We start from the raw sequence: 55359 nt of genomic DNA on the forward strand, positions 1-55359 counted from the left end.
TGGCCCACCGCGGCGGGCCTCTGGAGCGATGATGGAGTGAGCGAACCCTGGCGCAGCCAGGGCCGGATGATCGGGCGTAGGGTTTTGGTTACTTTTGCCCGCAAAAGTGACTCGCCCGGGAGGGCGAAACCAAAACACCAGCAAAAACGCGGCAATTCGGAACTGACACCAGAACAACCAAGACAGTATTGCCAGTCCGGTATCAACCAAGCATTCCCTAAACCGCGAAGAACCTTTTTCGTCTCCAAGAGAACCGTAGATGGCATTTCGGTATCGTGCAGGCTGCCCGAGCGAAAGGACGCATATCGGCGAAATGCAAGATCGGCCTATTCCACGATAAGTTTCAAATCATTGATTTATAAGGATTTTTGCAATTTCAAAAAACTGGCACAGGCATTGCGATAGTTACAGTGAACCTGCAACCCGGAGATGGTTTGCAGATCATCTGGAATGTACAGGAGTCAAATCATGAAACAGTCCATCAATCGTTTTGCCGTAGCTACCCTGACCGCGACAGCTCTGAGCCTGACGCTCGCCTCGGCGGCCTTCGCCCAGCCGACCATGCTCGCGGCCAACGACACCGTGGACAAGGCCGAACAGGCCGTATCCGATACCTGGATCACCAGCAAGGTCAAATCCATCTTCATCGCTGACAAGGATCTCAGCGGCCTGGATATCAAGGTCGAGACCAACCAGGGCGTGGTATCCCTGTCCGGCGTGGTTGCCACCGATGCCGAGCGCGATCTGGCGGTCGCCAAGGCCAAGGAGGTCGATGGGGTCAAGGACGTTGCCGCAGAAGCCCTGAAAACCGCCAACTGAATCAGCACAGCGGCCGGGCCCGATGGCCCGGCCCTGACGGAGGCCGAACATGAACAGTGACATCATCCAAGGCAAATGGAAGCAGCTCAGCGGTCGCATCAAGGAGCGTTGGGGTAACCTGACCGATGACGACGTCAACGTGGCCGAGGGCCACAGCGACTACCTGGTCGGCAAGCTGCAGGAGCGTTATGGCTGGAGCAAGGAGAAGGCCCAGCAGGAACTGCGTGACTTCAGCGACAAGCTCTGACGCGCAGCCACACACGGATTGCAGAAAAGCCCCGTCGGGACACACCCGGCGGGGCTTTTCGTTGGCAAGCTCATTGGCCGCGTTTGCTGCGTATCTCGTTCAGGCGGCCGCCCTCGAAGCGCAGGAAATGGTACATGCCATTGTTCGGCCCGTAGATCCATTCCTCGACGCTGACCTCGTTGCGAAAGCCATAGTCGTCGATCACTTCCTTGTAGCCGATAAAGTCTCGGCTGACGGGTTCGCCGCATTTGTTCAGCACCTCGCTGGCCGGCGCCTCCTTGCTGACCAGGGCACTGCCGCAGCGATAGGTGGAGGACGCCTGCGCCAGCATCGGCAGGCACAGCAGCAGTGGCAGGTATTTCAGGGCGTGCATGAGGGCTCCGGGTCAGCGTTCACGGCGGCGTTCGATCTCGACCAGACGGTTACCCTCGAAGCGCAGGATGCTGAGCATGCCATTGCTCGGGCCATAGACCCACTCCTCGATCCGGTACTCGCGGCGGTCGTAGGGGCCCAGGGTATAGCCGATGGGGTCGCGGTACACCGGAGCGCCACACTTGCGCTCCACCTCGAAGGCGCGATCGCCCAGGCTCACCAGTTGGCTGCCGCAGCGCAGGGTGTCGGCCTGCGCGGCACTGCCGAGCAGGAGCAGGGTGGCGAAGGTCGGTAAGACTGATCTGCGCATGTTCATTGGCTGTCCAGATGCAGGGCGGTGAGCACCTGGCCATCGGCTTGGGGCTCTGTCAGGTTGACATCGATCAGGTAGACCCGTTCATCGCTCAGATGGCCCTGTTCCACCAGATAATCCTTGATCACGGCGGCGCGCTGCTGGGCCAGTTGGCGTAGCAGCAACTGGCTCTTCGCCCAGGAGTCCAGCACCGCCTGGCGCATCATCTGCAGACGTTGTGCTTCGTCCAGCTCAGCCCATTGCGCAGGTGGCTGCTGCTTGAGGCGCGAACGATAGATGCCTTCGAGCAGGGCGGCCTGTTCGTCTTCGTTTACCGTCAGCTCGTCGGGGCTGGCCGGCACCTTGTCGCCGCGGCGCTGCAGCACCTTGTACCAGGTCGTACGGAATTCCCGCTGCAGGCGCTGTTCGGCCAGCAAGGGGCCATCGGCGCGCTGTGCGCTCTGGCCCTCCACCTCCAGGCGCAGGGCCGGGCGCTCCTGCAGGGCCTTGGCCAGGGTATCGAGTGCCTGGCGGGCATCGCCGGACAATTCAGCGGAACCAGCGGCGAAGGGCACGGTGCTCAGATCCATGTTGCCACTGCCGCCCACCAGCCCGGCAACGAACTTGAAGGGCGCCTGGGCGGCGCGCAGCACCAGATTGCGCAGGGTCTGCCAGACCACCGGCATGACGCTGAACTGCGGGTCGTTGAGGTTGCCCTTGACCGGCAGTTCGATGGAGATGCGCCCCTGGGTGTCCTTGAGCAGGGCCACCGCCAGGCGCACTGGCAGGTCGACGGCATCGGGGCTATCGACCCGCTCGCCCAGTTGCAGGTTTTCCACCAGCACCTTGTTATCGGCATTCAGTTGGCCTTTCTCGATGCGGTAGTGCAGGTCGAGATTGAGGCGCCCCTTGCGGATGCGATAGCCGGCGAACTTGCCGGAGTAGGGGGTGATGGTGGTCAGCTCGACGTTGCGAAAACGGGTGGCGATATCCAGGCTGTTGAGCGGATCGAAGGGGGTGAGTTTGCCTTTGATGCTGACTGGCGCATAACGGTCGACCTTGCCAGTGATGTCGACGCTGGCGGCCAGCGGGCGCTGGTTGTCGAGGGTGCCGATCTGACCGTCGAGCTGCTGGATGGCAGTGGCGAAGTTGGGGGTCAGGCTGAAGTCGGCGAAGTTGGCCGAGCCGCCATTGATGGCGATGCCGCCGATGTGCACGGCCAGCGCCTTGCCTGAATCCTCTTTCGAGGCGGTCGGTTGTGGCACGATCAGTTCGCTGAGATTGGTGCTGCGGTCTTCGTTGATCATGAAACGCGCATAGGGCTGATCCAGCTCGATCCGCTCGATGGCCAGGCTCTCGCCGTGGTGATAGGCGATGCCATTGACCCGCACCTGCTTCCAGCGCACCAGGTCGCGTTCGCGCAGGGTGTCGAGGGTATGCAACTGGTCGATGTGGGCGTCACCCGTCACGCTCAGGGCCAGGGGTGTGGTGCCGTCGAGCTGGACGTCGAGGTCGCTGCCGAGCAGGCCGCTGCGCAGTTCCAGGCGGATGAAGGGGCTCAGGTAGGCCTGGGCCAGGCGCAGGTCGAGGTCTTGCGTGGCGACCTTGAGCCTGGCCGTGGTGGGTTTGAGCTGGACTTCACCCTTGGCCTGCAGCTTGCCCTGTTTGCCCACCCCGGTATCCAGGCGCAAGGTGAAGGGCTTGTCGCCGAGGCTGTCGAAATCCGCGAGGTCGAGGTTCAGTGGGCCGACATCCACTGCCACGTCCTGTTCGGGGGCGCGGTCGGCGAGGTGGGCCTTGTAGTCACGCAGTTGCACATCGGCCAGGCGCACTTGCCAGGGCTGGCCTGGCTCTTGTGGCTTCTCGCTCGCTTCGGCCTCGCTGCCCTGTGGCTTGCTGAACAGCTTCTGCCAGTCCAGCTCGCCATCGGCTTCGCGTGCGGCCCAGGCCTCCAGGCCCTGGCTGCGCACCTGGCCGATCAGCACCTGCTGCTTGGCCAGATCCAGGCGGCTGTCGGCGATGTCCAGGCGTTGTAGGCGCACCAGCGGCTTGCCTTGTGGGTCGTCGATGGCGAAGGGGGCCAAGTGGGCGCTGACCTTGCTCAGTTGCAGCTCGGTGCTGCTGCTCAGATCCAGTTGGTAGTCACCGGCCAGATCGATCTGGCCTTCTTTCAGCACCAGCGGCACGGCGTCGCGCACATAGGGCCAGAAGGTACTCAGGTGGCCGTCGCTGATCTTCAGGCTGCCGCTGGAGGTGATGGCCGGCGTCAGGCTGAGCTGGCCTTGCCAGTCGATACGTGCACCGTAGGGGCCGCTGGCTGTCAGGGTCATCTCGGCATCGTCGCCGGCCAGGGTGCTGAGGTTGCGCAGGTGCAGGTTCAGGGCGTCGTAGGCGAACTCCACGGGTTCGCTGGGGCGCAGATCCTGGAAGCGCAGGGCGTTTTCCTGCAGGCGCAGATCGTCGATGCGCAGCGGGAAGGGCTGACTGTCGCTGGGCGGCTGCTGTGAATCGCTCTCGGGCAGGCGGAACAGGTGGGCGAGGTTGAGCTTGCCTTCCTTGTCGAACAGCACCGCCGTATGCGCGCCTTGCAGTTCCACCTCGGCCAGGTGCAGGGCGCCACTCCAGAGGCTGTCGGCCTGCAGGTTGGCGTACAGGCGCTGCACGCGCAGATCCTCCTGCTCGCTTGCACCGATGCGTAGCCCCCAGAGGCTGAGTTCCAGGCTGAAGGGGTTGAACTGCACACGCTGCAGGCTGGCCGGCACGTTGGCGTACTGGGCGAGTTGCTGGTTGGCGATGCGCAGGGCGATGCCCGGCAGAATCAGAAAGCCGATCAGGCTGTAGAGAAAAACGGCGATCAACAGGGCGCTCAGTGCGCGCTTCAGTCCTTTGGGCATGGCAAGGCGTCATCTATCCGGACGGGGAGACGACTTGGAGTATGGCACGGCCATCCAGTTCCGGTCGTGACCTGCCTGGCGATGCTAGAGCTGCAGGATCAGGGTTTTCAGCGGTGGCCTGGCATCGTGCGAGGGGAAGTCCGCCGCTGGGGCGAGTACCTGGCAATCGCGCACGGGGCGGCCAAGCTTCTCGGCGCAGCGCAGCACCTGGGCGCGAAAATCCTCCATCTGCACCTTCGCCAGGTTGTTGCAGCACACCAGGGTGCCGCCCTCGGCGGTGCTCAGCAGGGCCGGCTTGAGCAGGCTCTGATAATCGCGCAGCAGATCCACCGTGCCAAAGGCGCTCTTGGCCCAGGCCGGCGGGTCGAGAAAGACCAGATCGAACTGACGTGGCTGCAGGCGTGGGTAGCTCGGCAGTTTCTGCCCGCGACGGCTGCTGATCGGCAGGTCGGCGAACTGGCGTATGGCCGGGAAGTAGTCGGACTGGATGAACTGCATGGCCGGCAACTCGGGGTTCAGCATGCCGTTCTCGCGACCCACGGCCAGGTTGCCCTGAGCGAAGTCCAGGTTGACCACCTCGCGTGCCCCACCGGCTGCCGCGCACAGGCCGACGCCACAGGTGTAGGCGAACAGGTTGAGCACGGACTTGCCGGCGCTGTTGGCCTTGACCCAACCACGGGCGTTACGCAGGTCGAGAAACAGCAGCGGATCCTGCCCGGCATGGCGGCCGCGCACGCGGTAATTCAGCCCCCACTCGTGGCCGACCATATCCGCCAGCGCTGCTTCTTCGGCCTGGAATGACGCCGGGTCGCGGTCGATGCGCGAATTGCCTTTGCAGCGGTCGTTGTAGATCAGTAGCAGCGTCTGGCCGAGATGGGCCTCGACAGTGCTGGCGATGGTCTGCAGGTCGTCGGCTGGCAGTGGCTGATGAAAGCTCTGCACCAGCAGCTGCGGGCCGTAGCGGTCGACGGTCAGACCTGGCGCGCCTTCCTGGCTGCCGTGGAACAGGCGGTAGCAGTCGGTGCCCTGGGCGTGCAGTTCGGCCAGCAGGTTTTCACGGGCGGCGAGGGCGGCGCGCAGCGCCTGGTCAAGAGAGGGCATGCGCGGCGTCTCGGAAAAAGGAAGGCCAGCAGTTTATCAAGAAAAGTCGTTGGCTCCGAGAAACCACCATCGTGTAGGAGCGAGCTCTGCTCGCGAACGCGGGTGGTGCCGCGAGCTTCGCGAGCAGAGCTCGCTCCTACAAGGGCCGTGCGCTGGCCTGAAAAAGCCGTCGCGGCTAAAGCCCCTCCCACAGGCGCCAGGCGGGCGATGTGGGAGGCGCTTCAGCGGCGACTATTGCCTGGCGCTCAAACGCGCTCGATGGCCAGGGCCACGCCTTGGCCGCCACCGATGCACAGGGTGGCCAGGCCTTTCTTCGCATCGCGGCGGATCATCTCGTGCAGCAGGCTCACCAGCACGCGGCAGCCTGAGGCTCCGATGGGGTGGCCGAGGGCGATGGCTCCGCCGTTGACGTTGACCTTGTCGGCATCCCAGCCCAGCTCCTGGCCCACTGCCAGCGCTTGAGCGGCGAAGGCTTCGTTGGCTTCGATCAGGTCCAGCTCGGCCAGGCTCCAGCCGGCCTTGTCCAGGCAGCGACGGGTGGCGGATACCGGGCCGATGCCCATGATCGCCGGGTCGACGCCGGCATTGGCGTAGCCGGCAATCTTTGCCAGCACCGGCAGGCCCAGTGCTTGCGCCTTGGCTGCGCTCATCAGCAGCACCGCAGCGGCGCCGTCGTTGAGGCTGGAGGCGTTGCCGGCCGTGACGCTGCCGTCTTTCTTGAACGCCGGTTTGAGCTTGGCTAGGGACTCGGCGGTGGTGCCAGCACGCGGTTGCTCGTCACGGGCGAAGGCGATGGGGTCACCCTTGCGCTGCGGGATCAGCACCGGGGTGATCTCGGCATCGAAGCGCCCGGCCTCGATGGCGGCCACGGCCTTCTGCTGCGAGGCAGCGGCGAAGGCATCCTGGGCTTCGCGGGAAATCCCATACTTCTCGACGAGATTCTCTGCAGTGATGCCCATATGGTAGTCGTTGAAGGCGTCCCACAGGCCGTCGACGATCATGCTGTCGAGCATCTGAGCGTGGCCCATGCGCAAGCCGGTACGCGCTTTCGGCAGCACATAGGGTGACAGGCTCATGTTCTCCATGCCGCCGGCGATGACCACCTCGGCGTCGCCACAGCGAATGGCCTGGGCCGCCAGGTGCAGGGCTTTCAAACCCGAGCCGCAGACCTTGTTCAGGGTCATGGCCGGTACGGCATGGGGCAGGCCGGCGCGGATCGCGGCCTGGCGTGCGGGGTTCTGGCCGGAGCCTGCGGTGAGCACCTGGCCGAGGAGCACTTCATCGACCTGGGCGGTGTCGAGGCCGGTTTGTTCCAGCAGGCGCCTGATAACGATGGCGCCGAGCTCGGGTGCGGGAATCTCCGCCAGGCTGCCCTGGAAACTGCCGATGGCGGTGCGGGTGGCGGCAACGATGACGACGTCTTGCATGTGCAGATCCTCGATTCGGTTCAGACAATGACCGGAAAGACGCCGATGGTCGCATAGCCCAGCGTGACCGACCAGCCACGCTGCCTATGGTTCCAAGCGCTTGCGGGCGCGCTGCGCGGCACTGCTGCGCATGGCCCAGCGCAGCACGCTGGCGGTGCGTTGCACACTGGCGCGTATCAGCGGGCGCTGCCAGGCCGCCTGGTGTTCACCCAGCAGGTCACTGGCCCAGTCCGGCAGCAGGTCGATGCCGGCCTGCATCATCAGCTTGCCGAAGGGTTTGGTCAGGTGGTTCGGCGCTGGTGCGGCGTACAGCAGCCTGACCACTTCGCGGGTGCGGGCGTCGCAGAGCAATTGTGGGCGCATGCGTTGCAGATAATCGGCGATGGCCTGGCGCGACCTGGGCACCTCCTGCGCGCCGAGGCGCTCGGCGATCAGCGCCACTTCGCGGTAGTAGCGATCCTGCTCCTGTGCGGGCAGTTGCGGGTCGACGTAGCGCAGGTAGCCGGCGAGAAACTGGCTGACCTCCGAGACATGCACCCAGGTCAACAGCTCGGGATCGCTGGCGGCATAGGCTCGCCCATCCGGCGCATGGCCGACCACCTGAAGATGAATGGTGCGTACCTTGTCGATCAACCGTTCGGCATCGTCTCGGCCACCATAGCTGGTGCCGGCGATGAACAGGCTGGTACGGCGCAGGCGGCCGAGCATGTCCTGGCGAAAGTTGGAGTGATCCCACACGCCAGCCAGCGCCAGCGGGTGGAGCATCTGCAGCAGCAGGGCGGAGACGCCGCCGACCATCATCGCGGTAAAGTCGGCGTGCACCTTCCAGACCATCGACTGCGGGCCGAACAGGCCGGCGTCGCCATGTGGCTGATCGAGGTCGAGCACACCCAGCGAGGCACCGGTGAGGCTATGCACCTGTTGTTCGATATGACGGCGTAGGCTTTCCATGGCGCGCAGTGTCGAACCTCGGCTCGGCAGACGCAAGGCGGAGATTCGTAGGGTGCGCCGCGCGCACCTTCATACGCTGCGGCGAGTGACCTGGTGCGCACGGCGCACCCTACGGTGGGTTCAGCGATTGAGTCGCTGCTCGATCAGGCTGTCGACCACGCTGGGGTCGGCCAGGGTGGAGGTGTCGCCCATGTTCTCCAGCTCGTTGCAGGCGATCTTGCGCAGGATGCGGCGCATGATCTTGCCCGAGCGAGTCTTGGGCAGGCCCGGCGCCCACTGCATCAGCTCCGGCTTGGCGAAGCTGCCGATCTCCTTGCCGACCAGGCTCAGCAGCTCCTTCTTCAGTTCCTCCGAAGGCTCCTGGCCATTCATCAGGGTGACGTAGGCATAGATGCCCTGGCCCTTCACATCGTGCGGGTAGCCGACTACCGCCGCTTCGGCCACTGCATCGTGCAGCACCAGGGCGCTTTCCACCTCGGCGGTGCCGATGCGGTGGCCGGAGACGTTGATCACGTCGTCCACGCGGCCGGTGATCCAGTAGTAGCCGTCTTCGTCGCGGCGCGCGCCGTCGCCGGTGAAGTAGTAGCCGGGGTAGGGCTTGAAGTAGGTGTCGATCATGCGCTGATGGTCGCCATAGACACTGCGGATCTGGCTCGGCCAGCTCGCCTTGATGGCCAGCACGCCGCTGCCGGGGCCGTCGATTTCCTTGCCCTGTTCGTCCAGCAGCACCGGCTGGATACCGAAGAAGGGGCGGGTGGCCGAGCCGGGTTTGAGGTCGGTGGCACCGGGCAGCGGGGTGATCAGGATTGAGCCGGTTTCGGTCTGCCACCAGGTGTCGACGATGGGGCAGCGGGTTTCACCGACCACGTGGAAGTACCATTCCCAGGCTTCCGGGTTGATCGGCTCGCCCACCGTGCCGAGCAGGCGCAGGCTCAAGCGCGAAGTCGTCTTGACCGCCGCCTCACCCTCGCGCATCAGCGCGCGCAGGGCGGTCGGCGCGGTGTAGAAGGTATTGACCTGGTGCTTGTCGATCACCTGCCAGAAGCGCGAGGCGTCCGGGTAGTTGGGCACGCCCTCGAACATCAACGTGGTGGCGGCGTTGGCCAGCGGGCCGTAGACGATATAGCTGTGCCCGGTCACCCAGCCGACATCGGCGGTGCACCAGTAGATGTCGCCTTCGTGGTAGTCGAACACGTACTTGTGGGTCATCGCCGCGCCGAGCAGGTAGCCACCGGTGGTGTGCAGCACGCCCTTGGGTTTGCCGGTGGAGCCGGAGGTGTAGAGGATGAACAGCGGATCCTCGGCGTCCATCGGCTCGGCGGGGCAGTCGCTGCTCGCCGTGTGCAGGGCTTCGTGGTACCAGATATCGCGGCCTTCCACCCAGGCCACCTCGCCCTGGGTGCGCTCGACCACCACCACGGTGGAGACGTCCGGGCAGCTTTGCAGGGCCTTGTCGACGTTGTTCTTCAGCGGGATGTACTTGCCGCCACGCACGCCTTCGTCGGCGGTGATCACGGTGCGGCAGTCGGCATCGAGGATGCGGTCGCGCAGGGCATCCGGGGAGAAACCGCCGAACACCACCGAATGCACGGCGCCGATGCGCGCGCAGGCGAGCATGGCGTAAGCCGCCTCGGGCACCATCGGCATGTAGATGCACACCCGGTCGCCCTTCTTCACGCCACGATCCTTGAGCACGTTGGCCAGGCGGCTGACGTTGTGGTGCAGCTTGTTGTAGGTGATGTGCGCCGATTCGGCCGGGTTGTCGCCTTCCCAGATGATGGCGACCTGCTCGCCGCGCTTTTCCAGATGGCGGTCGATGCAGTTGTAGGCGACATTGAGCTGGCCGCCCTTGAACCACTCGGCATGGCCTTGCTTGAGGTCGCTGGCGTGCACCTGATCCCAGGGTTTGAACCATTCGAGGAAGGCCTTGGCCTGCTCGGCCCAGAAGGTTTCGGGCTGTTCGACGGATTGCTTGTACAGACGCAGGTAGGCGTCGTTGTCCAGGTGCGCACGCTGACGCACCGCATCGGGTACGGGATGGCGGGTGATCTCGAACATGGCGGGGTCCTTGTAATTGTGTGGCCGCAACGATCACAAGGGTGCACCCAGGCATGTGTTGGGTTCAAGGCTTAACAGGCTGTTGAAAAACTACCTGCGTTGCCTGGCCGTCGTTAAAAACAGCCTCAAAATGCTCATTTACAGCACGTAAACTGCGCTTTTTCGGCTGTTTTTGCCTAGGCCAGCCTGCCTCGCCTACGTTTTTCAACGGCCTGTTAAGCATTTCCACATGCTGCCGAGCCTGCTCGTGCGGCCGGTATTCGAGTTGTGCCGCAACCAGACGTCGGGTCGCTGTGCCGTAACGACTGGCGATTGCCGCGAGCGCTTCATCGAGGGTTAGTGCGGCGTTCATGGTGCCTCCCGTCAGTTCTGGCAAGCCGCTGGCATGCGTGCGCTGCGGTATGAACTCCAGCCCGCTGGCGCTGAATACCGGCTCACGGGCCACGCCCAGCACCTGAGTGCGAAAGGTGCGCGCCCAGGCATCCACGCGCAGGGCCAGGCTGATCTCGTCCATGGCGGGGTGCAGGCTGACGGCGAAGGTTTCGTGCTTCCAGAGTGCAAGATAGTTGCTCGCTGCCGTCAGGTAGCCTTGGCTGCCAAGGGCGAACGCCTCGCTGTCATGCCGGGGCGACCAGGCGCTGACACCAAGTTCCTGGGCCAACGTGCTCGCCTTGGCCGTGCCGGCCATGGCTTCGACCAGCGCCAGGGATGCTGGCAGGGCTGCGCTGACGCCGGCGGTGGTCATCAACGGGCCGTCCACCACATAGCGCCGGTTTTCCTGCCACTGGGTACCGGGAAAGTCGCTCAGACGCTGTTCGCGTGAGTACCAGTGACCCGTCGCACGGCGCCCTTGCAGCAGGCCGGCATGCGCCAGCGGCAGCACGCCATCGCAGATGCCGATGACGCTCGCGCCCAGCGCCGCCTGCTGCCTGATGAAGTTCAGCAATTGCGGCTCCTGGCTGTCGTGCACGGCGGGCACGATCAGGTAATCAGCGCCCTGGGGGAAGTCGCGCTGAAACTCGGCGATGCTGGTGTCGGCACGCACGCTGAGAGCCGGCATCAATTGCACCGGGCCCGGATCGGTGGCCACCGCCAGCACCCTGGCCACACCGGCGCGCCGCAGAATGCCGAGCGGCACCACGAAGTCAGTCAGCTCCGTCATCTGATTCTGTGCAAGCACGACCACCACGGGCTGTTCGCGCTCGAAGCGTGGTTGGTAAGTGGGCAGTCGTTCGTCAGAGGCGTTTACGTACCCGGCGAAATACAGCAGGCACAACAATCCGACTATTGGCCATTTTTTGCACATGAGTCCGCTCCTTTGGCTGCAAGAGGCGATCAGTTTGTCGTGTGCATGCTTGGCGCATATGTCATAAATGAGTGAAAACCTGCCATTGATGACCGAGTGGAAGCGATGACGCACAGGGTTCTGCTGTTGGTATTTCCCGAGTTTCAGTTGCTCGATGCCACCGGGCCTGCCGACGTGTTCGCTGCGGTGGACGAGCATTTACCGGCAACTGGTCGACCGGCGTACGCGTTGCAGGCGATATCGCAGCAGGGTGGTCTGATCGCCTCCAGCAGCGGGCTGGCGATGGCGACCCAGCCCTTGCCGGAGCCGCAGCAACTGGTCGGCTGTACCTTGCTGGTAGCAGGCGGATACGGCGTGCAGCGCGCCTTGCAGCAGGGGCCGCTCACGCGCTGGCTGGCAGAGGCCGGGCCGCTGGCCGCACGCTGTGCCTCGGTGTGTACAGGCGCCTTTCTGCTGGCGCAGACCGGTTTGATGACGGGCCGCAAGATGGTCACCCACTGGCGTTATGCCGAGTTGCTGCAGCGGCTGTACCCGGGCGTTGAGGTTCTGCATGACAGCCTGTTCATCCGCGATGGGGCCTTCTACAGCTCGGCTGGGGTCACGGCGGGGCTGGATCTTTGTCTGAGCCTGGTGGAGGACGACCACGGGCGTGACGTTTCGCTGCAGGTGGCCAAGGGGCTGGTGATGTACCTGAGAAGGCCCGGCGGGCAGCGTCAGTTCAGTGCCGAGCTGCTGGCCCAGCAGGCGCCTGCCGAGGGCATGATGCAAGGCTTGCTGACGGAGCTGCGCAAGTCCCTGGCCGGCCCCTGGGATGTGCAGAGCATGGCGGCCTGCATGAACATGTCGCCGCGTACCTTGCATCGGCATTGCCAGGCCGAACTTGGGCTGACGCCGGCTCGGCTGCTGCTGCACCTGCGTCTGGAATGCGCTTGCCAATTGCTGGAGGCGGGGGAGACCTCGCTCAAGCGCGTGGCGCAGCGCAGCGGCTTCAGCAACGAATACAACCTGCGACAGGCATTCTCCCGGGCGTTGGGGGTAACGCCCGGGGAATATCGGCAGCGCTTCTGTCGCTGAGGTGTATGCCTGCGATCAGCCGCGGTGTTGCGAGCGGAAGTGCTCGATCAGGCCCTGGGTGGAGGCATCGTTGGCCAGCTCGGCAGTGGCGCCGGTGAGGCGTTGATAGACTTCCTTGCCCATTTCCTTGCCCAGCTCCACGCCCCACTGGTCGAAGGCATTGATGCCCCAGATGGCGCTCTGCACGAACACCTTGTGCTCGTACAGGGCCACCAGCGCGCCGAGGTTGAACGGGGCGATGCGGTTCATCACCAGAATGTTGCTCGGGCGGTTGCCGGGGATCACCTTGTGCGGCGCCAGGCGTTGCACTTCGTCTTCCGCCATGCCCTTGGCCCGCAGTTCCGCCTCGGCCTCTTCGCGGGTCTTGCCCTGCATCAGCGCCTGGGCCTGCGACAGGCAGTTGGCGAACAGCCACTGGTGGTGGTCGGACAGCGGGTTGTAGCTGTTGACCGGGACGATGAAATCCGCCGGCACCAGCAGACGGCCCTGGTGCAGCAACTGGTGGTAGGCGTGCTGACCGTTGCAACCAACGCCGCCCCAGATGATCGGCCCGGTGGCGATGTCCAGCGCGCTGCCGTCCTGGCGCACGCTCTTGCCGTTGGACTCCATGTCGAGCTGCTGCAGGTGCTTGGTGAAGTTGCGCAGGTAGTGGTCGTACGGCAGGATCGCCTGACTCTGCGCACCCCAGAAGTTGCTGTACCAGATGCCCAGCAGGGCCATCAGCACCGGCATGTTCTCGGCCAGTGGCGCCTGGGTGAAGTGCTCGTCCATGGCGTAGGCGCCGGCCAGCAATTCCTTGAAGTTGGATACGCCGATGGCCAGGGCAATGGGCAGGCCGATGGCCGACCACAGCGAGTAGCGCCCACCCACCCAGTCCCACATGGGGAAGATGTTCTCTTCGCGGATGCCGAACTCGACGGCCGCCTTGCGGTTGCTGGTCACCGCGATGAAGTGGCGGTGCAGTTCCTCTTCCGGGCCGCCCATGGCCAGGTACCAATCGCGCGCGGCCAGGGTGTTCTTCAGGGTTTCCAGGGTGCCGAAGGATTTGCTGGAGACGATGAACAGGGTGGTTTCCGGGTCGAGGCGGGCGGTCAGCTCGCGGAACTCGCTGCCATCGATATTGGCCAGGTAGTGGCAGCGCACGCCGCGCTGGGTGAAGGGGCGCAGGGCCTCGGACACCAGTTGCGGGCCGAGGAAGGAGCCGCCGATGCCGATGTTCACCACTTCCTTGATCGGTTTTTCGCTGTAGCCGCGCCACAGGCCGCTGTGCACACGGGTGACCAGTTCGGTCATCTGGTGCAGCACGCGATGCACCTCGGGGATGATGTCTTCGCCGTCCACCTCCAGGCGCCGGCCTATCGGGCTGCGCAGGGCAGTGTGCAGGGCGGCGCGCTGCTCGGAGGCGTTGACCTGCTCGCCGCTATATAGCGCCTCGATGGCATCGCCCAGGCGCGCCTGCTCGGCGAGCTGGATGAGCAGATCCAGGCTGTGTTCGGTGATCAGATTCTTCGAGTAGTCCAGCAGCAGGCCGCAACTGTCCAGGGAGAAGCGCTGGAAACGGCGGGGATCGCTGGCAAAGGCCTCACGCATGCTGAAACCAGCCATCTCCTCGCGGTGCTGGCGCAGGGCCTGCCAGGCGGGCAGGCTGGTGACGTCGTGAGGCTGTTGATAGTAGGCCATCTGAACTCCTGATCCGCTAAAGCAAAAAGGCCCGGATTCGTTCCGGGCCATGAAAGTGTAACCGCCTGGCTTTGGATGCAGCTACTGGCTCGGCAGTTCAACCAGAAGGTTGTCGATCAGGCGTGTCTTGCCCAGGTGTGCGGCGGTCAGTATCACCAGGTGACGGTCGTCGATGACGGCCGGACGCAGGCTGATGGCGTTGCGGATTTCCAGATAGTCCGGCACGAAGCCGGCCTGGCGCTGTTGTTCCTGGGCGGCCTCGATCAGGCGCTGGTAATCGCGCGCACCGCGGCGCAGCTCCTCGGCGATGGCTTGCAGGCCGCGGTACAGCGCCGGGGCGGCGGCGCGCTGCTCGGCACTGAGGTAACCGTTGCGCGACGACAGCGCCAGGCCATCCTCGGCGCGCTGGGTTGGCGCACCGACGATCTGGATGGGCATGTCGAGGTCGCGTACCAGGGTGCGGATCACCGCCAGTTGCTGGTAGTCCTTCTCGCCGAACACGGCGATATCCGGCTGCACCATGTTGAACAGCTTGGTCACCACCGTGGCCACACCCTCGAAGTGCCCCGGGCGGCTGGCACCGCACAGGCCTTCGGACACGCCCTGCACGATCACCCGCGTCTGGCTGGCCATGCCCTGCGGATACATCTCGCTGACATCCGGGTGGAACAGCAGGTGGCAACCGGCACCGAGCAGCTTCTCCTGGTCGGCGGCCAGGGTGCGCGGGTATTTGTCGAGGTCTTCGCTGGGGCCGAACTGCAACGGGTTGACGAAGATGCTGGCAACCACGAAGTCGGCGCTCTGAGCGGCGATCTGCACCAGCGAGACATGCCCGGCATGCAGGTTACCCATGGTGGGCACGAAACCGATGCGTTTGCCCTCGGCGCGAGCCTGGGCGACGGCGGCGCGCAGCTCGCGCAGGGTGGTCACGGTGTTCATGCGGAGAAACCATGTTCAGCAGCGGGGAAGCTGCCGTCCTTGACGGCCTTGACGTAGGCAGCGATGGCGTCGGCAATGCTGCCCTGGCCGTCCATGAAGTTGCGCACGAACTTGGGCGTGCGCCCCGACAGCGACAGGCCGAGCATGTCGTGCTGCACCAGCACCTGACCATCGGTAGCGTTACCGGCACCGATGCCGATCACCGGAATCTGCACCGCCTGAGTGATTTCGGCGGCCAGCTCGCTGGGCACGCACTCGAGCAGCAGCATGGCCGCGCCGGCTTGCTCCAGGGCCATGGCATCGGCACGCATCTGCCGCGCCTGGGCTTCCTGACGGCCCTGCACCTTGTAGCCGCCGAGAATGTTCACCGCCTGCGGGGTCAGGCCCAGGTGCGCGCACACCGGCACGCCGCGTTCGGCCAGCAGGCGGATGGGTTCGGCCAGCCAGCCGGCACCCTCGAGCTTGACCATGTGCGCGCCGGCCTGCATCAGCGCGGCGCTGTTGAGCAACGCCTGCTCGGTGGTGGCGTAGGCCATGAATGGCAGGTCGGTGATGATCAGTGCGCCCTGATTGCCGCGTTTGACGCAGGCGGTGTGGTAAGCCATGTCCGCGATGCTCACCGGCAGGGTGCTGTCGTGGCCCTGCAGCACCATGCCCAGGGAGTCGCCGACCAGCAGCACGTCGACACCGGCCTGGCTGGCAACCTGGGCGAAGGTGGCGTCATAGCAGGTCAGCATGGCGATCTTCTCGCCGTTTTGCTTGCAGCTCTGCAAGGTGGTCAGGGTGACGTCAGGCATTTCAAGGGTCCTCGCTCAGGCCTGGTATACGGCTTCTAACCGGCAGCAATCCGGCCTGGATTGGCATAAAGGTGCACCCGGCAGCGGGCGACGGGACGCCTATAGTCCCGATGGGGGGGCATGAAGTCAATTGCAGGTGTTACCGCCCTGTTACTGGCGTTACCGCCAATGCCAGAGGGATGCACTCGATGGGGCAGTCGCCTGGCTGCATGCGGCGCGCAGCCAGGGCTCTAATCGGTCAGGCGTTCCAGGCCGGTAAAGGGGCAGGCGGCGAGCAGCTCGGGCAAGCCACGGCCATCGGGCAGCAGCAGCTCGGGCGCCAGCTCGGCCAGCGGGTAGAGCACGAACGGGCGAGCCTGCATGTGGTAGTGCGGCACGGTGAGGCGCTCGTCGTCGATCAGGCGTTGGCCGAACAGCAGGATATCCAGATCCAGGGTGCGTGGGCCCCAGCGCTCGGCCTTGCGCACGCGCCCCTGTTCCTGCTCGATGTGCTGTAGGGCATCGAGCAGTGTCCAGGGCTGCAGCTCGGTGTCCAGCGCGGCCACGGCATTGACGTAGCGTGGCTGGTCGGGCGGGCCCAGCGGGTCGCTGGCATAGAGCGAAGAGTGAGCGACCAGATGGCTCTGTGGCAGCCTGGCCAGGGCGGCGAGCGCGCTGTGCAGTTGCTGACGGGGCGTTTCGAGGTTACTGCCCAGGCCGATGTAGACCCGTTCCATCACTCGGCGCTGCCAGTGTTCTCGGCACCACGCTTGCGTCGGCCACCGCTACGCCGGCGCTTGCGCGGCGCGTTGCCTGCCGCTTCCGGCTTGCCGGCCAGGTCACGGATCATCTGTCGGCGCTGGCTGTCGGCGGCATGCTGATATTCCGTCCACCACTCACCCAGGCCTTCGGTGTCCTCGCCGGCACGTTCGCGCAGCAGGAGGAAGTCGTAACCGGCGCGGAAGCGTGGGTTCTCCAGCAGCAGGTCGGCACGCTTGCCGCTGCGCCGTGGCAGGCGCTCCTGCATGTCCCAGATCTCGCGAATCGGAATGGTGAAGCGCTTGGGTACGGCGATGCGCTGGCATTGCTCGGCGATCAGCGTGTGGGCGGCTTCCTGCATGGCGGGAATCGGCGGCATGCCCTTGCTCTGCAACTGCAGCACGCGGGCCGGCAGGGCAGGCCAGAGCAGAGCGGCGAAGAGGAAGGCGGGGGTAACCGATTTGCCCTCGTGGATGCGGTCGTCGGTGTTGATCAGCGCTTCGCGGATCAGCTTCTCGGTGTATTCGGGGTTGCGCGCGAGCGCCTCGCCGCTGGCCGGGAACAACTGGGCGAAGAGATCGTGCTCGAGCAACAGGTCGAAGGTGTATTCGGCGTAACCGGAGAGGAACAGCTTGAGCACTTCGTCGAACAGGCGTGCAGCGGGGATGTCACGCAGCATCGGCGCCAGGCGACGGATCGGTGCGGCGCTGTGCTTCTCGATGTCGAAATCCAGCTTGGCGGCGAAGCGTACCGCGCGCAGCATGCGCACCGGGTCTTCCAGGTAACGTTGCTCGGGGTCGCCGATCAGACGTACCTGGTGGTTGCGCACATCGTGCATGCCACGGGCGTAGTCGAGGATGTGTTCCTGGGTTGGGTCGTAGTACAGCGCATTGATGGTGAAGTCGCGGCGCTGGGCATCGTCTTCCAGGGTGCCGTAGACGTTGTCACGCAGGATGCGCCCGCTCTCGTGGCGTGCGGCCTGGTTGCTGTTTTCCTCGTCCTCGCCCTGCGGGTGATTGGCGCGGAAGGTGGCGACCTCGATGATCTCGCGACCGAAATGCACGTGCACCAGCTTGAAGCGGCGGCCGATCACCCGCGCATTGCGGAACTCGGCGCGCACTTGTTCGGGGGTGGCGCTGGTGGCCACGTCGAAATCCTTGGGATCGATGTCCAGCAGCAGGTCGCGCACGCAGCCACCGACCAGATAGGCCTGATAACCGGCGCGCTGCAGGCGCTCGACGACGCTGATGGCGTGACGGCTGATCTCGTTACGCTTGAGCGGGTGTTGGCTATTGCTCAGCACTTCGGGCGTGCTGCGAGGGCGTGGTGCACGGCGCAGGGGCGAGCGAAAGGACGTAAACAGCTTTTTCAGCATGGGATGCACTGTGTGGAGGCGTGACCGGCCAGACGAAACGATGACCGCATGATTGCAGCGGATTCTAGCATCGTGTCGGGAGAAGATGTGTAGAGGGGCGGCAGGCGGGGATCCGGAGACCGGAAGCTACTGGGGGAGCCTAAGCTCCCCCCCAAGTTGGTGCGTGCTTCTTTTTTGTTGTTATTGAGAGCCTGTTGTTTTTGTTGTGCGGCCCTTCCCGGCTTGCCGTGGCTTACCGGGTGCTCCCCAGAGCGGGGAGCCAATAGCAAACGGATTTCTTTGGACGCTGATGTTGCCATTACCAACCAGTTCCGGCGCTGCCTGAAGGCAGTTTTGTTGTTCTCAGCCTGGCTGCAGGGGCGAACCCCTCGCGGCAACTCCTCTCCAAAAGAATCAGTTAGCTGCGCCTCCGTACCTTGTTGTTCTTGTTGTTCTGGAGTCGTTACGTATTGTTCTTGTTATGGGTCACTGCTTGTTATTGTTGTTGTGCCAGAGATAAAGCAGATGCCGTGCCAGTTTTCTGAAATCCTTGTAAATCAAGGGCTTGCGGATTCTGTTGGCAGGGAGGGCGAAAAAAAAGCCGGTTTTTCGTTACCTTTGAACCCGGCTTCTGTTACGAAATATTGAAGCGGTAACAGCCTGCGGAACCTCCGTTTGGCCAGGCTGTCACCGTGCAGCTTTGTCAAGGGGCGTTGGTGGCGCCCGATTTGCGCCGCGGGATGCCCAGGCGCTGACGGCGCTCCCACAGGCACTTGCGGCTGATGCCCAGTTTGCGTGCCAGCTCGGTTTCGGTCATGTGATCCTGATGCTCGAGCACGAAGTGCTGGAAGTAGTCTTCCAGCGACAGGTCTTCGGTGGGCTCGTGGCTGGCGTTGCCCTGGCCCGAGGCCATGGCGGCCAGGTCGAAGTCGTCGTCGTCGAGATCATCCAGCTCGACATCGATGCCCAGCAGCTCGGCGGAAATCTCCGAGCCTTCGCACAGGATCACCGCACGCTCGATGGCGTTTTCCAGTTCGCGCACGTTACCCGGCCAGGGGTAATGACGAATGGCCTGTTCGGCATCGTGGGCGAAGTGCAGCGGCTCACGCCCCATGCGCGTGTACTGGCGCACCAGGAAGGCCTGGGCAATTTCGATCACGTCGTGCCCGCGCTCACGCAGCGCCGGCAGCTTGAGGGCGATGACGTGCAGGCGGTAATAAAGGTCTTCGCGGAACTGGCCGGTCTTGGCCAGCGTCTTGAGGTCGCGGTGGGTGGCGGCGATCAGGCGTACATCCACCTTCTGCGACTGCACCGAGCCAACCCGACGAATCTCGCCTTCCTGCAGCACGCGCAGCAGGCGCGCCTGGGCCTCGAGTGGCAGCTCGCCGATCTCGTCGAGGAACAGGGTGCCGCCGTCGGCGGCTTCCACCAGGCCGGTGCGGCTGGCGCTGGCGCCGGTAAAGGCGCCTTTCTCGTGGCCGAACAGTTCGGACTCGATCAGGGTTTCCGGGATCGCTGCGCAGTTCACCGAGATCAGCGGCGCCTTGGCGCGGCGCGAGAGGTTGTGCAGGGCGCGGGCGACCAGTTCCTTGCCGGTACCGGACTCACCCTGGATCAGTACGTTGGAATCGGTGGGCGCGACCTTGCGAATCTTGCCGTACAGATCCTGCATGGCGGCGCAGGAGCCGATGATGCCGATGTCGCCGTTGGCGTTGTCCGCGGCCTTCTCGGCAGCGCCGCTACGCGGTGCGCTGGCCACGGCTGGTGCCGGTGCGCTCTTGGCCTCCTGGCGGTCACGCAGGATGCGCGCGACGGCTTGCAGCATCTCGTCGTGGTCGAAGGGCTTGGCGATATAGTCGACGGCGCCCATCTTCATCGAGTCCACCGCCGAACGCAGGCTGGCGTAGCTGGTCATGATCAGCACGGGTGTGCCTTCCCCCAGCTTGATCAGTTCGGTGCCTGGGGCGCCGGGCAGGCGCAGGTCACTGACGATCAGGTCGAAGCTGGGGATGCTGTAACGCTCCTGGGCTTCCTGTACCGAGCCAGCTTCGCTGACTTGGTACTGATTGCGTTCGAGCAGGCGGCGCAGGGCAGAGCGGATAATGGTTTCGTCTTCGACGATAAGGATATGTGGCATCAATTCGGTCTCTCGACGGTCACTTGAGGGACTGCCGGTGGCAGCCCTTCTGTCGCTGTTTACATCGCTACGGACGTCGCCTCGACATGCCTTGGCAGGGTGATCCGGAAACGAGTGCCCAGTTGGCGCTCGGGATCGGCCGGGCTGTCGATTGTTATCTGTCCATAATGCTCTTCCACGATCGAATAGACCAGCGCAAGGCCCAGTCCGGTGCCTTCACCCGGATCCTTGGTGGTGAAGAACGGCTCGAACAAGCGGTCGATGATGGCCTTGGGAATGCCGCTGCCCTCGTCCTCGACGATCAGGTCGACGGTATGTTCGCTGGCCTCGCTGCGCACGCGGATGGCGCCACCGGGCGGCGAGGCGTCGCGGGCGTTGGAAAGCAGGTTGATCAGCACCTGGGCCAGGCGCTGCGGGTCGCCATAGGCCCAATGCTGCGGGTCGCACAGGTTGTAGAACTGGATGTCGAAGTTGCGTTTGTTCAGCGACAGCAGGCCGATGGCATCCTGCGCCACGTCGGCCAGGCACACCGGCTCGTCGTTGCGCTGGTGGCTGCCGGAGTGGGCGAAGCTCATCAGCGACTGGACGATGCGCGACACGCGCTTGGTCTGTTCGAGGATCTGCCCGCTGATCTCGGTCAGCTCGGCATCGGCCTCGCGTTCTTCGCGCAGGTTCTGCGCCAGGCAGGCGATGCCGGTGATGGGGTTGCCGATCTCGTGGGCCACACCGGCGGCCAGGCGGCCGATGCTGGCCAGGCGCTCGGAGTGCACCAGTTTGTCACCGAGCATCTGGGTTTCGGTCTGATCCTCCACCAGCAGCACCAGGCCACTGTTACCGGGGGCCAGCGGCTCGTTGATCGCCGCCTTGTGCAGGTTCAGCCAGCGGGTCTGGCCGTCCAGCGCCAGATGCTGCTTATGCAGGTGCTGGTCGGGGCGTTCGATGAAGTTCTGCAGCAGGCTCTGCCAGGGCTCGGCCAGGGCGCTCAGGCGCGAACCGACGATGCGCTGGGCGGGAATCTCGGTGAGCTCTTCCATGGCCCGGTTCCACATCAGGATCTCCTGATCCTTGGCCAGCGAGCAGACGCCCATGGGCAATTCCTGCAGGGTCTGGCGGTGATAGCGGCGCAGGGCGTCGAGCTCGGCGGCCAGGCCGGTGAGGCGCGACTGGTAATCCTCCAGCCGGCTTTCGATGAAGTGGATGTCCTCGGTAACGTAACCCTCGGAGCCGGACTTGTAGGGCAGGAAGGTCTCGACGATGTCCTGCGCCACGCTCGGCCCCATCAGGCCGGAGAGGTTGGCCTCGATGCGGTCACGCAGGCGGCGCAGGGCATAGGGGCGGCTCTCGTCGAACGGCAGGTGCAGGTCGCGCAGTGCCTGTTGCACTTCGCGCTGGGCGGTCTTGGCGCCGAGCGGTTTGGCCAGTTGCGCGGCGAACTCCTGCGGGGTAACGGCGAGCAGCTCGCGGCGTTGCGGGCGGCGCACGTTGTCCACCGCACAGGCTTCGGCGGCGCTCTTCTCCTCGGGGCTGGCTTCGGTGAACAGCGACACCAGGGTAAAGGCCAGCACGTTGGCGGCCAGCGAGGCGATGGCTGCCAGGTGCCAACTGGCGTCGTCGAGCACATAGATGACGTCGAACAGCGGCAGGTAGAAGCCTTCCAGATTGCCCAGCAGCGGCAGCAGCATGGTCAGCGCCCAGACGCTGATGCCCGCCAGCAACCCGGCGAGGAAGCCGCGGCGGTTGGCCGTCTGCCAATACAGCACCGAGAGCACGCCCGGGAGGAACTGCAGGGTAGCGACGAAGGCGACGATGCCCAGATTGGCCAGATCCTGTTGCGCGCCGAGCAGCAGGTAGAAACCGTAGCCGGCCATGATGATGGCGATGATCAGGGCGCGGCGCGTCCATTTCAGCCAGCGGTAGATATTGCCTTCGGCCGGCGGCTGGTACAGCGGCAGCACCAGATGGTTGAGCGCCATGCCTGAAAGCGCCAGGGTGCTGACGATGATCAGGCCGCTGGAAGCCGACAGCCCGCCAACGTAGGCGAGCAGCGCCAGGGTTGGGCTGTCCACCGCGATGCCCAGGCCGAGGGTGAAGTATTCCGGGTTGGTGGTGGCGCCGAGCTTGAGGCCGGCCCAGAGGATCAGCGGCACCGCCAGGCTCATCAGCAGCAGGAACAGCGGCAGGCCCCAACTGGCGCTGACCATGGCACGTGGGTTGAGGTTCTCGGTAAAGGTCATGTGGTACATGTGCGGCATGACGATGGCCGAGGCGAAGAACACCAGCAGCAGCGTGCGCCAGGGGCCTTCCTGCAGCGGCGTGTGCAGGGTGGAGAGTGCCGCCTGGTTCTGCACCAGCCAGATCTCCAGCTCGCGCGGGCCGCCGAACACGTGGTACAGGGCGTAGAAACCGATGATCCCCAGCGCCCCTAGCTTGACCAGCGACTCGAAGGCGATGGCGAACACCAGCCCCTCGTGCTTCTCGCGGGTGGCGATATGGCGGGCGCCGAAGAGGATGGTGAACAGGATGATCAGCGCGCAGTAGCTCAGCGCCACCTTCTCCTGCAGCGGCTCGCGGCTGAGGATGCCCACCGAATCGGCCACCGCCTGGATCTGCAGGGCCAGCAGCGGCAGTACGCCAATCAGCATGAACAGGGTGGTCAGCGCCCCGGCCCAGGTGCTGCGAAAGCGGAAGGCGAACAGGTCGGCCAGCGAGGAGAGCTGGTAAGTGCGGGTGATGCGCAGGATGGGGTAGAGCAGCACCGGCGCCAGCAGGAAGGCCCCGGACACCCCCAGGTAACTGGCGAGAAAGCCATAGCCGTACTGATAGGCCAGGCCCACCGTGCCATAGAAGGCCCAGGCACTGGCGTAGACGCCCAGCGACAGGGTGTAGGTCAGGGGGTGGCGGATGATCGCGCGCGGGATCAGCCCATGCTCGCTGACCCAGGCCACGCCGAACAGCGCCAGCAGGTAGCCGGCGCTGATCAGCACCAGTTCGCTCAGACTAAAGCTCATCGGCATCACGTTGGCTCTGCAGGATGAAGGTGACGACGATGAGGATCAGCCACAGCAGATAGGGCCGGTACCAGGCACCGTTGGGGTCGATCCACCAGTCCATGATGGCCGGGGAGAACAGATAGATCCCCACCACCAGGATCAGAACCAGTCGGTAGATATACATGTGGCAACTCGTCGGAAGATGCCCCGATGGTAAAGGAAGCGGCGCGCTTCAAGCCACAAACTTGAGGCTTACCCTAGGGTGCGCTGTGCGCACCGGGACCGTACACGGTTCGCTTGGTGGTCATCGGTGCGCGCAGCGCACCCTACCTCAATTGCGCTTCGGCCAGGGTGCGGCTGCGGGGGATGCGGGTGGCGTCCCAGTAGGTGATGCCCCAGGCCAGCAGTTCTGCAGGCGCGGCGCCCTGCAGTTCGGCCGGTGGCTGCTGGCCCAGCGCACGCAGGGCGCGCAGCAGCAGCGGCCCGGCCTCGTCGGCAGCCAGGGGTGGGGAGCGGTAGCTCTTGCCCAGCTTGTGCCCGTCCGGCTGGATGATCAGCGGCACATGCAGGTAACGTGGTTGCGGCAGGCCGAGCAGCTCCTGCAGGTAGAGCTGGCGCGGGGTGGAGTCGAGCAGGTCGGCGCCGCGCACCACATCGGTCACCCCCTGCCAGGCATCGTCCAGCACCACGGCGAGCTGATAGGCGAACAGGCCGTCACGGCGGCGAATCACGAAATCCCCCACCTCGCGCCCCAGATGCTGGCCGAACTCGCCCTGCACGCGGTCGTTGAAGCGATACTCCAGCTCCGGCACGCGCAGGCGGATGGCCGCGTCGTCATCGGCATGGCAGGCGTTGCGGCAGAAACCGGGGTAGATGCCGGCATAACCTTCCAGTTGCTTGCGCGAGCAGATGCAGGCGTAGGCCAGGCCCTGGGCGAACAGGCGGGCGATCACCGCCGCGTATTCGGCGTGGCGCTCGCTCTGGCGCACCAGTTCGCCGTCCCACTCGAAGCCATAGGTTTCCAGGGTATGCAGGATGGCATCCTGGGCACCGGGCATTTCCCTTGGCGGGTCGAGGTCTTCCATGCGCAGCAGCCAGCGGCCGCCAACGGCGCGGGCATCGAGGTAGGAGGCGAGGGCGGCGACCAGCGAGCCGAAGTGCAAATAACCGCTGGGCGTGGGGGCGAAACGCCCGATATAGGCAGTGTTCGTCATGGCGCGTCAGTAACGGAAGCCAGAAACACAACGGGGCGCCTGAGCGCCCCGTCGACAGATCAGGAACCGATCTGTTTTTCCTTGATTTCCGCCAGCGTCTTGCAGTCGATGCACAGGGTGGCGGTGGGGCGGGCTTCCAGGCGGCGGATGCCGATTTCCACGCCACACGACTCGCACCAGCCGTAGTCGTTGTCTTCGATCAACTGCAGGGTTTCGTCGATCTTCTTGATCAGCTTGCGCTCGCGGTCACGGGCGCGCAGCTCCAGGCTGAATTCCTCTTCCTGGCTGGCGCGGTCGGCCGGATCGGGGAAGTTGGCGGCTTCGTCCTGCATGTGGTGCACGGTGCGGTCGACTTCCTGCATCAGTTCCAGCTTCCACTTGTTGAGGATGCTGGTGAAGTGAGCGCGCATCGGGTCGCTCATGTATTCCTCGCCCTTCTTCTCTTGATAGGGCTCGAAACCACGAATCAGTTGGCTGGCGCTTTGTGCTTTATCTTTTGTCGGCATGGATGACGCCTCTCACTCTCTCGAATCCATTACGCAGGTTTGTTCCATGGCCAAGCGAATATCAGCCCTGCGTCTGCAAGCGGGCGAACTTACCAGATCGAATCAGGGCGCGCTACTCCCGGTTGTCCACGCAGTGGCGGGTTGTGAACGAAAGCTGCATGGGTGCGCGTTGCAGGCGTAACGGCAGGTGTCGACGGCACTGAAAGACGCACCCGTTGCGCTTGCCGCCCGGCTAGCGCGCCCTGCTAGAATCCGCCGCTCGCCACCCTGAAGACAGACCCATGCCTCAGCTCTACAGCGCGCGTAGTCGCGCCATCGAACCCTTCCACGTGATGGCCTTGCTGGCGCGCGCCAACGAGTTGCAGGCCGCCGGGCATGACGTGATTCACCTGGAGATCGGCGAGCCGGATTTCACCACCGCCGAGCCCATCATCCGCGCCGGCCAGGCCGCCCTGGCCGCCGGGCACACCCGCTACACCGCTGCGCGTGGCCTGCCGCAACTGCGCGAGGCCATCGCCGGCTTCTACGCCGAGCGTTATCGCTTGAGCATAGACCCACAACGCATTCTGGTGACGCCAGGCGGCTCCGGAGCGCTGCTGCTGGCCGCCAGCCTGCTGGTGGATCCGGGCAAGCACTGGCTGCTGGCCGATCCCGGTTACCCCTGCAATCGCCACTTCCTGCGCCTGGTCGAAGGCGCCGCGCAACTGGTGCCGGTCGGCCCCGATGTGCGTTACCAGCTCACCCCGCAACTGGTGCAGCGCCACTGGGATACCAGCAGCGTCGGCGCCCTGGTGGCCTCGCCGGCCAACCCCACCGGCACCTTGCTGCACAAGGACGAGCTGGCGGCGTTATCCACCTGCCTCAAGCAGCGCGGCGGCCATCTGGTGGTGGACGAGATCTACCACGGCCTGACCTATGGCTGCGATGCGCCCAGCGTGCTGGAAGTCGACGACGAGGCCTTCGTGCTCAATAGTTTCTCCAAATATTTCGGCATGACCGGCTGGCGCCTGGGCTGGCTGGTGGCGCCCGAGGCGGCGGTGCCGGAGCTGGAGAAACTGGCGCAGAACCTCTACATCAGCGCGCCGAGCATGGCCCAGCACGCCGCGCTGGCCTGCTTCGAGCCGGATACCCTGGCGATACTCGAAGAGCGCCGCCACGAATTCCAGCGTCGCCGCGACTACCTGCTGCCGGCGCTGCGTGAGCTGGGCTTCGGCATCGCCGTGGAGCCGGAAGGCGCCTTCTATTTATATGCCGACATCAGCGCCTTCGGCGGCGACGCCTTCGCCTTCTGCCGCCACTTCATCGAAACCGAGCACGTGGCCTTCACCCCGGGCCTGGATTTCGGCCGTTATCAGGCCGGGCACCACGTACGCTTCGCCTACACGCAGAACATCGAGCGCCTGCAGCAGGCCGTCGAACGTATCGCCCGTGGCCTGAAAAGCTGGCAGCCCGATGCGCTTTGATCCGCCGCTGGAAGAAGGGCGCCTGCTGCGCCGCTACAAACGCTTTCTCGCCGATATCGAGACGGCCAGTGGCGAGCTGCTGACCATTCACTGCGCCAACACCGGCTCGATGCTCAACTGCATGAGCGAAGGCTGCCGGGTGTGGTTCAGCCGCAGCAACGACCCCAAGCGCAAGCTGCCGGGCAGTTGGGAAATCAGCGAAACCCCGCAAGGGCGCCTGGCCTGCATCAACACCGCGCGGGCCAACGCCCTGGTGGAGGAGGCGCTGCGCGCCGGGCTGATCAGCGAGCTGGCCGGTTTCACGGCGCTCAAGCGCGAAGTGCCCTATGGCGTGGAGAACAGCCGCGCCGACTTTCGCCTGGACTACGCCGAGGGGCCGGTCTATGTGGAGGTCAAGAGCGTCACCCTGGGCTTCGACGGCAGCGACATTGCCGCCTTCCCCGATGCCGTGACCCTGCGCGGTGCCAAGCACCTGCGCGAACTGGCGGCGCTGGCGCGGGCCGGGGTGCGCGCGGTGCAACTGTATTGCGTGAACCTCTCCGGCATCCGCGCCGTGCGCGCTGCCGAGGAAATCGACCCGGCCTACGCCGCCGGCCTGCGCGAGGCCAAGGCCGCCGGAGTGCAGGTGCTGGCCTACGGCGCCGAACTCAGCCCTGAAGGCATCGCCCTGGTGCGGCGGCTGGACGTACAGGTCTGAGCATCCGCTGCCTTGCCAAGCTCGGCATGCCTCCGTATGGTGCAAGGCCGCTGCATCGCAAGCTTCCTAATCAATGCGCATGACCCTGCGCACCCTGTTGCCGAACCATGACTGCCCTCAATCATTCCCGTCCACTGGCCTTCAGCGGCCTGATACTGGCCAACCTGTGCTGGTCCGGCAATGCCCTGGTGGCGCGCGCCTTCGCCGGTGAGATCACGCCCTTCACCCTGTCGTTCTGGCGCTGGTGCCTGGCTTTGGCGCTACTGCTGCCCTTCGTTGCCTTGCCGCTGTGGCGTCACCGCGCCGCGCTACGCCATGCCGGCTGGCGCCTGCTGGTGCTCGGTGCCCTGGGCATCACCGGCTACAACACCTTGCTCTACAGCGCGGCGCAGACCACGGCGGCCATCAACATCTCCCTGGTCAACACCTGCCTGCCGTTGGTGACCTTCATCGGCGCCGGCCTGCTGCTCGGCGAGTGGCCGGCGCGCCGCGCCTGGTGGGGCATGGCCGTGGCCGTGCTGGGCCTGGCGGTGCTGATCGGCCAAGGCCAGTGGAGCCGCCTGGCGGGCCTGGCCTTCAACCAGGGCGACATGATCATGCTGCTGGCGGTGGTGGACTGGTCGCTCTACTCGCTGTTGTTGCGGCGCTGGTCGGCTTATCTGCAACCCATTCCACCGCTGGCGCTGCTGGGTGTGTTCATTCTGCTCGGCGTGCCGCTGATCCTGCCGCTCTACCTCTATGACCTGAGCCAGGGCGCACACCTGGCGCTGAACACCGCCAACCTCTCGGCCATCGCCTACACCGCCGTGTTCGCCTCGCTGGTGGCCTACCTGGGCTGGAACCATGGCATCCGGGTAGTGGGCGCGGCCAGGGCGGCGCTGACCAACTATCTGATGCCGGTGTTCACCGCGCTCTTGGGCTGGGTACTGCTGGGCGAGAGCCTGCAGGCCTATCACTGGATCGGCGCGGCGATGATCTTCGGTGGCCTGCTGCTGGCGACCCGCCCGCGCAGGAGCGCGTAACCGCGTAGGGTGGATCACGCTTCATCGATCCACCTGGCGTGCGGTGGATGAAAAAAGCGTCATCCACCCTACGGCTATCACTCCGGCCTGAGCATCACGAAGGCTTCGCCGCCCTCGCGGTCGTGCATGATGATGAACGGCTGGCCGGCGATCATCAGCTTCGCCGGCACGCGGCGCGGCACCTCGGTGCCGGCGCTTTCCGCAGCGGCGCTGAGCAGTTGCCGGGTCAGGCTGTCGTCCTGCTGGCTGTCGGTGGTGATCACGCACTCGTGGCTGGTTTTCACCTGCAAACCGAGGCTCTTGTCGGCATTGAAACCGACGGTGGCGAAGCCCATGTCGGTCAGATCCTCGATGCCGTGCTGGCGCGCCACGCTGTGCGCCTCGGCGAAGCTCGGCGCTGTCTTCAGGCAGATATCGCGAAAGGCCTGCACCGCTGGCGAGCTGATCGGCATGGGCGGCTGCGTACCCAGGCCCGCACAGGCCGAGAGCAGAGTGGCGCTGGCGAACAGAGCGAGCTTCTTCATTGCATCTTCCTTAATGAGAGGGGAGTTGTTGGCACAGGTCATGGCCAAGCAATTGCGAGGCCAGCCCCTTGGCCAGGTAGGTTTCTACCACGCGGCCATCGGCGCACCCGGTTCGGTGGCCGATAGCGAGGCCGACGGACAACAACACGAACAAGGCCAGGCCGATATGCTGGATGGGCGTCATGACTGGGCACTCGAATAAACGATGGACGAGGATGCAGAGGCCAGCAAGGGATGACAAGTGCGCCAGTGCGCAACTCTGGTGCTCGGTTTGCTCCGAGCGTTTATCGCGCAGCCTTGATGTTTTGGTCAGGGCAGCGTGATTGCCAGCGTGCCCAGTGCAAGGTGTGCGATGACGGCCCAGCTAATGGCGCTGATCAGGCCAAGCACGCCGTAACCGACAACGATTCCCAGCGCGATCTGCTTCCACAGCCCGGCGAAGCGGTTCGCCTCATGTCGGTGGCGCATCGGCATATCGCGCTCGGCGCGCAGGTCGTCGAAGTCGTCTCTGTCTCTCAAGGTAGGCTCCAGGGCCGAACGGCCCGAATGGGGTAGGGCGGGGCGCTATTTTCTGGCATGGCCAGAGCGCCACACAAGCGTCGCGACGAGGCAAAAATCGTCTGGCACGGGGCCGATGTCCCCTATCCAGATGCCACGACCTAACCACTTGATAAAACGTAAATTTATCGATGATCTGGGGTTGACAGCAGTGGGCGAGGCGCGGAAAATGCGCGCCACGTTGGCTACATAGCTCAGTCGGTTAGAGCGCAGCATTCATAATGCTGATGTCCCAGGTTCAAGTCCCGGTGTAGCCACCATAAATTTCAAGGGGTTAGCGCAAGCTAGCCCCTTTTTATTTGCTCCGCTTTTTGTCTCTTTCAGCCGCACTTAGAGCGAAGCTGGCTGAATATCGCTTCGTGTGAAGGTAATGGGCGTTCCGCATCGGCAGGCGTGACCTGAAAACCCGCCAAGTGCAGACTGGCGATGTAGTTGGAACGACGCACCCTGGCGAAGTAGGCTTGTGAAAGATCTGATAAAAGCCCTTCACCCCTAGCTGTCAGGCCACGTCCGCCAGCAAACTTTCATAGGGGATACGTAGGCCGTCATGCAGGCGTCTGATCATCGCCAGGCTCAATTTCCGTTTGCGGTTCAGCACTTCGGAAACCCGGCCACTGGAGCCAATGAATGGCTCGAGGTCGCGCGGCGTCAGGCCTTGCTGATCCATACGAAATTTGATGGCTTCGATAGGGTCGGACGGCGGCATCGGGGCGTGCTCGTCTTCGTATTTACCCACAAGTAGAGCCAGCACTTCGAGTTCGTCACCTTCAGGCGTACCAATCTCTGCGCCCCACAGCTCGTCAATGCGCGCCATCGCGGCCACGTAGTCCTGCTCGGTGCGAATGGGCTTGATGTTCATCACACAGTCTCCGCGTCAATTTGGTCGTATTGGGCATGAGTACCAACGAAGCGCACCTTGGCCAATTGTCGTTGATAGTCGATGGCAAGAATTATCCGGTACTTGTTTCCCGCGATGTTGAACACCACTCGACCTCCCTTGAGAATGCTGGCTGTGCGCAACTCGGCCTTCAGCTCCTGTGGTGTAAGGTATGTCGCCTTCTCCATATGCCTGTACCACTCCACCATGGGTAACTGAGCATCGGCATAAGCAGGGCTGCTCTCCCAGAGTGTTCTGAGCGTCCCTCTCGAAATAACATGCACTGGATTTCTCCCGTTTTGGGAGATTCTGGGTTGTCCGAACCGTAAGGGCAAGATTCGGTGACGCCAGTGATAAGGGGTGGGGCAGGGGGGCGACTGATTCATGAGCGCTTCACGCAACATTTGCCGCACTGCCTCTACCATCGACCCCTTGTGTTCGTCGCTCCTGTTACGCCCTCTTGATCTTGAAGCGGCTCAGCTCACGTTGCAGCACCGAAGCGCGCTCGGACAGTTCCTTCGCCGCGACCGCACAGGCCTGTGAGTTGGACTGGTTCTTCTGCGTCACTTCGTCGATTTGCTCGAGCCCGACACTCGCCTGCTGCAGGCCGGAAGCCTGTTCGCTGGAGGCCTGGTAGATCTGCGACACCAGGCTGGAAACCGCCGTGGTGCCGGTGACGATGCCCCTGAGCGACTCGGCGGTGCGGCCGGCGATGACCATGCCGCGCTGGGTCTTGACCGAGGAATCGGCAATCAAGGCCGAGGTCTGCTGCGCGGCTTCGGCGCTGCGTGCAGCCAGGCTGCGAACCTCGTCAGCGACCACGGCAAAACCACGGCCCAGTTCACCGGCGCGGGCAGCCTCGATGGCGGCATTGAGTGCCAGCAGGTTGGTCTGGGCTGCAATGTTGTCGATGGTGGTGATGATCGCTGTGATGTCCTTGCCTGACTTGTCGATTTCCGTCATGGCGTCGATCAGCTCGCTCATCAGCTTGTCGCTTTCACCGGCATCGGCGCATGAGAGCTGTGATTGATCATCGGCTTTCTTGGCATTGCCGGCATTCTCGGTGGTCTGCGCGGCCATTTGCGTCATCACCGCGCTGATCTCGGTAATCGATGAAGCCGAGTTGGAGGCGCCTTCGGACAGCGACTGGCTCAGCTCGCTGACCTGAGCGGAACTGCCGGCAATCTGTGTGGCACTGCGCTGCACTTCGGAAATCAGGCCATTCAAGTTGCCGACCATTTTCTCCAGGGACATGCCCAGGGTGTCCTTGGGCGAGGACAGTTGCACCTGCAGATCCAGATCCCCTTCGGAGATACGCTCGGCGACCCGCACCTGCCGTTGCAGGCTGTCCGACATATCGTTGAGGGCATAGGCGAGTTGCCCCACTTCATCCTCGGTCTTCTGCACCAGGCGCTGAGAGAAGTCACCCAGGCTGATATTGCCCGCCAGTACCGCCGCCTCGCGGATCGGCCCGACGATTCTGGCGGCTGTCAGCCACAGCGCGACCAGCGCCAGCAGGGAAATGCCCAGGCCCACGACGATCTGCCAGATGCTGTTGTCGATACTGCGTGCTTGCAGTTCCTGCTCCAGGGCAATGGCCTGGCTCATGACCACCGCTTTGGGCAAGCGAATCAGCAAGGACCAAGGTTTGCCGGTGCGGCCCAGCTCAATCGGCACCTGCACCTCGAAGTTTTCGCTGGCCGGGTCGAGCAGGCTTTCTGCATGGCCTTCCTGGATGTTCTTCAATACCTTTTCCCAGGACTCGGGCAGCAAGGTCTTGAGCGCTTGCCCGATCAGATCGCTGCGTTGGCTGTCGGCCACGATCAGGCCTTGATGGCTGAGAATCGACACGCTGCCTTTGCCACCGTAAAGCTCGGCGGACATCTGTTCGCTGAGCTTCTGGATAAAGGCTATGTCGAAGTCCGCCCCTACCACGCCTTGGAACTTGCCCTCGGCGACAATGGGCACCGACAGGGTGGTCAGCCACACATTCTTGCCTTGCACCACGTAGGGCAGCGGATCCAGCACGCTTTCCTTGCCGGTGTCACGCGGGCCGCTGTACCAGCCACCTTTCAGCACGCCGTTGGGGTGCTTGTCCGCCGAGTCATATTCCACCAGCGGCTGCACCGCGATCTTGCCATCGGCGCTACGCGTCCAGTACGGGGTAAAGCGCCCGGTCACGGGGTTGTTACCGTCCCGATCATTGCGGAATGCCTGATCCATACCATCCAGCGCATCCGGCTCCCAGCAGGAATAAGTGCCGTTGAATTCCGGGTTATCTTTCAAAACGCTGAGCAGTACCGTATTGATCTGCTCGCGACCCATCGCCAGCGGGCTTTGCGCTGACTTGCTGGCAGAAAAGGTGTTGGCCATGGTGCGCGCCGCATCCAGTGCGTTCTGCAACTTGGCTTGAATGGCGTTGGCGCGGGATTCGGCGAGGTTCTGCAGTTCTCTGAACGTCGATTTCTCGATCAGCTTGGAAACTTCTTCCGAGACATAAGCCTCATTGGCTCGCCCACTCACGAGACCATATCCCACCAGACTGGCGGATGAGAGGAACAGGCACACACCGGCTGTGGCACATATACGTACCTGTAGCGATTTGAATTTCATAATAGCCTCGGACTTTCTAAGCCTGCATAAAAGATGGCGGCATTCGGCTCCTTTGCATAAAGCTTCCACATCCAAAAACATCCACGGTTGCCCTGCATCAAGGACGACTAATCCTCGCCAGGACTGCAATAAGTTATCTGCTGATCAACGCTTGTTATCGCCAGCAGCGCGTGAGCGACAGCCATAACGAGTTGAACGATGAGTGCAGAGAAAAACTGCCCGTGAACGTGTTATTTCTTGTTTCTCCAAAAACAGAGCCAATGGAGAGAGCAAGTAGCCTCTTATTCAAGTAAAGAGGTCTTGTATTAATTCATAACATGCAAGGGCTGTCTGAGGTTGACGCAGATCAAGCTGGCGCTAGGTTAAGGGAGGGGGTGGTGCTGCAAGGTAATACTTTCGTCCTGAATGAGAAAACTTTGGTCGCAACAGGCGTACATATAAAAAACTGAAGAAGTAAGGGCTGTGAGAAGTATTTCGTTTTAGTGGGCTGGCAGGGGGTGAACTGCCGGGTTCAAACCGCTTGCGCAGTCTTTTGTGCTGGAAGGGGGGGCTTTTTTACTTAACCGACAGCACGCAGAGGCTGAACCTTATGTTCGATCTCTTCGCCTGCCTCTGCATAGGTAACCGCTAACGCGTACTCGGTCTGCCGGTTCATCCAGAACTGAGCCGATGTGTCGAAGTAGCGGCCTAGCCGAATAGCCGTATCGGCGGTAATGCCACGACGCTCCCGCACGATGTCATTGATGGTTGGCGCCGACACATGCAGAGCACGAGACAGTGCGGTTGGAGTCATGCCCAGCGGCTCAAGGAACTCTTCGCGTAGCACTTCGCCAGGGTGAACGGGGCGCATGCGTTAATCCTTAACGTTAAGCGTTAAATCGATCGTACGTGGCAAGAACCAACTGAGGCCAGTGCTTTTTACCTGTCATGGATTGCCGCATCTGGCGAGTTGGCCATCAGCGCCACCAGCGCTGGAGCATTGCGCGCAGCGAGCGCTCGCCGGGGGTGGGCGGTGGGGCGAAGCGGGGCAGGTCGCGCAGGGCGATCCATAGATCACCTTGCCATTCCAACAGGCTGATGCGCTGGCGATCCCAGGCCATCAGCGTGCGTTTTGGTTCTTGCGCGCGATGCTCCCAGGCATCGCGCAGGGCGGGCAGGGCTGCATGAGTGAGCCAGCGGCGCAGGTGGCGATTCTCGGAATGGCTGAAACGGCACAGGGCGCGGTAAAGCGCGGACTCGCTGAGCACCTGCACAGGCTCTGCATCGCCCTGGTGGGTACGGAAGATCACTGTGCGTACCTGGTCGTCATCCATCAGCCGGCAGATTCGCTCCGGGTGGCGGTGCCCCATCAACAGGCCGAACTCCTTGGCGCAGACCCAGGGCTGGCGGTCGATCATCACGCTGCGCAGCGGGCGGTTGTGGCGCATCAGCAGCAAGGGGATGTAGCTTTCTTCCATAAAGGCCTCCGTGGGTTCAGGTAGGCGTGCGTCTTCTCTGATGGGTGTCATGCCAGATGCTGAGCTGGTATGAACTTTTGCCGAGTGTTGCGTTGCGGAAACCCGCTACAGGCTGGGCACACATCAGAACAGGCATGTTCCATGTGATTGCTCCTATAATCGGGCACCAGCAGTGGTATGCTTTATGTGTATTAGGTACACAATTGAATAATACATGTCGCTCGCTAAATGTACATAGAACATTCATGGCTTTTTATAATGAGCGAAGGGATTACCGATAGAGGTCTTAAATTGCTGGAAATTGCCAGCATCAAGGCCCTGGCTGAAGCCGGAAGCACTGCCTACGTACGCTGGCAGAACATAAAGAGAGGTAAGGCCCGCATCGGGGCGAACGAGATCGAGATTCTCGGGCGAGTATTTCCTAGCTACAGGTGGTGGTTGTTGACTGGCGAAGCGATGCCGGAACATGGCCAGACGAGCCCTGATTACGACGAAGCCAGCCGAAACCAGGACGGCTCAAACGCAGGGTAGGACAGGAAATAAATCTGTCCCCTTTTCCGGTCCCTGGGCATCAAGGGTGGAGGCGTGGTGTCGGGCACGCTGCTGTTGATGGAAAGCGGCCTGGCGCTTAGGATTCATGAAGGCTGCTCCTTGGCTTCGGCGGTGTGTTCGCAACTATCCATCGTAGACTTGGAGCAGCCTTTTTCGTTTCATATCAAAGGGCTGAGCGCAAAGTAAGTGCCATTCAAATCTGTCCCCTTTTTCATTGTGGGGATTCCTCAGAATCTGTCCCCTTTTCGATGGTCCCCTTTTCGGTCCCTGAATATCGTCTAGTCCTCGCTAGGTGAGAGATTGAGGAAAATGTCAGTTAGATTGTCCGGCTGTAGGGCCCATCTGTAAGCTGGATGCATTTCCCAATCAAATCCAAAATCAACAAATTTATGTGAGAGGTATCTGCTTTCTTCAAAATATCTCCTCTCGATAAATTGGCCTTTTTCTTTTCTGGCGGTTAAGAAATTTATTTTGTACAGGAATGCGGCAAGATCTTTAGTTTCGGCAACTTTGCTTCCGTAGAAGTGGAATGTAAAATTTTGCTGTATGTTTTTTATTTTTTCTAATAGCGTTGTTGTGGTGTATATATATCCTGAGCCTGATCGCTTTTCTGCTCTGGAAGGTTTCATTCCAAATAGCAGTCTTTCGATGTCCGGTAGTTCAGAGCGATATTCGTTTATAGTGTCTTGAAGTCGACCTTGAGAATACTCTTCAAATATGCTGTTAAAATCTTTTGTGCCTATTAGTTCGTGGTCGTTGCTGCTGGCATGCTTTGCTGCCAATGTACAGAGTTTGACAAGGTCTCGTGGTCTCTTCCGAATAAGAGACATCATCATTCTATAGGTAGGAATATTTTCCCATTTTCCCTTCCCGTTAAAGAAAGGCTCTATGACTTGGTTAAGGTGCCCTGCTAGTATGGGCTGGGAAAGATTGGTCAAAGTTTCAGTTGATGTGCTCATGCCAAAGTACTGGTCTACACGCTTTGCTAGCAGGGCAAGAATTTCATGATTAGACCAAGAGAACCAAACTACTGAGCCTTCTATTTTGTCCGTGGACTCATCAGATGTTCTGACTAAATAATATACATCAGATCTTAAACTTACTCTGAAAGCAACACCCTTTACCTCTGAAGCAATGTCTCTGATGGCATTAAGTAATGCGGATATTTTTCTAATATCTGTCTTGGTTCCTTGCCAGCCCCTGTCTAGGTCGTCAAGGTAAATGTATATTTTTCCTGTCCTCAGGAAATCTTTTATTACTGCTGCTTTTGCAGGGGCTAGACTTATATAGTCTTCTGCTCGGAAAGTGGATTGTAAAAAATCAATTATCTGTCCGCCGTAGCTATTTAATTTTCCTCTCCAGTTGTCTTGTAGTAGACCAAAAGATATTAATGCTTTTTTGGAGATTATTTCTGTAATTCCAGACTTCCATTCTCTTATAAGTTTTAAAAAGTCTGTTTCGTTTTCGCCTATACCTGCGATGTCGTCAGGCTTGATTAATATTGTCAGTTTTCCTGCGGCGGTTTGTTCCGCCATTGCTACGTGGAACAATGCAGATTTTCCGATTCCTTTGTGGCCGACTAGTATGCGAATGGGAAGCTCGTTTGCTACTTGGGAATAGACTTTGCCTTTGAAGTAATAGGCTTTTAGTCTGTCTATGTCTTCATCTTCTGCTGCTTCGTGGCCAAATAATGCTGCGATATTTTCTTCGGTGAATTTCATTATGTGTCCCTGTTTAAATATATTCTGCGACGAGAGAAAATAGATTATTTTAGATTGGAAAGTTTCTTTGAAAAATTTATTAAAAATTCTCGTTAGGGTGTTTTCTCATGTTGTAGACGGGGGTAATACTATCCCCCCGGCCTATAGTAATAGATTAGTCGATGAAGTTTTCGTAGGAGCTGACCTTGGGCAAGAGCTGCTCGGCTTGGTTCTTGTCCTTTGGCTTGTCATCGAAATGGACGCGCACGTTCTCTCACGTCCACTTATAGATTTCTGCAGAGCAGATCAGCGGTAGGGGGGCGATCAGGGCAAGAAGGAATCGGATCATACGGCAGCTTCCATGCAGGAGAGGGCGTGCTGGCTGACCCAGGAGCGCCACAGTTCAGGCAAAAGGGGAGCCCCTTTTTACCTCAAAACACCATGCAACGGATATTAGCCAATAGCTGGCACTGGCGAAAGCCCCGTTTTTACAGGCTTTCAGCTTCTACCGAAGGAGGTGGTGCTTTTTCATAATTCCCAGCTCCCGCCAGCCTTAACCCGTTAATTCCCCCACCCCAAAAACAACAAAACCCCGCTTTCGCGGGGTTCTGTTTATACACTGCTTACAACGATCAAACGTTAAAGCGGAAGTGCATCACGTCGCCGTCCTTGACGATGTAGTCCTTGCCTTCCAGGCGCCATTTGCCGGCTTCCTTGGCGCCGGCTTCGCCCTTGTAGGCGATGAAGTCGTCGTAGGCGACCACTTCGGCGCGGATAAAGCCTTTCTCGAAGTCGGTGTGGATCACGGCAGCAGCCTGCGGGGCGGTGGCGCCGACGCGCACGGTCCAGGCACGTACTTCCTTCACGCCAGCGGTGAAGTAGGTCTGCAGGTTGAGCAGCGAGTAACCGGCCCGGATCACGCGGTTCAGGCCCGGCTCTTCCATGCCCATGGTTTCGAGGAACATCTGCATTTCTTCGAGATCGTCCAGTTCGGCGATCTCGGCCTCGATCTTGTTGCACACCGGCACGACGATGGCGCCTTCTTCCTCGGCGATGGCGTTTACCACGTCGAGGTGCGGGTTGTTCTCGAAGCCGTCTTCGGCGACGTTGGCAATGTACATCACCGGTTTGGTGGTAAGCAGGTGGAAGCTCCTGGCCAGGCGCCTCTCGTCGTCACCCAGGTTTTTCAGCAGGCTGCGCGCCGGCTTGCCTTCGGTGAGGTGGGGGATGAACTTCTCCAGCAGTGCCTTTTGCGCCACGGCTTCCTTGTCGCCACCCTTGGCGGTGCGAGCGACGCGCTGCAGTTGCTTCTCGCAGCTATCGAGGTCGGCCATGATCAGTTCGAGGTCGATGATCTCGATGTCGCGCTTGGGGTCGACGCTGTTGGCGACGTGGATGACGTTCTCGTCCTCGAAGCAGCGCACGACGTGGGCGATGGCGTCGGTTTCGCGGATGTTGGCGAGGAACTTGTTGCCCAGGCCTTCACCCTTGGACGCGCCCGCTACCAGGCCGGCGATGTCGACGAATTCCATGGTGGTGGGGATGACGCGCTCGGGTTTGACGATCTCGGCCAGGGCGTCCAGGCGGGCGTCGGGCATGGGCACGATGCCGCTGTTCGGCTCGATGGTGCAGAAGGGGAAGTTTTCCGCCGCGATGCCGGATTTGGTGAGGGCGTTGAACAGGGTGGACTTGCCGACGTTGGGCAGGCCGACGATGCCGCAGTTGAATCCCATGGTGTGACCCTCGGTGAAAGGTGGTTACTGGGTAGCCTTCTGGCTATGCAGTTTGCGCATGGCCACGGTCCAGTCGCCGGCGAGTATTTCCGGCAGGACGTCCAAGGCGAAGTCGATGCTCTTGTCGAGCAGTTCCTGTTCGCCGCGTGGGGCGCGCCCGAGCACGTAGCCGGAAACCAGGCTGGCGTGCCCTGGGTGGCCGATGCCGAGCCGCAGGCGATGGAAGTTATTCTGGTTGCCGAGCTGGGCGATGATGTCGCGCAGGCCGTTGTGCCCGCCGTGGCCGCCGCCCTGTTTGAGCTTGGCGACGCCGGGGGGCATGTCGAGTTCGTCGTGGGCCACCAGGATCTCTTCAGGCTTGAGCTTGAAGAAATTGGCCAAGGCCGCCACGGCCTGGCCGCTGCGGTTCATGTAGGTGGTGGGGATGAGCAGACGAACTTCGCGCCCTTGGTGGTCGAATTTGCCCACCAAGCCGAAATATTTGCGATCCACAGCAAGGTTGGCGCGCTGGCTGGCCGCCACGCGCTCAACGAAAAGGGCCCCTGCATTGTGCCGGGTCTGGTCGTATTCGGGGCCGGGGTTACCTAGGCCAACGATCAGTTTTACGGCAGTCATACAGGAGCCCTTTCGAGAACATGGCCCGGCGTGATCGCATGCCGGGCCTGCTACTGACGATTACTCGGCAGCGCCTTCTTCACCGGCGGCTTCTTCACGAACGCGCGGCAGGTGGATGCTGGCTACCGGCAGGTCGCTGCCGTGGGCCAGAGCAACCAGCTCGACGCCTTTCGGCAGTTTGATGTCGGACAGGTGAACGGTCTGGTCAACGGCAACGTTGGCCATGTCGACTTCGAGGAATTCCGGCAGGTCTTTCGGCAGGCAGGAAACTTCGACTTCGTTCAGGGCGTGGAGGATTTCGCCGCCGCCTTTCTTGACGCCAACGGCGCTGGCTTCGTTGACGAAGTGCAGCGGTACGTGGGCGGTCAGCTTCTGGCCGGCAACCACGCGCTGGAAGTCAGCGTGCAGTACGAAGCCTTTGGCCGGGTGGCGTTGCAGGGCCTTGATCAGGACGCTTTCTTTGGTGCCGGCAACGTCCAGGGTCAGAACGTGGCTGAAGGCCGCTTCGTTTTCCAGCAGCTTGGCCAGGTCTTTGGCCAGCAGGCTGATCGATTGCGGGGCTTTTTCGCCGCCGTAGATCACGGCAGGCACCATGGACACGTTACGACGCAGGCGGCGGCTCGCACCTTTCCCCAGGTCGGAACGCACTTCGGCATTCAGGGCAAATTCAACAGTCATTTCACTTCTCCAAAATAACCAAACCGCCTACAGGCTTGCGACCAGCCTTGGGCGGTAGGGCAAAAAGCCCCGCACGAGGCGGGGCAGTGTTGATCTGGCCTGTTCCGCTTAGCGGAACATGGCGCTGATCGATTCTTCGTTGCTGATGCGGCGAACCGCTTCGGCGACGACCGGGGCGATGTCGAGCTGGCGAATACGCGAGCAGGACTGTGCCGCAGCGGACAGCGGGATGGTGTTGGTCACCACCAGCTCGTCCAGCGAGGAATTCTCGATGTTCTCGATGGCGCGGCCGGACAGCACCGGGTGGGTGCAGTAGGCGTAGACCTTGGCGGCGCCGCGATCCTTCAGGGCCTTGGCCGCGTGGCACAGGGTGCCGGCGGTGTCGACCATGTCGTCGACCAGGATGCAGGTACGGCCTTCGACGTCACCGATGATGTGCATGACTTCGGACTGGTTGGCCTTCTCGCGACGCTTGTCGATGATCGCCAGGTCGACGCCGAGGCTCTTGGCCACGGCACGGGCGCGTACCACGCCGCCGATGTCGGGGGAGACGATCATCAGGTTGTCGAAGCGCTGGTCTTCGATGTCGTCGACCAGTACCGGGGAGCCGTAGATGTTGTCCACCGGGATGTCGAAGAAGCCCTGGATCTGGTCAGCGTGCAGGTCGACGGTGAGCACGCGGTCGATACCGACCACGGTGAGCATGTCGGCCACCACTTTGGCGCTGATCGCCACACGCGCGGAACGCGGGCGGCGATCCTGGCGGGCGTAACCGAAGTAGGGGATGACCGCAGTGATACGAGTGGCCGAGGAACGGCGGAAGGCGTCGGCCATCACTACCAGTTCCATCAGGTTGTCGTTGGTGGGTGCACAGGTCGGCTGGATCAGGAAGACGTCCTTGCCGCGGACGTTCTCGTTGATTTCGATCATGACTTCGCCGTCGGAGAACCGACCGACCGAAGCATCGCCGAGGGGAATGTGCAGCTGACGAACGATCCGTCGCGCCAGATCGGGGTTGGCATTCCCCGTGAAGACCATCATCTTGGACACGCGCAGTACCTGCCGGCTGAGGGTATACCTGGATGGGTATGGAAAATGGCAGGGGCGGCTGGATTCGAACCAACGCATGGCAGGATCAAAACCTGCTGCCTTACCGCTTGGCGACGCCCCTATATCTGTGTCGAATGTCGTGCTATCCGGTTGTCGATGCCTCCCGAGGGAGGTTATGGCAGGGGCGGCTGGATTCGAACCAACGCATGGCAGGATCAAAACCTGCTGCCTTACCGCTTGGCGACGCCCCTGTATCGTATAACCGAATGTCGAACATTCACTTCTTGGCCAATGCTTGGAGCTTGCGGTGCAGCATCGAGATGTTGCGACCTTGAGCGACAAAGCTCGGCAGAGTGCCTGGAAGTTGGCGGGCGACTTTATCAGCATCGTCCCGATTTGGGAAGCTCCCAAATACGCAAGCTCCAGTGCCGGTCAATCTAGCTGGAACAAATTTGTTCAGCAAGATCAAAGCGTTACGAACTGCTGGGTAACGCTTCTCGACGACCGGCTGGCAGTCGTTACGACCACCCCCCGCAAGAAGGCTGCGAACTTTAATGGGCGGCGTATCCCGTGTCAACTCGGGCGCAGCGAAAACTTCTGCTGTGCTTACAAAGACTTGCGGCACGGCGACGAGGAACCAGGGTTCGCTCAGTTCCACCGGGGTCAGGCGCTCGCCAACGCCCTCGGCGAAGGCTGCGCGGCCGCGCACGAATACCGGCACGTCGGCACCCAGGGCCAGGCCCAGTTCGGCCAGGCGATCCTCACCCAGTTGGGTGTGCCACAGGTGGTCGAGGCCGAGCAGGGTGGTGGCGGCATCCGAGCTGCCGCCGCCGATGCCACCGCCCATGGGCAGGCGCTTGTCCAGCCAGATATCGGCACCGAGCTGGGTGCCGCTGGCCTCTTGCAGGCGGCGGGCCGCACGCACGATCAGGTTGCTGTCGTGCGGCACGCCGTCGATGGGCGTGTGCAGGCGGATCTCGCCGTCCTGGCGCAGGCTGAAGCCGAGCTCGTCTCCATGGTCGAGGAACTGGAACAGGGTCTGCAGCTCGTGATAGCCGTCGGCGCGGCGGCCGAGGATATGCAGCATCAGGTTGAGCTTGGCGGGGGCGGGCAGGGTGAGTTCGGCGTGGGCGGGGATGGCGGTGGTCATGACGATTTCGGCAGCGGCAGGTGTAGCCCGGATGGAATCCGGGGCTTGGTGGCGATGGCTCCCGGATTTCATCCGGGCTACGGCTTTTAGCACCTTTGGGCGTTTTGTGGGAGGGATTTGGGGGTTGCGTGCGGGTTTGGCCCCCTCTCCCCGAGGGGAGAGGGCGTTTGTAGCCCGGATGCAATCCGGGGATTGGAGGCGCGGGGTTCCCGGATTTCATCCGGGCTACGGTAATGGTGCGCGCAGCGCACCCTACGGGGCTTTGGGTGCGCTGGTTGGCTTTGACTCCCCTCTCCCGCTCGCGGGAGAGGGGCTGGGGGAGAGGGCGTTTGTAGCCCGGATGCAATCCGGGGATTGGGGAGCGCGGGCTTCCCGGATTTCATCCGGGCTACGGCAATGGTGCGCGCAGCGCACCCTACGAGGCTTAGCTTGCTGCGGGGGAGGGGGTGGTTCGGTGTGGCGGAGGTTTTGGCCTGCCGCCAAGGCTCTGCTACTGCCCCAACTGACGCGGTTGCCAGTCTTTGATTACCAGGGTGATATCCAGATCCTGGCCGTGGAGTTTCAGGCGGTCGGGCAGGGCGTAGCCGTTCTGTTCGGTGTAGCTGAGGTAGTCGACCTGCCAGCCGTCTTGCTCCAGGCGGGCCAGGTGGCTGGCGCCGTCGAGGGTGATGTGGCTCTTGCTGCCGGGGGCCGGCAGGCCGCGTATCCACCAGAGCAGGTTGGATACCGGCAGATCCAGGCGCAACTGCTCACGTAGCAGGGCTTCCGGCGACTCGGCCTGGTAGCGGCCACGGTTGGCCACTTCCAACACGATGTCACCCGGGCGGCCGGTCAGGCGCGCCGCGCCGCCACCGAGCGGGCCGGACAGGCGGATGTCGTAGTAGTCCTGGCGCTGCAGCCAGAACAGCGTGGCGCTGCCGGAGTCGCGCGGGGCGCGAATGCCGATCTTGCCGCTGATCTGCCAGCCGTCGAGCTGGGTGATCTGCTGCTTGTGGGCTTGCCATTGCTCGCGATTGCCCTGGCCCTCCACGGTTTCATGGGAGGTCAGGCCGGCGCAGCCGGCGAGCAGGGCGATGAGGCTGAAGGTCAGTAGGTGGCGCAACATCAGGGAGTCTCGGAACCTGTCAGGCGCTGCAGGGTGCTGCGCAGGATTGGGCTGTCGGGGGCGTTCTTGAGGGCTTCGCGCCAGACGCGGCGGGCTTCGTCCTGCTTGCCTTGGGCCCAGAGCACTTCGCCCAGGTGGGCGGCGACTTCGTGGTCGGGGAATTTCTTCAAGGCCTGGCGCAGCAGGCGCTCGGCTTCGGCCAGGTTACCCAGGCGGTAGTTGACCCAGCCGAGGCTGTCGAGGATGGCCGGGTCGTCCGGGTTGAGCTGGTGGGCCTTTTCGATCAGCGCACGGGCTTCGGCGTAGCGCGTGGTGCGGTCGGCCAGGGTGTAGCCCAGGGCGTTGAGGGCCATGGTGTGTTCCGGCTCGCGCTCGAGGATGAAGCGCAGGTCGGTTTCCAGTTGGGCCAGGTCATCGCGCTTTTCCGCCAGCATGGCGCGGGTGTAGAGCAGGTTGAGCTCGTCGGGGAACTGCTCCAGGCCCTGGTTGATCACCGTCCAGGCTGCATCGACCTGGCCGGCGTTGCTCAGTGTCTCGGCCTCCAGCAGGTAGAGCTGGATGGCGTAGTCGGGCTGCGCCTCGCGGGCCTTGGCCAGGCGCTGGGAAGCCTCGTCGTAGCGCCCGGCGCTCACCAGAATCTCGGCCTGGCGTTGCTGCGCCGGGAGGAATTCGTTGCCGGGGCCGACCTGGGCATATTCGAGCAGGGCGCTGTCGTTGTCCTTGAGTTCTTCGTAGGCGCGGCCCAGGTTGTAGTGGGCGGCATCGACGTGGCTGTTGCGCTCGACCAGCTCGTCGAGATAGACGATGGCCTCTTCCCAGGCCTCGGCCTCCAGGCAGACCAGCGCCAGGGAGAAGCGCAGGTCGTCGTCGTTGGGGTTTTCCTGCACCAGCTTGGCGAATTCGCCCTTGGCGTCGTCCAGGCGGTCGTGTTCTACCAGCAGGCGCGCGTAGGTCAGGCGCAGACGCTTGTCCTCGGGGTGCTGGCGGATGCCCTTTTCCAGTAGCGGCAGCGCTTCCTCGCCACGGCCAAGGCTTTGCAGCAGGCGTGCGCGCAGTAGCAGCGGGGAGACTTCGCGGGAGCTGGCGGGCTGCTCTTCGAGCAGGTGCAGGGCCTCTTCGGAGCGGCCGTCTTCTTGCAGCAGAATGGCCTTGCCGAACAGCAGTTGGCTGTTGTCCGGGTACTTGGCCAGCAGGCGGTCGAAGCCCTGCAGCAGGCCGGCGCGGGTTTCCGGGTCGGTTTCCGCAGCGGAGAGGGCAAGGAAGTCGAAGTGGGTGTTGCCCTGGCGTTGCAGCACCTGCTCCATGAAGGTCATGGATTCGTCGTAGCGGCCTGCGCGCGCCAGTTGTATGGCTGCGGCGCGCTGCGCGTCGATGTCGTCAGGGGCGGCAGCGGCCCAGATCAGTGCGGTTTCCAGCGCGGCTTCGTCGGCGCCGAGGTATTCGGCGATACGGAAGGCGCGTTCGGCCACGCCAGGGTCACGCGTGGTTTCGGCTTGCTGCACGTAGTTGCCCAGCGCAATGTCGAAACGGTTGCGCTGCCCGGCCAGCTCGGCGGTGAGCAGTGAGTAGAGCGTCTGTTCGCTGAACGAGCCGTACTGCTCAGGCTTCGGCTTGGCGGCCTGATCGGCTTCCTGCACCGGCGGGGTGCCGTCCGGCTCCTGCGGCGCGAAGGCCTGGCAGCCGCTGAGTAGGGCGAATGCGGTAAGTAACGCGAGGGGTCTTTTCATAGTGCCTTGTCGTGCTTGATGGCGGGCGCGGGCGCTGCTTCGTCGATGCGGCCCGCCCCTGGCGACTGTCGCGGCATCATGACACAAGCCTCGGAGCAAGCCCATGGGGCGCGTGATCGATCCATGATGTGGCGGGCCGTCTATTGGGACAATAGGTTGTGGGAGTTGTTCTCGCCGAGGCGAAGTAGGACAATTGCCGGCTTCCGTATTGCCCCTCAGCGACTCTGCATGGCCTTCATCGCCCTCGGTATCAACCACAAGACCGCCTCGGTAGAGGTGCGCGAGCGCGTGGCCTTCACCCCGGAGCAACTGGTCGAGGCGCTGCGCCAGTTGTGCCAGCTGACGTCCAGCCGCGAGGCGGCGATCCTCTCTACCTGCAACCGCAGCGAGCTGTATCTGGAGCAGGAGCATTTCCAGGCCGATGAAGTGCTCAGGTGGTTGGCCGACTACCATCGCCTGAGCCTGGACGAGTTGCGCGCCTGCGCCTACGTGCACAGCGACAACGACGCGGTGCGGCACATGATGCGCGTGGCCTGCGGGTTGGATTCGATGGTGCTGGGCGAGCCGCAGATTCTCGGCCAGCTCAAGTCCGCCTACGCCGTGGCGCGTGAGGCTGGCACCATCGGCCCGCTGCTGGGGCGCCTGTTCCAGGCCACCTTCAGCACTGCCAAGACCGTGCGCACCGACACCGCCATCGGCGAGAACCCGGTATCGGTGGCCTTCGCCGCAGTGAGCCTGGCCAAGCAGATCTTCGCTGACCTGCACCGCAGCCAGGCGCTGCTGATCGGCGCTGGCGAGACCATCAGTCTGGTGGCGCGTCACCTGCATGATCAGGGCATCAAGCGCATCGTCGTCGCCAACCGCACGCTGGAGCGTGCCAGCCAGTTGGCCGAGCAGTTCGGCGCCCATGCCGTGTTGCTTGCGGACATTCCCGACGAGCTGGCGCACAGCGACATCGTCATCAGCTCCACCGCCAGCCAGTTGCCGATTCTTGGCAAGGGCGCCGTGGAAAGTGCGTTGAAAAAGCGCAAGCACAAGCCGATCTTCATGGTCGACATCGCCGTGCCGCGCGATATCGAACCGCAGGTGGGTGAGCTGGACGACGTCTATCTCTATACCGTCGACGACCTGCACGAGGTCATCGAGGAAAACCTCAAGAGCCGCCAGGGCGCGGCGCAGGCCGCCGAGGAGCTGGTGGCCGCCGGCACCGACGATTTCATGCAGCGCCTGCGCGAGCTGGCCGCGGTGGACGTGCTCAAGGCCTACCGTCAGCAAGCCGAGCGCCTGCGCGACGAGGAGCTGGCCAAGGCCCAGCGCATGCTGGTCAATGGCGCCAACCCCGAAGACGTGCTGGCGCAACTGGCTCGTGGCCTGACCAACAAGCTGCTGCACGCACCCAGTGTGCGCATGAAGAAACTCACCGCCGAGGGGCGCGTCGATGCGCTCAGCCTGGCTCAGGAATTGTTCGCCCTCGACGAGGGCGCGCCGCAGGACAAAGGTCTGCAATGAAAGCTTCACTGTTGAACAAGCTGGACAACCTCAGCGACCGCTTCGAGGAACTCACGGCGCTGCTCGGCGACGCCGAGGTGATCGCCAAGCAGAGCCAGTTCCGCGCCTATTCCAAGGAATACGCCGAAATCGAGCCGGTGATCGCCACCTTCCGTGAGCTGCGCAAGGTGCAGAGTGACCTCGAAGGCGCGCAGGCGCTGCTCAAGGACAGCGATGCCGACATGCGCGAGATGGCCGAGCAGGAAGTGGCCGAGGCCCGCGATGCCCTGGTCGTGCTGGAAGACAAGCTGCAACGCATGCTGCTGCCCAAGGATCCTAACGACGGGCGCAACGTCTACCTGGAAATCCGCGCCGGCACGGGCGGCGATGAGGCGGCAATCTTCTCCGGCGACCTGTTCCGCATGTATTCGCGTTATGCCGAGAAGCAGGGCTGGCGGGTCGAAGTACTGTCGGCCAACGAGGGCGAGCATGGCGGCTTCAAGGAAGTGATCGCCCGCGTCGAGGGCGACAACGTTTACGCCAAGCTCAAGTTCGAGTCCGGCGCCCATCGCGTGCAGCGCGTGCCGGAGACCGAATCCCAGGGCCGCATCCACACCTCTGCCTGCACCGTGGCGGTATTGCCGGAGCCGGACGAACAGGCGGCCATCGAGATCAACCCGGCCGACTTGCGGGTGGACACCTACCGCAGCTCCGGGGCTGGCGGTCAGCACGTCAACACCACCGACTCGGCCATCCGCATTACCCACATTCCCACCGGCACCGTGGTGGAATGCCAGGAAGAGCGCTCGCAGCACAAGAACCGCGCCAAGGCCATGGCCTGGCTGGCGGCCAAGCTGCAGGATCAGCAGGAAGCGGCAGCGCACAAGGAAATCTCCGAGACGCGCAAGCTGCTGGTGGGTTCCGGCGACCGCTCCGAGCGCATCCGCACCTACAACTTCCCCCAGGGCCGGGTGACCGACCACCGCATCAACCTGACCCTGTATTCGCTGAACGAAGTGATCGCCGGCAGCGTAGAAGCGGTGATCGAACCGCTTTTGGCCGAATACCAGGCCGACCAGTTGGCGGCGTTGGGAGATTAGGGGCAGCGGCAAGCTACAAGCCGCAAGTTGAACGTGCAGAACCGTAGCCCGGATGCAATCCGGGAAGAGTCGGCAACGAACGTTCAGGCCGCGTCGAACAGTTCCCTCTCCCCTCGGGGAGAGGGTTAGGGAGAGGGGGCGGCAGCCTGTAGGGTGCGCTGTGCGCACCGGTGCCCCGACTCACCCCATGAAAGAACCATAAGCTACAAGCCGCAACCGAATGAGGGCCAACTTGTCGCTTGAAGCTTGCCGCTCGAGGCCTTAACCCATGTCCACCATCGAATCGCTGCTCAACAGCGCCGACCTGCCCGACTCGCCCACGCCACGCCTGGACGCCGAGCTGCTGCTGGCCGCCGCCCTGGGCAAGCCGCGCAGCTACCTGCGCACCTGGCCGGAGCGCGAGCTGGAGGCGGATCAACTGGCGCTGTTCCAAGCGCATCTGCAGCGCCGCCGCCAGGGCGAGCCGGTGGCCTATATCCTCGGCCAGCAAGGCTTCTGGAGCCTGGAGCTGGAAGTGGCGCCGCACACCCTGATTCCGCGCCCGGACACCGAGCTGCTGGTGGAAACCGCCCTCGCTCTGCTGCCCGCCACGCCGCTGAGCGTGCTCGATCTGGGCGCCGGCACGGGCGCCATCGCCCTGGCCCTGGCCAGCGAACGCCCGGCCTGGCAGGTGACCGGCGTGGATCGGGTGGCGGACGCCGTGGCCCTGGCCGAGCGCAATCGCCAGCGCCTGCAACTGGGCAACGTCCGCTTCCTGCACAGCCACTGGTTCTCGGCCCTGAGCGGGCAGCGCTACGGCCTGATCCTGAGCAACCCGCCCTATATTCGCGCCGACGACCAACACCTCGCACAGGGTGACGTGCGTTTCGAGCCAAGCAGCGCGCTGGTGGCCGGTGATGATGGGCTGGACGATATCCGCGCGATCATCCAGGCTGCGCCAGCGCACTTGCTGCCAGGCGGCTGGCTGCTTCTGGAACACGGCTTCGACCAGGCCGAGGCAGTGCGCGAATTACTGGCTGTCGCAGGTTTCGCCGAGGTGCACAGCCGACGTGACCTGGGTGGCCATGAACGTATCAGTCTGGGGCGTTTCGACCATGAGTGAAACGATGTTGAACGATGACGAACTGCTGCGCTACAGCCGACAGATCCTGCTGAAGCAGATCGATATCGAGGGGCAACTGCGCCTGAAACAGGCCCGTGTGCTGATCGTCGGCCTGGGGGGGCTGGGCTCGCCCGTGGCGCTGTACCTGGCGGCTGCTGGCGTCGGCGAGCTGCACCTGGCCGACTTCGATACGGTGGATCTGACCAACCTGCAGCGGCAGATCGCCCACGACAGCGCCAGCATCGGCCAGGCCAAGGTGGATTCGGCCATGGCGCGGCTGGCGGCACTCAACCCGCACATAACGCTGGTGCCGCAGCGTCAGGCGCTGGATGCCGATTCGCTGGCTGCCGCTGTCAGTGGCGTCGACCTGGTGCTGGACTGCTCGGACAATTTCACCACCCGCGAGGCGGTCAACGCTGCTTGTTTCAAGGCAGGCAAGCCGTTGGTGTCCGGCGCGGCCATTCGCCTGGAGGGGCAGCTTTCGGTGTTCGACCCGCGCAACGATGCCAGCCCTTGCTACCACTGTCTCTACGGCCACGGCAGCGAGGCCGAGCTGACCTGCAGCGAGGCCGGCGTGGTCGGCCCGCTGGTGGGGCTGGTGGGCAGCCTGCAGGCACTGGAAGCGCTCAAGTTGCTGGCCGGTTTCGGTGAGCCGCTGGTGGGGCGCTTGTTGCTGATCGACGCGCTGGGCAGTCGCTTCCGTGAGCTGCGGGTCAAGCGCGACCCGGCCTGCGAGGTGTGCGGCAATGGCCGATGAGGCGCCGGTTGGCGTATTCGACTCGGGGGTCGGCGGGCTCTCGGTGCTGCGCGAGATTCGCCAGGCCCTGCCGCAGGAGTCGCTGCTCTACGTCGCCGACAGCGGCCACGTGCCTTACGGCGAGAAGAGCCCGCAATACATCCTCGAACGCTGCGTGGTGATCACCGAGCACTTGCTGGCGCAGGGCGCCAAGGCGCTGGTGCTGGCCTGCAACACGGCCACCGCCGCTGCTGCCGCCGAGTTGCGCGAGCGTTATCCGCAGGTGCCCATCGTCGGCATGGAGCCGGCGGTGAAACCGGCGGCGGCAGCCACACGCAGCGGCGTGGTCGGGGTGCTGGCCACCACCGGCACGCTGAAGAGCGCCAGGTTCGCTGCCTTGCTCGACCGCTTCGCCAGCGATGTGCGGGTGCTCACCCAGCCTTGTCCGGGGCTGGTGGAATGTATCGAGGCAGGAGCGCTGCAGGCGCCGGCCACGCGCGAATTGCTGCAAGGCTACGTGGCGCCGCTGCTGGCCGAGGGCTGCGACACGCTGATTCTGGGCTGTACCCATTACCCCTTCCTGCGCCCGTTGTTGCAGGAACTGGTGCCGCCGTCGATAACCCTAATCGATACCGGTGCTGCCGTGGCACGGCATTTGCGAACCGTACTGGAGCAGCGCGAGCTGCTGGCGACCGGCCCGGCGCTGCCGACGCGCTACTGGAGCAGTGGTGACGCCGCGCAACTTGGCCGAGTTTTGCCGGTTTTGCTGCATGAACAGGCAGAAGTGCTTGCAATATAGTGAATTTTTTTCCGATAAGGTTTTCTTTGATATCGGATGCTTCTATATCTTTCCAAGAGCTTGATGAAACCCTCTCACAGAAAAAGGAATTACTCATGAAGACGTTGTATGCCTTTGCTGCAGCTACGGCCCTTGCGTTCGGAACCATGGGGGCTGCGCAGGCGGCGGACGTGACCGCAGCCATCGGCCAGAGCGGCGACTCCACCATGGTCTACCGCTTGGGGGCGCAGTGGGACTGGAACCATAGCTGGCTGGAGAGCAGCTATGGCCGCCTGACCGGCTACTGGGATCTGGGTTACACCTACTGGGATGGCGACGAAACGTCGAGCAACCACAGCCTGTCCTTCGCGCCGGTGTTCGTCTACGAGTTCGCCGGGCAGAACGTGCGCCCCTACGTCGAAGCCGGTATCGGCGTGGCAGCTTTCTCCAGCACCGAGCTGGAGAGCAACGATCTGGGCTCGTCCTTCCAGTTCGAGGATCGCCTGGGCTTCGGCCTGCGCTTCGCCGGGCAGGAAATCGGCCTGCGCGCCATCCACTACTCCAACGCCGGCCTCAAGCAGCCCAACGATGGTGTCGAGGCCTATACCGTGCATTACCGCACGAGCTTCTAAGCAACCGATCGGCAAGCCACAGCGCCGCGCTCCCGAACAGGGAGTCGCGGCGTTTTTCTTGCCTGAGCCTGATTCGCGGTGGCGGAAATAACTTGCAAAACTCGCCCTGTTGAACGGCGCCGCTAGCCTGCCTATCGTTGCGCCCGTGATGCCGGGCCCCTCTGGCGGTTAACACCGCGATGTCGGAATCACAGTCTGTTCAATCTGACTGTAGGAGGGGCTCCATGACTGCCCTAGAACCGTTCCTCTTCGCCGACTTTCTCGGCACGGCCACCTGGTTGTGGCTGGTCTTCATCGCTGTCGTCATCTCCCTGCTGGCCTTCGACCTTGGCGTGCTGCATCGCGACAATCGCGAAATCGGCGTGCGCGAGAGTCTGTTGCTGTCGGCCGGCTACATCAGTGCGGGTCTGTTGTTCGGTGTCTGGGTGTTCTTCCAGAAAGGCGGCGACGCCAGCATGGATTACGTTACCGGCTTTCTGATCGAGAAATCGCTGTCGATGGACAACGTGTTTCTCATGGCCATGATTTTCAGCTTCCTCGCCATCCCGCGGCAGTACCAGCACAAGGTGCTGTTCTGGGGGATCATGGGCGTGCTGGTGCTGCGGGCGATCATGATCGGCCTGGGCGCGGCGTTGATCCACGAATTCGCCTGGATCCTCTACGTATTCGGCGCCTTCCTGTTCTTCACCGGCGTGAAGATGCTGTTCTCCAAGCTGGACGATGCGCCGGATCTGCAGAACAACATGCTGGTGAAGTTCCTGCGCAAGCACTTGCGCGTCACCGATGAGCTGCATGGCGAGCGTTTCTTCGTCCGCCAGAACGACGGCCAGGGGCGCAGCGTGCTGTGGGTGACGCCGCTGTTCCTGGCGCTGATCCTGATCGAGTGCGCCGACCTGATGTTCGCCATCGACAGCGTGCCGGCGATCTTCGCCATCACCCAGGATCCGTTCATCGTCTACACCTCGAACATCTTCGCCATCCTCGGCCTGCGCGCTCTGTACTTCGCCCTGGCCGCGTTGATCCACCGCTTTGCCTACCTCAAGTATGCGTTGGCCCTGGTGCTGGTGTTCATCGGCGCGAAGATCTTCCTGGTCGGCATCATCGGCAAGATCCCGGCCGTGGTATCGCTGAGCGTGACCCTGGGCCTGCTGGTCGGCGGCGTGCTGCTGTCGCTGTACAAGACCCGCGGTCAGCAGCCCAGCCAGATCGGATCCTGAACGACCTTTTCCATCATCGAAAGCGGAGAAGCATGATGCACGCACATGGGAAAAACCGCCTGGCGTTTGCCGCGCTGGGCATGGCGCTGATCACCCTGGTCGGTTGCGACGCCGCCGAACAGTCCGCACAGAAGCTGGCCGAAGAGGCGAAGAAGGAAGCCCAGGCGCTGATTCAGGAGTCGGTTGGCGAGGTGGTCGATGAGGTCAACCGCCAGGTCGATAGCTTGCAGGAGTCGAGCAAGCGTGTACTGGGCACGGCCGAGCAGGATGCAGAAGCCAAGGGCGAGGAAAAGGAGAGGGCTGACGAGCAGCCTGTCGAGCCGGGGGGGCAAACCTGATGGCAGGTGCGGATCGCGAATGAACTCGCTCCTACGGTTATGCCCCGTGCTCTGGGTGGTTGGATGCACAGGGCGGTAGGACTTATCCGCAAAAGGGGCTGGCGCCGAGGCTTCACGGCGCGCGAAACCAACCCGAGCATTTGCCTTCGGCCAATGAAAAAGGCGAAGCCTCGCGGCTTCGCCTTCATCTTCATGCCTTCATTGCCTCAGTGGCGTTTGGGCACCGGCTTGAGCAGTTCGTCCGGCGGCATTTCGCACTGGATCTTGCGGCCGATCAGCGCTTCGATCGGCGGCAGGGCGAAGGCGTCGTCCTCGCCGGCGAAGCTGATCGAGGTGCCGCTGGTGCCGGCGCGGCCGGTACGGCCGATGCGGTGCACGTAGTCGTCCGGGTCTTCCGGCAGGGTGAAGTTGATCACGTGGCTGATGCCGTCGACGTGGATGCCGCGGCCGGCCACGTCGGTGGCCACCAGCACGCGGATGTGCCCGGCGCGGAAGCCTTCGAGCACCTTGATGCGCTTGTGCTGCGGCACGTCGCCGGACATCTGCGCGGCGCTGACGCCGTCGCGGGTCAGGCGTTCCTCGATGCGCCGCACCTCGTCCTTGCGGTTGGCGAAGACCATCACCCGATCCCAGGCGTTCTGCGTGATCAGGTTGTACAGCAGCTTGTATTTGTCGCTGGAGGCCACGGCGTAGACGTGCTGCTCGACGGTGTCGCTGGCCACGTTCTCCGGCTCGATCTCGACGATGGCCGGGTTGACCGTCCATTGCTTGGCCAGGTTCATCACGTCGTCGGTGAAGGTGGCGGAGAACAGCAGGGTCTGGCGGTCACCCTTCATCGGCGTCTGGCGGATGATCTGGCGCACCTGGGGGATGAAGCCCATGTCGAGCATGCGGTCGGCTTCGTCGAGCACCATCACCTCGACCATGTCCAGGTGCACTTCACCACGCTGGTTGAAGTCCAGCAGGCGCCCCGGCGTGGCCACGAGGATGTCGCAGAAGCGCGATTCCAGTTGCTTGAGCTGCTTGTCGAAGTCCATGCCGCCGACAAAGCTCATGACGTTGAGCTTGGTGTATTTGGTCAGCTCGGCGGCGTCCTTGGCGATCTGCACCACCAGTTCGCGGGTCGGCGCGATGATCAGTGCACGCGGCTCGCCCATGTAGCGCTCTTTCGGCGGCGGGGTCTGCAGCAGCTGGGTGATGATGGAGATGAGGAAGGCGGCGGTCTTGCCGGTGCCGGTCTGGGCGCGGCCGATGGCATCCTGGCCCTTGAGGGTGTAGCCCAGTACGCCAGCCTGGATCGGCGTGCAGTAGGGGAAGCCGAGGTCGTGAATGGCGTGCATCAGCTCGGGGGCGAGCTTGAAGTCATGGAAGCGGGTCTTGCCTTCGGCGGGCTCGACCACGAAGTCTTCCAGCTTCCAGGTGTCCACCGGCTTGGCCGGGCGTTCGCGGCGCGGCTTGTCCGCCTTGGCCGGGCGCGGTTTGTCGCCGGCGGCTTCGCTGGTGTTGCGTGCAGGCTTGTTCTTGCGGGGCGCGTCGTCGCCGGCATTGGGGAGCGGGGCGGGTGCTGCGGTGGGGGACGGCGCCGGTTGTGGCTGCTCGTCTTCGGCTTTGCCGAACATTTTCTTGAGTGCTTTGAGCACGGGCTTCTCATCGACTGGTTAAGGAGTGAACGCCCGCCAGTGTAATGCAAGACGCGGGCGTGGCGAAGTGCTTCGCGCGCGTCTGTCAAGGGGCGGTTGGGCGGCCGTGAGCCGGAGCAGGTCAGCCGACCAGGCAGTTACGCCCCTGCTGCTTGGCCTGATACAAGGCGTCGTCTGCACGGGCGATCAGGCTCTGCAAGCTGTCTTTCGGGTTCATCAGCGCCAGGCCAATGGAGATCGTCACTCCCGGCAGCACGCCAAGGGGGGAATAGAAATCGTCGACCTGTGCCAGGCTCACGCGCAGGCGTTCGCCGATGCTGCGGGCCTCCTCGGCGGTGAGTTCCGGCAGGAGAATGACGAACTCTTCGCCACCGAAGCGCACCATGCTGTCCTTGGGGCGCAGTTGCTTGCGCAGGGTCTGCGCCACCAGGCACAAGGCGTAGTCGCCGGCCAGGTGGCCGTGCTGGTCGTTGTAGGCCTTGAAGTGATCGACGTCGAGCATCATCAGCGCCAGGGGCGCTTCATTGAAGGCGCAGCGGGTGCTTTCGCGCTCGAATACATGCTCCAGCCAACGCCGGTTGAAGCAGCCGGTGAGGGTGTCGACGTTGGCGTTCTGTTCGCTGTCGAGAATCAGCCGGTTGCCCTGGCGTACCCGCTTGCACAGCAGCTCCAGCAGGTTCTGCATCATCTGTGGTGACTGCTGGAACAGGGTGATCAGCGACTCGCGGTGCAGGCGCAGCACCGTGGTGGGCTGTTCCGCCACCACATAGGCGCTGGGGTGGTCGTTGTCGATGAAGCTGATTTCGCCGGCGCAGTCGCCTACTTCCAGGCTGCTCACGGCCTGGTTGTCCAGCGAACCGAGGTAGACGCGCAGGCGCCCCTTGACCACCAGGTACAGGTGCTGATTGCGGTTGAAGGGCGATAGCAGCACTTCACCGGCATCCAGATCGTAGGCACAGAATTCCTGCAGCAACAGATCGAGGCTGTCCAATGCAACCTTGTTGAAGAGTTGCAGATGTTTGATCTGCTGCAGGTCGACCTGCCAGTGTGCCAGTTTCATCGAGGCTTCTTGGGGCTGGCGGGAGTGCACGGCTGTAGAGCCGGGCGAACGCTCCCTGTTCTTCTGGTTTCTTGATGGCTCGACAGTATGCCGGGGGCGCAGCCCTGACAATGCTGGGCGAAACCCCGCCCGACCAGCGGTTGAAGATTATTTCAAGACTGTTAATCAGTGCGCGTCATTGCAATTTTTCATGCTGTAGGGCGTGCGGCCGGTTGCCTTCTGCGGCGCATCTCAGGCAGCGAGAAGCTGCATCAGCCACTGGGCGATGTCGCCAATCTCTTCCGGCACCACCTCGTGGCTCATCGGGTAGTCGCGCCACTCCACCGGCACCTGGCAGGCCTGCAGGCGCTCGAAGGCGGCGCGGCCCATGTCGGGTGTCACCACGTCATCGAAGCGGCCGTGCAGGCACAGCACCGGCAGGCCTTGCTGGGGCGCTGTCAGGCGCATGTCGCTGCTGAAGGTCGGGGCGTAGGTGGAGAGTGCCAGGACGCCGCCAAGCGGGCCGTCGTAGCGCAGGAAGGCGCTGTGCAGCACCACTGCGCCGCCTTGGGAGAAACCCGCCAGCACGATGCGTTCGGCGGCGATACCGCTATCGATCTCGGCTTCGATCAGGGCGATCACCTGGTCGGCGGACTCCTCCATCTGCGCCTGGTCGATGGCCCGGGCCGGGCTCATGGCGAGGATGTCGTACCAGCTCGGCATGCTCCAGCCGCCATTGATGGTAACCGGGCGGGTGGGGGCCTGCGGCAGGATGAAGCGGGTGCTGGGCAGGCGCTCCTGCAGCATTTCCGCCACCGGCAGGAAATCGTAGCGGTCGGCGCCCAGGCCATGCAGCCAGATGACACTGGCAT

General features: G+C 63.0%; 54 protein-coding genes, 3 tRNA genes and 1 pseudogene (1 of these 58 only partly in view). 17 read left to right on the forward strand and 41 right to left on the reverse strand.

Annotation, left to right across the window (positions count from 1 at the left end; all coding sequences use genetic code 11):
- The 3 genes from ACSVIK_RS18655 to ACSVIK_RS18665 form a co-directional block, all read left to right on the forward strand.
- On the forward strand, positions 1-405 hold a 405-nt coding region (locus ACSVIK_RS18655; RefSeq protein ID WP_442445728.1), incomplete at its 5' end, for a hypothetical protein.
- A gap of 63 nt (positions 406-468) precedes the next feature.
- A complete protein-coding gene (locus ACSVIK_RS18660) occupies positions 469-819 on the forward strand; it encodes a BON domain-containing protein (RefSeq protein WP_268181626.1) in 351 nt (116 codons plus the stop codon).
- Between the two features lie 49 nt (positions 820-868).
- Positions 869-1066, forward strand: coding sequence for a CsbD family protein (locus ACSVIK_RS18665; protein WP_442445729.1), 198 nt, complete (start codon positions 869-871; stop codon positions 1064-1066).
- A 70-nt stretch (positions 1067-1136) separates the two neighbouring features.
- Here the strand turns inward: ACSVIK_RS18665 and ACSVIK_RS18670 are convergent, their stop codons facing one another.
- From ACSVIK_RS18670 to ACSVIK_RS18705, 8 genes are all read right to left on the reverse strand, one after another.
- Positions 1137-1439 carry a DUF2845 domain-containing protein gene (locus tag ACSVIK_RS18670; RefSeq protein ID WP_442445730.1) on the reverse strand — a complete coding sequence of 101 codons (303 nt, stop codon included), beginning with the start codon at positions 1437-1439 and terminating at the stop codon, positions 1137-1139.
- Between the two features lie 12 nt (positions 1440-1451).
- Complete coding sequence (locus tag ACSVIK_RS18675; protein ID WP_442445731.1) at positions 1452-1754, reverse strand: DUF2845 domain-containing protein; 303 nt, start codon at positions 1752-1754, stop codon at positions 1452-1454.
- Positions 1751-4624, reverse strand: a complete 2874-nt coding sequence (locus tag ACSVIK_RS18680; protein WP_442445732.1) for a DUF748 domain-containing protein — start codon at positions 4622-4624, stop codon at positions 1751-1753. The genes ACSVIK_RS18675 and ACSVIK_RS18680 overlap by 4 nt, the downstream gene beginning before the upstream one ends.
- An 84-nt stretch (positions 4625-4708) precedes the next feature.
- Entirely contained in the window at positions 4709-5725 is a 1017-nt protein-coding gene (locus ACSVIK_RS18685; RefSeq protein WP_442445733.1) for a class I SAM-dependent rRNA methyltransferase, read from the reverse strand.
- A gap of 245 nt (positions 5726-5970) precedes the next feature.
- Complete coding sequence (locus ACSVIK_RS18690) at positions 5971-7152, reverse strand: acetyl-CoA C-acetyltransferase (RefSeq protein ID WP_442445734.1); 1182 nt, start codon at positions 7150-7152, stop codon at positions 5971-5973.
- Between the two features lie 84 nt (positions 7153-7236).
- Complete coding sequence (locus ACSVIK_RS18695) at positions 7237-8103, reverse strand: oxygenase MpaB family protein (RefSeq protein WP_442445735.1); 867 nt, start codon at positions 8101-8103, stop codon at positions 7237-7239.
- Positions 8104-8223: 120 nt separating this feature from the next.
- The gene (acs, locus tag ACSVIK_RS18700) at positions 8224-10161 is read right to left on the reverse strand and encodes an acetate--CoA ligase (protein WP_442445736.1); all 1938 of its coding nucleotides are present in this window, start codon (positions 10159-10161) and stop codon (positions 8224-8226) included.
- Positions 10162-10225: 64 nt separating this feature from the next.
- Positions 10226-11467, reverse strand: coding sequence for a DJ-1/PfpI family protein (locus ACSVIK_RS18705; RefSeq protein ID WP_442445786.1), 1242 nt, complete (start codon positions 11465-11467; stop codon positions 10226-10228).
- 105 nt (positions 11468-11572) lie between these two features.
- On the opposite strand from ACSVIK_RS18705, the gene ACSVIK_RS18710 reads away from it, so the two are divergent.
- The gene (locus ACSVIK_RS18710) at positions 11573-12541 is read left to right on the forward strand and encodes a GlxA family transcriptional regulator (protein ID WP_442445737.1); all 969 of its coding nucleotides are present in this window, start codon (positions 11573-11575) and stop codon (positions 12539-12541) included.
- A 15-nt stretch (positions 12542-12556) separates the two neighbouring features.
- Here ACSVIK_RS18710 and pgi read toward each other — a convergent pair whose 3' ends face one another.
- The 10 genes from pgi to dksA all read right to left on the reverse strand — a co-directional run bounded on the left by pgi (position 12557) and on the right by dksA (position 24896).
- Positions 12557-14221: a glucose-6-phosphate isomerase gene (gene pgi / locus ACSVIK_RS18715; protein WP_442445738.1), complete on the reverse strand. Its 1665-nt coding sequence runs from the start codon at positions 14219-14221 to the stop codon at positions 12557-12559.
- 81 nt (positions 14222-14302) lie between these two features.
- A complete protein-coding gene (gene panC, locus ACSVIK_RS18720) occupies positions 14303-15160 on the reverse strand; it encodes a pantoate--beta-alanine ligase (RefSeq protein WP_442445739.1) in 858 nt (285 codons plus the stop codon).
- On the reverse strand, positions 15157-15957 hold the full coding sequence (panB, locus tag ACSVIK_RS18725) for a 3-methyl-2-oxobutanoate hydroxymethyltransferase (RefSeq protein WP_442445740.1): 801 nt from the start codon (positions 15955-15957) through the stop codon (positions 15157-15159). Before panB ends, panC begins: the two co-directional genes overlap by 4 nt.
- A 230-nt stretch (positions 15958-16187) precedes the next feature.
- Positions 16188-16673, reverse strand: coding sequence for a 2-amino-4-hydroxy-6-hydroxymethyldihydropteridine diphosphokinase (gene folK, locus ACSVIK_RS18730; RefSeq protein ID WP_442445741.1), 486 nt, complete (start codon positions 16671-16673; stop codon positions 16188-16190).
- Positions 16673-18070, reverse strand: a complete 1398-nt coding sequence (locus ACSVIK_RS18735) for a polynucleotide adenylyltransferase PcnB (RefSeq protein WP_442445742.1) — start codon at positions 18068-18070, stop codon at positions 16673-16675. The genes folK and ACSVIK_RS18735 overlap by 1 nt, the downstream gene beginning before the upstream one ends.
- A 682-nt stretch (positions 18071-18752) precedes the next feature.
- Positions 18753-20186 (reverse strand): sigma-54-dependent transcriptional regulator, encoded by a 1434-nt coding sequence (locus ACSVIK_RS18740; protein ID WP_442445743.1) that lies wholly within the window; start codon positions 20184-20186, stop codon positions 18753-18755.
- A 59-nt stretch (positions 20187-20245) separates the two neighbouring features.
- Positions 20246-23200, reverse strand: coding sequence for a sensor histidine kinase (locus tag ACSVIK_RS18745; RefSeq protein WP_442445744.1), 2955 nt, complete (start codon positions 23198-23200; stop codon positions 20246-20248).
- On the reverse strand, positions 23184-23360 hold the full coding sequence (locus tag ACSVIK_RS18750; protein WP_003244646.1) for a hypothetical protein: 177 nt from the start codon (positions 23358-23360) through the stop codon (positions 23184-23186). The genes ACSVIK_RS18745 and ACSVIK_RS18750 overlap by 17 nt, the downstream gene beginning before the upstream one ends.
- Positions 23361-23502: 142 nt before the next feature.
- A complete protein-coding gene (gene gluQRS, locus ACSVIK_RS18755) occupies positions 23503-24390 on the reverse strand; it encodes a tRNA glutamyl-Q(34) synthetase GluQRS (RefSeq protein WP_442445745.1) in 888 nt (295 codons plus the stop codon).
- Positions 24391-24449: 59 nt separating this feature from the next.
- Positions 24450-24896: an RNA polymerase-binding protein DksA gene (gene dksA, locus ACSVIK_RS18760; protein ID WP_322980911.1), complete on the reverse strand. Its 447-nt coding sequence runs from the start codon at positions 24894-24896 to the stop codon at positions 24450-24452.
- A 281-nt stretch (positions 24897-25177) separates the two neighbouring features.
- Here dksA and ACSVIK_RS18765 point away from each other — a divergent pair, with 281 nt between their 5' ends.
- From ACSVIK_RS18765 to ACSVIK_RS18775, 3 genes are all read left to right on the forward strand, one after another.
- A complete protein-coding gene (locus ACSVIK_RS18765; RefSeq protein ID WP_442445746.1) occupies positions 25178-26359 on the forward strand; it encodes a pyridoxal phosphate-dependent aminotransferase in 1182 nt (393 codons plus the stop codon).
- Entirely contained in the window at positions 26349-27056 is a 708-nt protein-coding gene (gene sfsA / locus ACSVIK_RS18770; protein ID WP_442445747.1) for a DNA/RNA nuclease SfsA, read from the forward strand. Before ACSVIK_RS18765 ends, sfsA begins: the two co-directional genes overlap by 11 nt.
- Positions 27057-27163: 107 nt before the next feature.
- Positions 27164-28078, forward strand: a complete 915-nt coding sequence (locus tag ACSVIK_RS18775) for a DMT family transporter (protein WP_442445748.1) — start codon at positions 27164-27166, stop codon at positions 28076-28078.
- A gap of 77 nt (positions 28079-28155) precedes the next feature.
- On the opposite strand, the gene ACSVIK_RS18780 is transcribed toward ACSVIK_RS18775, so the two are convergent.
- The 3 genes from ACSVIK_RS18780 to ACSVIK_RS18790 form a co-directional block, all read right to left on the reverse strand.
- Positions 28156-28602 (reverse strand): hypothetical protein, encoded by a 447-nt coding sequence (locus ACSVIK_RS18780; protein WP_442445749.1) that lies wholly within the window; start codon positions 28600-28602, stop codon positions 28156-28158.
- A gap of 10 nt (positions 28603-28612) precedes the next feature.
- Entirely contained in the window at positions 28613-28786 is a 174-nt protein-coding gene (locus ACSVIK_RS18785) for a hypothetical protein (protein ID WP_442445750.1), read from the reverse strand.
- A gap of 125 nt (positions 28787-28911) precedes the next feature.
- Positions 28912-29121, reverse strand: coding sequence for a hypothetical protein (locus ACSVIK_RS18790; protein ID WP_442445790.1), 210 nt, complete (start codon positions 29119-29121; stop codon positions 28912-28914).
- Between the two features lie 222 nt (positions 29122-29343).
- Between ACSVIK_RS18790 and ACSVIK_RS18795 the strand changes: the two genes are divergently transcribed.
- Positions 29344-29420, forward strand: a tRNA-Met gene (locus ACSVIK_RS18795).
- 60 nt (positions 29421-29480) lie between these two features.
- Here the strand turns inward: ACSVIK_RS18795 and ACSVIK_RS18800 are convergent.
- From ACSVIK_RS18800 to ACSVIK_RS18830, 7 genes and pseudogenes are all read right to left on the reverse strand, one after another.
- Positions 29481-29663 (reverse strand): YhfG family protein, encoded by a 183-nt coding sequence (locus ACSVIK_RS18800; protein ID WP_442445787.1) that lies wholly within the window; start codon positions 29661-29663, stop codon positions 29481-29483.
- Positions 29660-30019: a helix-turn-helix domain-containing protein gene (locus tag ACSVIK_RS18805; RefSeq protein WP_268181669.1), complete on the reverse strand. Its 360-nt coding sequence runs from the start codon at positions 30017-30019 to the stop codon at positions 29660-29662. Before ACSVIK_RS18805 ends, ACSVIK_RS18800 begins: the two co-directional genes overlap by 4 nt.
- Positions 30019-30321, reverse strand: coding sequence for a type II toxin-antitoxin system HigB family toxin (locus ACSVIK_RS18810; RefSeq protein ID WP_442445751.1), 303 nt, complete (start codon positions 30319-30321; stop codon positions 30019-30021). Before ACSVIK_RS18810 ends, ACSVIK_RS18805 begins: the two co-directional genes overlap by 1 nt.
- A 166-nt stretch (positions 30322-30487) precedes the next feature.
- Positions 30488-31393 (reverse strand): methyl-accepting chemotaxis protein, encoded by a 906-nt coding sequence (locus tag ACSVIK_RS18815; RefSeq protein ID WP_442445788.1) that lies wholly within the window; start codon positions 31391-31393, stop codon positions 30488-30490.
- A pseudogene (locus ACSVIK_RS18820) lies at positions 31388-32731 on the reverse strand (PDC sensor domain-containing protein); the annotation flags it as partial. The gene ACSVIK_RS18815 and the pseudogene ACSVIK_RS18820, both read right to left, overlap by 6 nt.
- A gap of 478 nt (positions 32732-33209) precedes the next feature.
- Entirely contained in the window at positions 33210-33500 is a 291-nt protein-coding gene (locus ACSVIK_RS18825; RefSeq protein WP_442445752.1) for a HigA family addiction module antitoxin, read from the reverse strand.
- A 106-nt stretch (positions 33501-33606) separates the two neighbouring features.
- Positions 33607-34107: a BRO-N domain-containing protein gene (locus tag ACSVIK_RS18830; RefSeq protein ID WP_442445753.1), complete on the reverse strand. Its 501-nt coding sequence runs from the start codon at positions 34105-34107 to the stop codon at positions 33607-33609.
- A 258-nt stretch (positions 34108-34365) separates the two neighbouring features.
- On the opposite strand from ACSVIK_RS18830, the gene ACSVIK_RS18835 reads away from it, so the two are divergent.
- On the forward strand, positions 34366-34638 hold the full coding sequence (locus ACSVIK_RS18835) for a DNA-binding protein (protein WP_442445754.1): 273 nt from the start codon (positions 34366-34368) through the stop codon (positions 34636-34638).
- 299 nt (positions 34639-34937) lie between these two features.
- On the opposite strand, the gene ACSVIK_RS18840 is transcribed toward ACSVIK_RS18835, so the two are convergent.
- The 10 genes from ACSVIK_RS18840 to ACSVIK_RS18885 all read right to left on the reverse strand — a co-directional run bounded on the left by ACSVIK_RS18840 (position 34938) and on the right by ACSVIK_RS18885 (position 44417).
- Entirely contained in the window at positions 34938-36380 is a 1443-nt protein-coding gene (locus ACSVIK_RS18840) for a P-loop ATPase, Sll1717 family (RefSeq protein WP_442445755.1), read from the reverse strand.
- A gap of 611 nt (positions 36381-36991) precedes the next feature.
- On the reverse strand, positions 36992-38092 hold the full coding sequence (gene ychF / locus ACSVIK_RS18845; RefSeq protein ID WP_442445756.1) for a redox-regulated ATPase YchF: 1101 nt from the start codon (positions 38090-38092) through the stop codon (positions 36992-36994).
- 24 nt (positions 38093-38116) lie between these two features.
- Positions 38117-38707: an aminoacyl-tRNA hydrolase gene (gene pth / locus ACSVIK_RS18850; protein WP_442445757.1), complete on the reverse strand. Its 591-nt coding sequence runs from the start codon at positions 38705-38707 to the stop codon at positions 38117-38119.
- 60 nt (positions 38708-38767) lie between these two features.
- Entirely contained in the window at positions 38768-39385 is a 618-nt protein-coding gene (locus ACSVIK_RS18855) for a 50S ribosomal protein L25/general stress protein Ctc (RefSeq protein ID WP_442445758.1), read from the reverse strand.
- Between the two features lie 108 nt (positions 39386-39493).
- Positions 39494-40435 carry a ribose-phosphate pyrophosphokinase gene (locus ACSVIK_RS18860; protein ID WP_037046880.1) on the reverse strand — a complete coding sequence of 314 codons (942 nt, stop codon included), beginning with the start codon at positions 40433-40435 and terminating at the stop codon, positions 39494-39496.
- Positions 40436-40481: 46 nt separating this feature from the next.
- Positions 40482-40556: transfer RNA gene (locus ACSVIK_RS18865), tRNA-Gln, on the reverse strand.
- 55 nt (positions 40557-40611) lie between these two features.
- Positions 40612-40686, reverse strand: a tRNA-Gln gene (locus ACSVIK_RS18870).
- Between the two features lie 26 nt (positions 40687-40712).
- The gene (ispE, locus tag ACSVIK_RS18875; protein ID WP_442445759.1) at positions 40713-41585 is read right to left on the reverse strand and encodes a 4-(cytidine 5'-diphospho)-2-C-methyl-D-erythritol kinase; all 873 of its coding nucleotides are present in this window, start codon (positions 41583-41585) and stop codon (positions 40713-40715) included.
- A gap of 490 nt (positions 41586-42075) precedes the next feature.
- Positions 42076-42693, reverse strand: coding sequence for a lipoprotein insertase outer membrane protein LolB (lolB, locus tag ACSVIK_RS18880; RefSeq protein WP_442445789.1), 618 nt, complete (start codon positions 42691-42693; stop codon positions 42076-42078).
- Positions 42690-44417, reverse strand: coding sequence for a tetratricopeptide repeat protein (locus tag ACSVIK_RS18885; protein ID WP_442445760.1), 1728 nt, complete (start codon positions 44415-44417; stop codon positions 42690-42692). Before ACSVIK_RS18885 ends, lolB begins: the two co-directional genes overlap by 4 nt.
- Positions 44418-44645: 228 nt before the next feature.
- On the opposite strand from ACSVIK_RS18885, the gene hemA reads away from it, so the two are divergent.
- The 8 genes from hemA (at position 44646) to ACSVIK_RS18925 (ending at position 51808) form a co-directional block, all read left to right on the forward strand.
- Positions 44646-45926: a glutamyl-tRNA reductase gene (gene hemA, locus ACSVIK_RS18890; protein WP_442445761.1), complete on the forward strand. Its 1281-nt coding sequence runs from the start codon at positions 44646-44648 to the stop codon at positions 45924-45926.
- Positions 45923-47005, forward strand: coding sequence for a peptide chain release factor 1 (prfA, locus tag ACSVIK_RS18895; protein ID WP_442445762.1), 1083 nt, complete (start codon positions 45923-45925; stop codon positions 47003-47005). Before hemA ends, prfA begins: the two co-directional genes overlap by 4 nt.
- 268 nt (positions 47006-47273) lie before the next feature.
- Positions 47274-48107, forward strand: coding sequence for a peptide chain release factor N(5)-glutamine methyltransferase (gene prmC, locus ACSVIK_RS18900; RefSeq protein WP_442445763.1), 834 nt, complete (start codon positions 47274-47276; stop codon positions 48105-48107).
- A 4-nt stretch (positions 48108-48111) separates the two neighbouring features.
- Complete coding sequence (locus tag ACSVIK_RS18905; RefSeq protein WP_442445764.1) at positions 48112-48864, forward strand: molybdopterin-synthase adenylyltransferase MoeB; 753 nt, start codon at positions 48112-48114, stop codon at positions 48862-48864.
- On the forward strand, positions 48854-49642 hold the full coding sequence (gene murI / locus ACSVIK_RS18910) for a glutamate racemase (RefSeq protein ID WP_442445765.1): 789 nt from the start codon (positions 48854-48856) through the stop codon (positions 49640-49642). The genes ACSVIK_RS18905 and murI overlap by 11 nt, the downstream gene beginning before the upstream one ends.
- 95 nt (positions 49643-49737) lie before the next feature.
- On the forward strand, positions 49738-50253 hold the full coding sequence (locus tag ACSVIK_RS18915) for an acyloxyacyl hydrolase (RefSeq protein WP_442445766.1): 516 nt from the start codon (positions 49738-49740) through the stop codon (positions 50251-50253).
- 224 nt (positions 50254-50477) lie between these two features.
- A complete protein-coding gene (locus ACSVIK_RS18920; RefSeq protein ID WP_442445767.1) occupies positions 50478-51470 on the forward strand; it encodes a TerC family protein in 993 nt (330 codons plus the stop codon).
- A gap of 32 nt (positions 51471-51502) precedes the next feature.
- Complete coding sequence (locus tag ACSVIK_RS18925) at positions 51503-51808, forward strand: hypothetical protein (RefSeq protein ID WP_442445768.1); 306 nt, start codon at positions 51503-51505, stop codon at positions 51806-51808.
- Between the two features lie 206 nt (positions 51809-52014).
- Here ACSVIK_RS18925 and rhlB read toward each other — a convergent pair whose 3' ends face one another.
- The 3 genes from rhlB to ACSVIK_RS18940 form a co-directional block, all read right to left on the reverse strand.
- Positions 52015-53448 carry an ATP-dependent RNA helicase RhlB gene (gene rhlB / locus ACSVIK_RS18930; protein ID WP_442445769.1) on the reverse strand — a complete coding sequence of 478 codons (1434 nt, stop codon included), beginning with the start codon at positions 53446-53448 and terminating at the stop codon, positions 52015-52017.
- 121 nt (positions 53449-53569) lie between these two features.
- Complete coding sequence (locus ACSVIK_RS18935) at positions 53570-54508, reverse strand: GGDEF domain-containing protein (RefSeq protein ID WP_442445770.1); 939 nt, start codon at positions 54506-54508, stop codon at positions 53570-53572.
- 231 nt (positions 54509-54739) lie between these two features.
- Positions 54740-55359, reverse strand: the 3' portion of a protein-coding gene (locus ACSVIK_RS18940; protein WP_442445771.1) for an alpha/beta hydrolase. Its footprint extends 40 nt past the window's final position; the window shows 620 of its 660 coding nt (coding positions 41-660); its start codon lies beyond the right edge, outside the window; the stop codon is at positions 54740-54742.

Origin of the sequence: Pseudomonas sp. NCHU5216, from assembly GCF_052156495.1 — a bacterium.
Lineage (GTDB): Bacteria > Pseudomonadota > Gammaproteobacteria > Pseudomonadales > Pseudomonadaceae > Aquipseudomonas.

What these genes read in the sequence shown, in the direction of transcription:
- ACSVIK_RS18785 (WP_442445750.1), bottom strand. Translation starts at nt 28,786, where the DNA reads ATGACGCCCATCCAGCATATCGGCCTGGCCTTGTTCGTGTTGTTGTCC.
- ACSVIK_RS18705 (WP_442445786.1), bottom strand. Translation starts at nt 11,467, where the DNA reads ATGTGCAAAAAATGGCCAATAGTCGGATTGTTGTGCCTGCTGTATTTC.
- acs (WP_442445736.1), bottom strand. Translation starts at nt 10,161, where the DNA reads ATGTTCGAGATCACCCGCCATCCCGTACCCGATGCGGTGCGTCAGCGT.
- ACSVIK_RS18840 (WP_442445755.1), bottom strand. Translation starts at nt 36,380, where the DNA reads ATGAAATTCACCGAAGAAAATATCGCAGCATTATTTGGCCACGAAGCA.
- ACSVIK_RS18680 (WP_442445732.1), bottom strand. Translation starts at nt 4,624, where the DNA reads ATGCCCAAAGGACTGAAGCGCGCACTGAGCGCCCTGTTGATCGCCGTT.
- ACSVIK_RS18745 (WP_442445744.1), bottom strand. Translation starts at nt 23,200, where the DNA reads ATGCCGATGAGCTTTAGTCTGAGCGAACTGGTGCTGATCAGCGCCGGC.
- ACSVIK_RS18660 (WP_268181626.1), top strand. Translation starts at nt 469, where the DNA reads ATGAAACAGTCCATCAATCGTTTTGCCGTAGCTACCCTGACCGCGACA.
- ACSVIK_RS18920 (WP_442445767.1), top strand. Translation starts at nt 50,478, where the DNA reads ATGACTGCCCTAGAACCGTTCCTCTTCGCCGACTTTCTCGGCACGGCC.
- ychF (WP_442445756.1), bottom strand. Translation starts at nt 38,092, where the DNA reads ATGGGATTCAACTGCGGCATCGTCGGCCTGCCCAACGTCGGCAAGTCC.
- ACSVIK_RS18685 (WP_442445733.1), bottom strand. Translation starts at nt 5,725, where the DNA reads ATGCCCTCTCTTGACCAGGCGCTGCGCGCCGCCCTCGCCGCCCGTGAA.
- ACSVIK_RS18830 (WP_442445753.1), bottom strand. Translation starts at nt 34,107, where the DNA reads ATGGAAGAAAGCTACATCCCCTTGCTGCTGATGCGCCACAACCGCCCG.
- pth (WP_442445757.1), bottom strand. Translation starts at nt 38,707, where the DNA reads ATGACTGCCGTAAAACTGATCGTTGGCCTAGGTAACCCCGGCCCCGAA.
- ACSVIK_RS18885 (WP_442445760.1), bottom strand. Translation starts at nt 44,417, where the DNA reads ATGAAAAGACCCCTCGCGTTACTTACCGCATTCGCCCTACTCAGCGGC.
- ACSVIK_RS18735 (WP_442445742.1), bottom strand. Translation starts at nt 18,070, where the DNA reads ATGCTGAAAAAGCTGTTTACGTCCTTTCGCTCGCCCCTGCGCCGTGCA.
- murI (WP_442445765.1), top strand. Translation starts at nt 48,854, where the DNA reads ATGGCCGATGAGGCGCCGGTTGGCGTATTCGACTCGGGGGTCGGCGGG.
- prfA (WP_442445762.1), top strand. Translation starts at nt 45,923, where the DNA reads ATGAAAGCTTCACTGTTGAACAAGCTGGACAACCTCAGCGACCGCTTC.
- ACSVIK_RS18710 (WP_442445737.1), top strand. Translation starts at nt 11,573, where the DNA reads ATGACGCACAGGGTTCTGCTGTTGGTATTTCCCGAGTTTCAGTTGCTC.
- gluQRS (WP_442445745.1), bottom strand. Translation starts at nt 24,390, where the DNA reads ATGACGAACACTGCCTATATCGGGCGTTTCGCCCCCACGCCCAGCGGT.
- folK (WP_442445741.1), bottom strand. Translation starts at nt 16,673, where the DNA reads ATGGAACGGGTCTACATCGGCCTGGGCAGTAACCTCGAAACGCCCCGT.
- ACSVIK_RS18935 (WP_442445770.1), bottom strand. Translation starts at nt 54,508, where the DNA reads ATGAAACTGGCACACTGGCAGGTCGACCTGCAGCAGATCAAACATCTG.
- ACSVIK_RS18805 (WP_268181669.1), bottom strand. Translation starts at nt 30,019, where the DNA reads ATGAACATCAAGCCCATTCGCACCGAGCAGGACTACGTGGCCGCGATG.
- ACSVIK_RS18765 (WP_442445746.1), top strand. Translation starts at nt 25,178, where the DNA reads ATGCCTCAGCTCTACAGCGCGCGTAGTCGCGCCATCGAACCCTTCCAC.
- prmC (WP_442445763.1), top strand. Translation starts at nt 47,274, where the DNA reads ATGTCCACCATCGAATCGCTGCTCAACAGCGCCGACCTGCCCGACTCG.
- ACSVIK_RS18855 (WP_442445758.1), bottom strand. Translation starts at nt 39,385, where the DNA reads ATGACTGTTGAATTTGCCCTGAATGCCGAAGTGCGTTCCGACCTGGGG.
- ACSVIK_RS18815 (WP_442445788.1), bottom strand. Translation starts at nt 31,393, where the DNA reads ATGTCGGACAGCCTGCAACGGCAGGTGCGGGTCGCCGAGCGTATCTCC.
- ACSVIK_RS18695 (WP_442445735.1), bottom strand. Translation starts at nt 8,103, where the DNA reads ATGGAAAGCCTACGCCGTCATATCGAACAACAGGTGCATAGCCTCACC.
- panC (WP_442445739.1), bottom strand. Translation starts at nt 15,160, where the DNA reads ATGAACACCGTGACCACCCTGCGCGAGCTGCGCGCCGCCGTCGCCCAG.
- dksA (WP_322980911.1), bottom strand. Translation starts at nt 24,896, where the DNA reads ATGCCGACAAAAGATAAAGCACAAAGCGCCAGCCAACTGATTCGTGGT.
- panB (WP_442445740.1), bottom strand. Translation starts at nt 15,957, where the DNA reads ATGCCTGACGTCACCCTGACCACCTTGCAGAGCTGCAAGCAAAACGGC.
- ACSVIK_RS18690 (WP_442445734.1), bottom strand. Translation starts at nt 7,152, where the DNA reads ATGCAAGACGTCGTCATCGTTGCCGCCACCCGCACCGCCATCGGCAGT.
- ACSVIK_RS18825 (WP_442445752.1), bottom strand. Translation starts at nt 33,500, where the DNA reads ATGCGCCCCGTTCACCCTGGCGAAGTGCTACGCGAAGAGTTCCTTGAG.
- hemA (WP_442445761.1), top strand. Translation starts at nt 44,646, where the DNA reads ATGGCCTTCATCGCCCTCGGTATCAACCACAAGACCGCCTCGGTAGAG.
- ACSVIK_RS18915 (WP_442445766.1), top strand. Translation starts at nt 49,738, where the DNA reads ATGAAGACGTTGTATGCCTTTGCTGCAGCTACGGCCCTTGCGTTCGGA.
- sfsA (WP_442445747.1), top strand. Translation starts at nt 26,349, where the DNA reads ATGCGCTTTGATCCGCCGCTGGAAGAAGGGCGCCTGCTGCGCCGCTAC.
- ACSVIK_RS18665 (WP_442445729.1), top strand. Translation starts at nt 869, where the DNA reads ATGAACAGTGACATCATCCAAGGCAAATGGAAGCAGCTCAGCGGTCGC.
- ACSVIK_RS18750 (WP_003244646.1), bottom strand. Translation starts at nt 23,360, where the DNA reads ATGTATATCTACCGACTGGTTCTGATCCTGGTGGTGGGGATCTATCTG.
- ACSVIK_RS18775 (WP_442445748.1), top strand. Translation starts at nt 27,164, where the DNA reads ATGACTGCCCTCAATCATTCCCGTCCACTGGCCTTCAGCGGCCTGATA.
- pgi (WP_442445738.1), bottom strand. Translation starts at nt 14,221, where the DNA reads ATGGCCTACTATCAACAGCCTCACGACGTCACCAGCCTGCCCGCCTGG.
- ACSVIK_RS18835 (WP_442445754.1), top strand. Translation starts at nt 34,366, where the DNA reads ATGAGCGAAGGGATTACCGATAGAGGTCTTAAATTGCTGGAAATTGCC.
- ACSVIK_RS18670 (WP_442445730.1), bottom strand. Translation starts at nt 1,439, where the DNA reads ATGCACGCCCTGAAATACCTGCCACTGCTGCTGTGCCTGCCGATGCTG.
- ispE (WP_442445759.1), bottom strand. Translation starts at nt 41,585, where the DNA reads ATGACCACCGCCATCCCCGCCCACGCCGAACTCACCCTGCCCGCCCCC.
- ACSVIK_RS18675 (WP_442445731.1), bottom strand. Translation starts at nt 1,754, where the DNA reads ATGAACATGCGCAGATCAGTCTTACCGACCTTCGCCACCCTGCTCCTG.
- ACSVIK_RS18905 (WP_442445764.1), top strand. Translation starts at nt 48,112, where the DNA reads ATGTTGAACGATGACGAACTGCTGCGCTACAGCCGACAGATCCTGCTG.
- ACSVIK_RS18740 (WP_442445743.1), bottom strand. Translation starts at nt 20,186, where the DNA reads ATGCCACATATCCTTATCGTCGAAGACGAAACCATTATCCGCTCTGCC.
- ACSVIK_RS18780 (WP_442445749.1), bottom strand. Translation starts at nt 28,602, where the DNA reads ATGAAGAAGCTCGCTCTGTTCGCCAGCGCCACTCTGCTCTCGGCCTGT.
- ACSVIK_RS18925 (WP_442445768.1), top strand. Translation starts at nt 51,503, where the DNA reads ATGATGCACGCACATGGGAAAAACCGCCTGGCGTTTGCCGCGCTGGGC.